At 72.3% G+C, this 57,671-nt stretch carries 48 protein-coding genes (1 of these 48 running past the window's edge); 28 read left to right on the top strand and 20 right to left on the bottom strand.

The features are described 5' to 3' along the window. Together ACWGKT_RS37545 and ACWGKT_RS37540 are read right to left on the bottom strand one after the other, a co-directional pair. Positions 1-695, bottom strand: partial view of a DNA-formamidopyrimidine glycosylase family protein gene (locus ACWGKT_RS37545; RefSeq protein WP_453277178.1) — the 5' portion only. Its footprint begins 148 nt before the window's first position; only the first 695 of its 843 coding nucleotides appear in the window; its start codon is at positions 693-695; its stop codon lies beyond the left edge, outside the window. 42 nt (positions 696-737) lie between these two features. Continuing rightward, positions 738-5,690, bottom strand: a complete 4,953-nt coding sequence (locus ACWGKT_RS37540) for an ATP-dependent helicase (protein WP_453277177.1) — start codon at positions 5,688-5,690, stop codon at positions 738-740. A gap of 107 nt (positions 5,691-5,797) precedes the next feature. Here ACWGKT_RS37540 and ACWGKT_RS37535 point away from each other — a divergent pair, with 107 nt between their 5' ends. Genes ACWGKT_RS37535 through ACWGKT_RS37525 form a run of 3 tightly spaced genes read left to right on the top strand, consistent with a single transcriptional unit; the run spans position 5,798 to position 7,784 of the window. Continuing rightward, complete coding sequence (locus ACWGKT_RS37535; protein ID WP_453277176.1) at positions 5,798-6,760, top strand: AraC family ligand binding domain-containing protein; 963 nt, start codon at positions 5,798-5,800, stop codon at positions 6,758-6,760. Further along, entirely contained in the window at positions 6,661-7,479 is an 819-nt protein-coding gene (locus tag ACWGKT_RS37530) for an AzlC family ABC transporter permease (protein WP_453277175.1), read from the top strand. Before ACWGKT_RS37535 ends, ACWGKT_RS37530 begins: the two co-directional genes overlap by 100 nt. Beyond that, positions 7,476-7,784, top strand: a complete 309-nt coding sequence (locus tag ACWGKT_RS37525) for an AzlD domain-containing protein (protein WP_356151709.1) — start codon at positions 7,476-7,478, stop codon at positions 7,782-7,784. Before ACWGKT_RS37530 ends, ACWGKT_RS37525 begins: the two co-directional genes overlap by 4 nt. Before the next feature lie 43 nt (positions 7,785-7,827). On the opposite strand, the gene ACWGKT_RS37520 is transcribed toward ACWGKT_RS37525, so the two are convergent. After that, positions 7,828-8,790: a hypothetical protein gene (locus tag ACWGKT_RS37520; protein WP_453277174.1), complete on the bottom strand. Its 963-nt coding sequence runs from the start codon at positions 8,788-8,790 to the stop codon at positions 7,828-7,830. A gap of 80 nt (positions 8,791-8,870) precedes the next feature. On the opposite strand from ACWGKT_RS37520, the gene ACWGKT_RS37515 reads away from it, so the two are divergent. Then, positions 8,871-9,065 carry a DUF3046 domain-containing protein gene (locus ACWGKT_RS37515; RefSeq protein ID WP_356151713.1) on the top strand — a complete coding sequence of 65 codons (195 nt, stop codon included), beginning with the start codon at positions 8,871-8,873 and terminating at the stop codon, positions 9,063-9,065. A 60-nt stretch (positions 9,066-9,125) separates the two neighbouring features. Further along, positions 9,126-10,397 carry an AI-2E family transporter gene (locus ACWGKT_RS37510; protein ID WP_453277173.1) on the top strand — a complete coding sequence of 424 codons (1,272 nt, stop codon included), beginning with the start codon at positions 9,126-9,128 and terminating at the stop codon, positions 10,395-10,397. 15 nt (positions 10,398-10,412) lie between these two features. On the opposite strand, the gene ACWGKT_RS37505 is transcribed toward ACWGKT_RS37510, so the two are convergent. Next, the gene (locus tag ACWGKT_RS37505) at positions 10,413-11,162 is read right to left on the bottom strand and encodes a hypothetical protein (protein WP_453277172.1); all 750 of its coding nucleotides are present in this window, start codon (positions 11,160-11,162) and stop codon (positions 10,413-10,415) included. 308 nt (positions 11,163-11,470) lie between these two features. Between ACWGKT_RS37505 and recA the strand changes: the two genes are divergently transcribed. Then, positions 11,471-12,595 carry a recombinase RecA gene (recA, locus tag ACWGKT_RS37500; RefSeq protein WP_453277171.1) on the top strand — a complete coding sequence of 375 codons (1,125 nt, stop codon included), beginning with the start codon at positions 11,471-11,473 and terminating at the stop codon, positions 12,593-12,595. 3 nt (positions 12,596-12,598) lie between these two features. Further along, positions 12,599-13,507, top strand: coding sequence for a recombination regulator RecX (gene recX, locus ACWGKT_RS37495; protein ID WP_453277170.1), 909 nt, complete (start codon positions 12,599-12,601; stop codon positions 13,505-13,507). A gap of 87 nt (positions 13,508-13,594) precedes the next feature. Here the strand turns inward: recX and ACWGKT_RS37490 are convergent, their stop codons facing one another. The 8 genes from ACWGKT_RS37490 to ACWGKT_RS37455 form a co-directional block, all read right to left on the bottom strand. Then, positions 13,595-13,996: a rhodanese-like domain-containing protein gene (locus ACWGKT_RS37490; protein ID WP_453277169.1), complete on the bottom strand. Its 402-nt coding sequence runs from the start codon at positions 13,994-13,996 to the stop codon at positions 13,595-13,597. Further along, positions 13,993-14,544 (bottom strand): cysteine dioxygenase, encoded by a 552-nt coding sequence (locus tag ACWGKT_RS37485; RefSeq protein ID WP_453277168.1) that lies wholly within the window; start codon positions 14,542-14,544, stop codon positions 13,993-13,995. The genes ACWGKT_RS37490 and ACWGKT_RS37485 overlap by 4 nt, the downstream gene beginning before the upstream one ends. Before the next feature lie 71 nt (positions 14,545-14,615). Continuing rightward, positions 14,616-14,663: a hypothetical protein gene (locus ACWGKT_RS37480; protein WP_309506048.1), complete on the bottom strand. Its 48-nt coding sequence runs from the start codon at positions 14,661-14,663 to the stop codon at positions 14,616-14,618. Positions 14,664-14,780: 117 nt separating this feature from the next. Beyond that, positions 14,781-16,442 carry an FAD-dependent monooxygenase gene (locus tag ACWGKT_RS37475; protein WP_453277167.1) on the bottom strand — a complete coding sequence of 554 codons (1,662 nt, stop codon included), beginning with the start codon at positions 16,440-16,442 and terminating at the stop codon, positions 14,781-14,783. A 177-nt stretch (positions 16,443-16,619) separates the two neighbouring features. Next, entirely contained in the window at positions 16,620-17,519 is a 900-nt protein-coding gene (locus tag ACWGKT_RS37470; protein WP_453277166.1) for an amino acid ABC transporter permease, read from the bottom strand. Beyond that, complete coding sequence (locus tag ACWGKT_RS37465) at positions 17,516-18,181, bottom strand: amino acid ABC transporter permease (RefSeq protein WP_453277165.1); 666 nt, start codon at positions 18,179-18,181, stop codon at positions 17,516-17,518. The genes ACWGKT_RS37470 and ACWGKT_RS37465 overlap by 4 nt, the downstream gene beginning before the upstream one ends. Positions 18,182-18,292: 111 nt before the next feature. Then, positions 18,293-19,135 (bottom strand): glutamate ABC transporter substrate-binding protein, encoded by an 843-nt coding sequence (locus ACWGKT_RS37460; RefSeq protein WP_453277164.1) that lies wholly within the window; start codon positions 19,133-19,135, stop codon positions 18,293-18,295. Between the two features lie 79 nt (positions 19,136-19,214). Next, on the bottom strand, positions 19,215-19,991 hold the full coding sequence (locus tag ACWGKT_RS37455) for an amino acid ABC transporter ATP-binding protein (RefSeq protein ID WP_356151731.1): 777 nt from the start codon (positions 19,989-19,991) through the stop codon (positions 19,215-19,217). Positions 19,992-20,289: 298 nt separating this feature from the next. On the opposite strand from ACWGKT_RS37455, the gene ACWGKT_RS37450 reads away from it, so the two are divergent. Continuing rightward, positions 20,290-20,976 carry a response regulator transcription factor gene (locus ACWGKT_RS37450; RefSeq protein WP_356151733.1) on the top strand — a complete coding sequence of 229 codons (687 nt, stop codon included), beginning with the start codon at positions 20,290-20,292 and terminating at the stop codon, positions 20,974-20,976. Between the two features lie 9 nt (positions 20,977-20,985). Then, positions 20,986-22,416 carry a sensor histidine kinase gene (locus ACWGKT_RS37445; protein WP_356151735.1) on the top strand — a complete coding sequence of 477 codons (1,431 nt, stop codon included), beginning with the start codon at positions 20,986-20,988 and terminating at the stop codon, positions 22,414-22,416. Between the two features lie 45 nt (positions 22,417-22,461). Here the strand turns inward: ACWGKT_RS37445 and ACWGKT_RS37440 are convergent, their stop codons facing one another. Beyond that, the gene (locus tag ACWGKT_RS37440) at positions 22,462-23,460 is read right to left on the bottom strand and encodes a TAXI family TRAP transporter solute-binding subunit (protein ID WP_453277163.1); all 999 of its coding nucleotides are present in this window, start codon (positions 23,458-23,460) and stop codon (positions 22,462-22,464) included. A gap of 87 nt (positions 23,461-23,547) precedes the next feature. On the opposite strand from ACWGKT_RS37440, the gene ACWGKT_RS37435 reads away from it, so the two are divergent. After that, positions 23,548-23,949, top strand: coding sequence for a pyrophosphohydrolase domain-containing protein (locus ACWGKT_RS37435; RefSeq protein WP_356151739.1), 402 nt, complete (start codon positions 23,548-23,550; stop codon positions 23,947-23,949). 6 nt (positions 23,950-23,955) lie between these two features. On the opposite strand, the gene ACWGKT_RS37430 is transcribed toward ACWGKT_RS37435, so the two are convergent. Then, on the bottom strand, positions 23,956-25,332 hold the full coding sequence (locus ACWGKT_RS37430) for a hypothetical protein (RefSeq protein WP_453277162.1): 1,377 nt from the start codon (positions 25,330-25,332) through the stop codon (positions 23,956-23,958). Positions 25,333-25,692: 360 nt separating this feature from the next. On the opposite strand from ACWGKT_RS37430, the gene ACWGKT_RS37425 reads away from it, so the two are divergent. The 7 genes from ACWGKT_RS37425 to ACWGKT_RS37395 all read left to right on the top strand — a co-directional run bounded on the left by ACWGKT_RS37425 (position 25,693) and on the right by ACWGKT_RS37395 (position 36,035). Further along, positions 25,693-26,823 carry an FHA domain-containing protein gene (locus ACWGKT_RS37425; protein ID WP_453277161.1) on the top strand — a complete coding sequence of 377 codons (1,131 nt, stop codon included), beginning with the start codon at positions 25,693-25,695 and terminating at the stop codon, positions 26,821-26,823. A 45-nt stretch (positions 26,824-26,868) separates the two neighbouring features. Further along, positions 26,869-28,518: a hypothetical protein gene (locus ACWGKT_RS37420; RefSeq protein WP_453277160.1), complete on the top strand. Its 1,650-nt coding sequence runs from the start codon at positions 26,869-26,871 to the stop codon at positions 28,516-28,518. Next, complete coding sequence (locus ACWGKT_RS37415) at positions 28,515-29,831, top strand: KH domain-containing protein (RefSeq protein ID WP_356151747.1); 1,317 nt, start codon at positions 28,515-28,517, stop codon at positions 29,829-29,831. The genes ACWGKT_RS37420 and ACWGKT_RS37415 overlap by 4 nt, the downstream gene beginning before the upstream one ends. Then, complete coding sequence (locus tag ACWGKT_RS37410) at positions 29,828-31,828, top strand: vWA domain-containing protein (protein ID WP_453277159.1); 2,001 nt, start codon at positions 29,828-29,830, stop codon at positions 31,826-31,828. The genes ACWGKT_RS37415 and ACWGKT_RS37410 overlap by 4 nt, the downstream gene beginning before the upstream one ends. A gap of 8 nt (positions 31,829-31,836) precedes the next feature. Then, a complete protein-coding gene (locus tag ACWGKT_RS37405) occupies positions 31,837-33,636 on the top strand; it encodes a protein kinase domain-containing protein (protein WP_356151751.1) in 1,800 nt (599 codons plus the stop codon). A gap of 93 nt (positions 33,637-33,729) precedes the next feature. Beyond that, positions 33,730-35,268, top strand: coding sequence for a tRNA (N6-isopentenyl adenosine(37)-C2)-methylthiotransferase MiaB (gene miaB, locus ACWGKT_RS37400; RefSeq protein ID WP_453277158.1), 1,539 nt, complete (start codon positions 33,730-33,732; stop codon positions 35,266-35,268). A gap of 53 nt (positions 35,269-35,321) precedes the next feature. Next, on the top strand, positions 35,322-36,035 hold the full coding sequence (locus ACWGKT_RS37395; RefSeq protein WP_453277157.1) for a class III extradiol dioxygenase subunit B-like domain-containing protein: 714 nt from the start codon (positions 35,322-35,324) through the stop codon (positions 36,033-36,035). Positions 36,036-36,134: 99 nt separating this feature from the next. Here the strand turns inward: ACWGKT_RS37395 and ACWGKT_RS37390 are convergent, their stop codons facing one another. Together ACWGKT_RS37390 and ACWGKT_RS37385 are read right to left on the bottom strand one after the other, a co-directional pair. Then, positions 36,135-36,404: an antitoxin gene (locus ACWGKT_RS37390; protein WP_356147176.1), complete on the bottom strand. Its 270-nt coding sequence runs from the start codon at positions 36,402-36,404 to the stop codon at positions 36,135-36,137. A 61-nt stretch (positions 36,405-36,465) separates the two neighbouring features. After that, a complete protein-coding gene (locus ACWGKT_RS37385) occupies positions 36,466-36,753 on the bottom strand; it encodes a hypothetical protein (RefSeq protein WP_453277156.1) in 288 nt (95 codons plus the stop codon). A gap of 182 nt (positions 36,754-36,935) precedes the next feature. Between ACWGKT_RS37385 and miaA the strand changes: the two genes are divergently transcribed. From miaA to hflX, 6 genes are all read left to right on the top strand, one after another. Next, positions 36,936-37,874: a tRNA (adenosine(37)-N6)-dimethylallyltransferase MiaA gene (gene miaA / locus ACWGKT_RS37380; protein WP_453277155.1), complete on the top strand. Its 939-nt coding sequence runs from the start codon at positions 36,936-36,938 to the stop codon at positions 37,872-37,874. A 108-nt stretch (positions 37,875-37,982) separates the two neighbouring features. Continuing rightward, positions 37,983-38,486 carry a hypothetical protein gene (locus ACWGKT_RS37375; protein ID WP_453277189.1) on the top strand — a complete coding sequence of 168 codons (504 nt, stop codon included), beginning with the start codon at positions 37,983-37,985 and terminating at the stop codon, positions 38,484-38,486. Between the two features lie 22 nt (positions 38,487-38,508). After that, a complete protein-coding gene (gene dapF / locus ACWGKT_RS37370) occupies positions 38,509-39,378 on the top strand; it encodes a diaminopimelate epimerase (protein WP_356147167.1) in 870 nt (289 codons plus the stop codon). A 284-nt stretch (positions 39,379-39,662) separates the two neighbouring features. Further along, complete coding sequence (locus ACWGKT_RS37365) at positions 39,663-41,840, top strand: RelA/SpoT family protein (RefSeq protein ID WP_453277154.1); 2,178 nt, start codon at positions 39,663-39,665, stop codon at positions 41,838-41,840. Positions 41,841-41,921: 81 nt separating this feature from the next. Beyond that, positions 41,922-43,565 (top strand): M1 family metallopeptidase, encoded by a 1,644-nt coding sequence (locus ACWGKT_RS37360; RefSeq protein WP_453277153.1) that lies wholly within the window; start codon positions 41,922-41,924, stop codon positions 43,563-43,565. A 140-nt stretch (positions 43,566-43,705) separates the two neighbouring features. Further along, positions 43,706-45,199: a GTPase HflX gene (hflX, locus tag ACWGKT_RS37355; RefSeq protein ID WP_356147158.1), complete on the top strand. Its 1,494-nt coding sequence runs from the start codon at positions 43,706-43,708 to the stop codon at positions 45,197-45,199. A 112-nt stretch (positions 45,200-45,311) separates the two neighbouring features. On the opposite strand, the gene ACWGKT_RS37350 is transcribed toward hflX, so the two are convergent. The 3 genes from ACWGKT_RS37350 to ACWGKT_RS37340 form a co-directional block, all read right to left on the bottom strand. Next, positions 45,312-46,517, bottom strand: a complete 1,206-nt coding sequence (locus ACWGKT_RS37350) for a trypsin-like serine peptidase (protein ID WP_453277152.1) — start codon at positions 46,515-46,517, stop codon at positions 45,312-45,314. A gap of 145 nt (positions 46,518-46,662) precedes the next feature. Beyond that, positions 46,663-47,895 (bottom strand): trypsin-like serine peptidase, encoded by a 1,233-nt coding sequence (locus tag ACWGKT_RS37345; RefSeq protein WP_356147153.1) that lies wholly within the window; start codon positions 47,893-47,895, stop codon positions 46,663-46,665. A gap of 273 nt (positions 47,896-48,168) precedes the next feature. Continuing rightward, the gene (locus ACWGKT_RS37340) at positions 48,169-48,525 is read right to left on the bottom strand and encodes a thioesterase family protein (RefSeq protein WP_453277151.1); all 357 of its coding nucleotides are present in this window, start codon (positions 48,523-48,525) and stop codon (positions 48,169-48,171) included. Positions 48,526-48,685: 160 nt separating this feature from the next. On the opposite strand from ACWGKT_RS37340, the gene ACWGKT_RS37335 reads away from it, so the two are divergent. Further along, complete coding sequence (locus ACWGKT_RS37335) at positions 48,686-49,621, top strand: Dyp-type peroxidase (RefSeq protein ID WP_453277150.1); 936 nt, start codon at positions 48,686-48,688, stop codon at positions 49,619-49,621. Between the two features lie 49 nt (positions 49,622-49,670). On the opposite strand, the gene ACWGKT_RS37330 is transcribed toward ACWGKT_RS37335, so the two are convergent. Continuing rightward, a complete protein-coding gene (locus tag ACWGKT_RS37330; RefSeq protein ID WP_356147144.1) occupies positions 49,671-50,156 on the bottom strand; it encodes a GreA/GreB family elongation factor in 486 nt (161 codons plus the stop codon). Between the two features lie 517 nt (positions 50,157-50,673). Here ACWGKT_RS37330 and ACWGKT_RS37325 point away from each other — a divergent pair. The 4 genes from ACWGKT_RS37325 (at position 50,674) to ACWGKT_RS37310 (ending at position 57,596) form a co-directional block, all read left to right on the top strand. Continuing rightward, on the top strand, positions 50,674-52,230 hold the full coding sequence (locus tag ACWGKT_RS37325) for a diaminobutyrate--2-oxoglutarate transaminase family protein (RefSeq protein WP_453277149.1): 1,557 nt from the start codon (positions 50,674-50,676) through the stop codon (positions 52,228-52,230). Positions 52,231-52,469: 239 nt separating this feature from the next. Further along, complete coding sequence (locus ACWGKT_RS37320; RefSeq protein WP_453277148.1) at positions 52,470-54,419, top strand: IucA/IucC family protein; 1,950 nt, start codon at positions 52,470-52,472, stop codon at positions 54,417-54,419. Between the two features lie 89 nt (positions 54,420-54,508). Next, positions 54,509-55,510 carry a GNAT family N-acetyltransferase gene (locus tag ACWGKT_RS37315; protein ID WP_453277147.1) on the top strand — a complete coding sequence of 334 codons (1,002 nt, stop codon included), beginning with the start codon at positions 54,509-54,511 and terminating at the stop codon, positions 55,508-55,510. A gap of 109 nt (positions 55,511-55,619) precedes the next feature. After that, positions 55,620-57,596 (top strand): ATP-dependent DNA helicase, encoded by a 1,977-nt coding sequence (locus tag ACWGKT_RS37310; RefSeq protein WP_453277146.1) that lies wholly within the window; start codon positions 55,620-55,622, stop codon positions 57,594-57,596. Positions 57,597-57,671 lie beyond the last annotated feature (75 nt).

The following is a 57,671-nucleotide window of genomic DNA, read 5'->3' as shown; positions in this document are numbered from 1 at the left end:
AGGCAGGGGCGGGGCGCCCGGCCGTACACGAACAGGTCCTGGCCCCGGCGCCCTGTGGTGCTGCGCACCGGGCGCTCGCGGTTGGCCTCCAGGAGCCTCTTGGCGAGGAGGGGCAGCCGGGCGGCGAGACCGGCCGGCAGCGCGCCCACCGGCAGCCACGGGGTGGCGCCCAGCAGGAAGCAGAGCTCGCTCTTGTAGATGTTGCCGATGCCGGCGAGGTTGCGCTGGTCGAGCAGGGCCTCGCCGAGCGGGCGGGCCGGGTCCGCGAGCAGGTTGGCGAGCGCCAGGTCCGGGTCCCAGTCCGGCCCCAGGAGGTCGGGGCCGAGATGGCCCACGGTGCGTGATTCGTCGCTGGTGCGCAGGAGGTCGAGGACCGGGAGACGGTAGCCCACCGCCGTGTGGTCCTCGGTGCCGAGGATCACACGGATCTGGTGCGCCGGGCCGCCGCTCCACCGCCGGCCGCTGTCGTAGACCTTCCAGGAACCGTCCATCTTCAGGTGCGAGTGCAGCGTCAGGCCGCCCTCGATACGGGTCAGCAGGTGCTTGCCGCGCGGGGTGACGTCCAGGACCGTACGGCCGGTGAGGTCGGCCGTGGCGTACTTGGGCACCCGGAGGTCGCTGCGGGTCAGCACCCTTCCCGCGAGGGCGTCGTGCAGTCGCCTCGCGGTCTGCCAGACCGTGTCACCTTCGGGCATGGGTCAAGGGTGACACGGCCGCGATCCGCGGTGTCGCGCTGATCATGCCCGCAGCCGCAGTCCGCGCGGGGTCGCGATGAAGCCCGCTCCTTCCAGCAGGGTGCCGAAGGGGGAGGTGAGGGCCGAGGCGCCGTTGACCCGCTCCACCGTGACCGTGCCGAGGGTGCCCGCGCGGGCGGCCGCCGCCAGGGCCTGAGCGGCCGCCCGCAGACGGGGGTCCTCCGTGGGCGTGGTGTCCGGGGCGGAGGGCCACGCCAGCAGCGTCTTGCCGCCGCGCTCCATGTAGAGCGTCAGCTCTCCGTCGACCAGCACCACCAGGGATCCGGCCTTGCGGCCCGGCTTGTGCCCGGCGCCGGTCGGCGGCTCGGGCCAGGAGAGGGCGGCTCCGTACGCGTTCGCGGGATCGGCTGCCGCGAGGACGACGGCCCGGGTGTCGGCGGAGGACGTACGGGTGCGGCGGTCGCCGTAGCCGTTGGGGAGGGCGGGGCCGCTGGGGCCGCCTCGTGGGCCGCCGTAGCCCGGTGCGGCGAAGTCCTTGGGGGAGACGTAGTCGCCCGGGGCGGTGCGGGGTTCGGCCGGCCAGTCGAAGTCGCCGTCGAGGCCCGCGTTGTCGAACGTCGCGCCGTCGAAGCCCGTGATGCCGAAGTCGGAGTCGGCCCCGGCGAAGGGCGTGGTCGAGGCCCCGCCGGCGGGGGAGCCGAAGCCCGGTGCGTCGCCGTCCGCGAAGCCGGGGGCGGGCACCAGACCGTCGCCCCGCTCGCGGGCGTTGGCCACCGCGCGCAGGCGGTCCACGGCTCCGTCCATCGCGAACTGGGCGGCGCCCAGCCCCTCCACGACATAGCCGCGCCGCGCCTGACCGCTCTCCTCGAAGGCGGACAGGATCCGGTACACGGCCGAGAAACCGCCCTCGACGCCCTCCGCGGCGACCGCTCCCCGGGTCACCACACCGTGCCGGTCGAGGAGGATGCGGGCGAGCGCGTGGCCGCGCACCGTGGCGTCCGCCTCGCGCTGCGGGAGCAGCGACCAGCGGCCCGCGACGGTCGGTGGCCCGCCGCGCGAGGCGGGGCGGGCGGCCGCCGTCAGGGAGCCGTAGCGGCCGCGCGGCACCGTGCGCTTGGCGCGGTGAGCCGTGGAGCCCGCCGTGCGCCCGGAGCCGAGGAGCGAGCGCATCGGGGCCAGGGTGTCGTTGGTCAGCCGCCCGGACCAGGCCAGGTCCCAGACGGCGTCGGCCAGTTGGGGGTCGGTGGCGTCGGGGTGGGTGGTGGCCCGGACCTGGTCGGCGATCTGCCGGAAGAACAGGCCGTACCCTCCGGAGAGGGCGTCCAGGACGGACTGGTGGAGCGCGGTCGGCTCCAGCGGGTGCGGCGGCGGCAGGAGCAGCGGGGCCGCGTCCGCCATGTAGAGGGAGACCCAGCCGTCCTTGCCGGGCAGCGCGCCCGCCCCGGCCCACACCACCTCGCCGGCGGCGGTGAGTTCGTCGAGCATCGCCGGGGTGTACTGCGCCACGCGCGACGGCAGGATCAGCTTCTCCAGGGCGGACGCGGGCACGGACGCGCCCTGCAACTGCTCGATGGCGCGCACCAGTCCGTCGATACCGCGCAGACCGTGACCCTTGCCGATGTGCTGCCACTGCGGCAGGAACTGCGCCAGCGCGGGTGGCGGCACCGGCTCCAGCTCGTGCCGCAGCGCGGCCAGCGAGCGGCGGCGCAGCCGGCGCAGCACGGCCGCGTCGCACCACTCCTGGCCGATCCCGGCCGGGTGGAACTCCCCCTGCACGACCCGGCCGTTCGCGGCGAGCCGGTGCAGCGCGCCCTCCGTGACCGCCACGCCCAGGCCGAAGCGGGCGGCCGCGGTGGCCGAGGTGAACGGGCCGTGGGTGCGGGCATAGCGGGCCAGGAGGTCGCCGAGCGGGTCCTTGACCGGCTCGGTGAAGGCCTCGGGGACGCCGACCGGCAGGGCCGTGCCGAGGGCGTCGCGCAGCCGGCCCGCGTCCTCGACGGCCGCCCAGTGCTCGGCTCCGGCGATCCGGACCCGGATGGCGCGGCGGGCACCGGCCAGCTCCTTGGCCCACCGTGGATCGGCACCCCGCTCGGTCAGTTCGGCGTCCGTGAGCGGGCCGAGCAGCCGCAGCAGGTCGGCGACGCCTTCGACGTCCTTCACCCGGCGGTCCTCGGTGAGCCACTGGAGCTCCTGCTCCAGCTCGGCCAGCACCTCGGCGTCGAGCAGCTCGCGCAGCTCCGCCTGGCCCAGCAGCTCGGCCAGCAGCCGCGAGTCCAGGGAGAGCGCCGCGGCCCGGCGCTCGGCGAGCGGGGAGTCGCCCTCGTACAGGAACTGGGCGACGTACCCGAAGAGGAGGGAGCGGGCGAACGGGGACGGCTCGGGGGTGGTGACCTCGACCAGACGGACCTTGCGGGACTCGATGTCGCCCATCAGCTCGGCGAGCCCGGGGACGTCGAAGACGTCCTGGAGGCACTCGCGGACCGCCTCCAGGACGATCGGGAAGGAGCCGAACTCGCTCGCCACCTGGAGCAGTTGCGCGGCGCGCTGGCGCTGCTGCCACAGCGGGGTGCGCTTGCCGGGGTTGCGGCGCGGCAGCAGCAGCGCGCGGGCGGCGCACTCGCGGAACCGGGACGCGAACAGGGCCGAGCCGCCGACCTGGTCGGTGACGATCTGGTCGACCTCGCCCTTGTCGAAGGCCACGTCCGCCGCGCCGACCGGGGCCTGGTCGGAGTCGTATTCCGTACCCGCCTTCACGGGCTGCTGGTCGAGCAGGTCCAGGCCCATCAGATCGGCGTCGGGCAGCCGCAGCACGATGCCGTCGTCGGCGTGCATGACCTGCGCGTCCATGCCGTACCGCTCGGACAGGCGGGCGCCGAGGGCGAGCGCCCACGGGGCGTGGACCTGGGCGCCGAACGGGGAGTGGACGACGACCCGCCAGTCGCCCAGTTCGTCGCGGAAGCGCTCCACGACGATCGTGCGGTCGTCCGGGACGTGGCCGCAGGCCGCGCGCTGCTCGTCCAGATACGACAGCACGTTGTCGGAGGCCCAGGTGTCGAGGCCGGCGGCCAGCAGGCGCAGCCGGGCGTCCTCCTTGGACAGCGAGCCGACCTCGCGCAGGAACGCGCCCACCGCGCGGCCCAGTTCGAGCGGGCGCCCCAGCTGGTCGCCCTTCCAGAACGGGAGCCGGCCCGGTACGCCCGGCGCAGGCGAGACCAGGACGCGGTCGCGGGTGATGTCCTCGATGCGCCAGGAGCTGGTGCCGAGCGTGAAGACGTCGCCGACCCGGGACTCGTAGACCATCTCCTCGTCGAGTTCGCCGACCCGGCCGCCGCCCTTCTTGGGGTCCGCGCCGGCCAGGAAGACCCCGAACAGGCCGCGGTCGGGAATCGTGCCGCCGGAGGTGACGGCGAGGCGCTGCGCGCCCGGGCGGCCGGTGATCGTGCCGGCGACCCGGTCCCACACCACGCGGGGGCGCAGTTCCGCGAAGGCGTCGGACGGGTAGCGGCCCGCGAGCATGTCGAGGACCGCGGTGAACGCGGACTCCGGGAGGGAGGCGAACGGCGCGGCGCGGCGGACGGCGGCGAGCAGGTCGTCGAACTGCCAGGTGTCCAGCGCCGTCATCGCGACGAGCTGCTGGGCGAGGACGTCCAGCGGATTCGCGGGGACCCTCAGGGACTCGATGGAGCCGGACCGCATCCGCTCGGTGACCACTGCGGCCTGGACGAGGTCGCCGCGGTACTTCGGGAAGACGACGCCGGTGGAGACCGCGCCCACCTGGTGGCCCGCACGGCCGACGCGCTGGAGGCCGGAGGCCACCGACGGCGGCGACTCCACCTGCACGACCAGGTCCACCGCGCCCATGTCGATGCCGAGTTCGAGGCTGGAGGTGGCCACCACGGCGGGCAGGCGGCCGGCCTTCAGATCCTCCTCGACGAGGGCGCGCTGCTCCTTCGAGACCGAGCCGTGGTGCGCGCGGGCGATGACCGGGGGCGCGCCCTGGGCCGCACCCGAGCCGCCCATCAGCTCGGCGGGGGCGTGGTGTTCGTCCAGCGGCTCGCCGGTCGCGCGCTCGTACGCGATCTCGTTGAGCCGGTTGCACAGGCGCTCGGCGAGGCGGCGGGAGTTGGCGAACACGATCGTCGAGCGGTGGGCCTGCACGAGGTCGGTGATCCGCTCCTCCACGTGCGGCCAGATCGAGGGCCGCTCCGCGCCCTCGTTCCCGTCGGCCACCGGGGAACCGCCCAGCTCGCCGAGGTCCTCGACCGGGACGACGACGGACAGGTCGAACTCCTTGCCCGACTTCGGCTGGACGATCTCCACCTTGCGGCGGGGCGAGAGATAGCGGGCCACCTCGTCCACCGGGCGGACCGTCGCGGACAGGCCGATGCGGCGGGCGGGCCTGGGCAGCAGCTCGTCCAGCCGCTCCAGGGAGAGCGCCAGATGCGCGCCGCGCTTGGTGCCCGCGACCGCGTGCACCTCGTCCAGGATCACCGTCTCCACGCCGGTCAGCGCGTCGCGCGTGGCCGAGGTGAGCATCAGGAACAGGGACTCCGGAGTGGTGATCAGGATGTCCGGCGGGCGGGTGGACAGCGCGCGGCGCTCGGCGGCCGGGGTGTCGCCGGAGCGGATGCCGACCTTGACCTCGGGCTCGGGCAGGCCCAGGCGGACGGACTCGTGGCGGATGCCGGTCAGCGGGCTGCGCAGATTGCGCTCGACGTCGACCGCGAGGGCCTTCAGCGGTGACACGTACAGAACGCGGCAGCGCTTCTTCGGGTCGGCGGGCGGGGGTGCGGACGCCAGCTGGTCCAGGGCGGCGAGGAACGCGGCCAGCGTCTTGCCGGAGCCGGTCGGGGCCACCACCAGCACGTCCGAGCCTTGTGCGATGGCCTGCCAAGCTCCCGCCTGGGCCGCGGTGGGCGCGGAAAACGCCCCCGTGAACCAGCCGCGGGTCGCGGGGGAGAAGCCGTCGAGGGCTCGATGTGCGGAGCTGACCATGCGTCCATCCTGCACCCGGCCACTGACAAAGCCGTCGGCCCGGGCCCACGCGGGCGGACGCGGGATCTCGGTCGTCCGGCTCGGACCGGGTGGCGGAGAATGGGCGCATGGTGGCTTCGGGCGAGCGGGCGCGGCACTGGCAGTACGCCGAACTGCCCGGTGTCGACCTGCTCCGGGCCCGGTACATCCGCAAGACCTTCGTCCGGCACACCCACGAGAACTTCGTGATCGCCGCCATCGCCGACGGCGTCGAGGTCTTCCACCACCGGGGCACCGACGTCCACGCCGGCGCGGGAGCCCTCGCGCTGGTCAACCCGGACACCCCGCACACCGGACGGGCGGGCGTGCCCGAGGGCTGGCGGTACGGCGCGGTCTACCCGTCGCCCGAGGTGGTGGCCGCCATCGCCGCCGAGACGACCACGATCCGCGGCACCCCCGGCTTCGTCAGCCCGGTGCTCGACGACCCGTACACCGTCGGCCTGGTCCACCAGGTGCTCCGCGCCACCGACGAGGGCAACGCGCTGGCCGCCGACACCATGCTGCGGGTGGCCGTGACCCGCCTGCTGCGGCTCAACGGCGGACCGCTGCCCCGGCGCGAGGTGCGCACGGCCGGGACCCGGATCGCGGCACGCGCGCGTGCCGTACTGGAGGAGCGGATGGCCGAGCCGCCCACGCTGGAGCGGCTGGCCGCCGGCCTCGGGACCAGCCCCTTCGCGCTGCTGCGGGCGTTCCGTGACGCCTACGGCATGCCGCCGCACACCTGGCTGACCGACGCCCGCGTGCGGCGCGCCCGGCACCTGCTGGACGCCGGGACCGCGCCCGCCGAGGCGGCCGTCGCCGTCGGCTTCAGCGACCAGCCGCACCTCAACCGCCACTTCGCCCGGATCGTCGGAGTGCCGCCCGGGGCGTACCAGCGCGAGCGCAAGAACGTACAAGACCCGGGGCGGCGGCCGCACGTAACGTCCGACGCGTGGCAGAACAAACAGCTCTCGCAGACATGGCCGCCGAAGGCGGAGGAAAACCGGATGCCGCCGTCGTGCGGGACGCCCTGGGGGTCGGGGTCGCCGTAGGACTGTCGGGGTTCGCCTTCGGCGTGACCTCGGCCGGCAGCGGGCTGAGCCTGCCGCAGACCTGCGCGCTGAGCCTCCTGGTGTTCACCGGCGCCTCCCAGTTCGCCCTGGTGGGGGCGCTCACGGCCGGGGGCAACCCGCTCACGGCCGCCGCGGGCGCCTTCTTCCTGGGTGTGCGCAACGCCTTCTACGGGTTGCGCCTGTCACAGTTGCTGGCCCTCCCGCGCGCGGTGCGGCCGTTCGCCGCCCAGTGGGTGATCGACGAGACCACGGCGGTGGCCCTGGCCCAGCCCGGCCGGCGCAGCGCGCGCCTCGGTTTCACCGTCACCGGACTCACCCTCTACGTGCTGTGGAACCTCACCACGGTGCTCGGCGCACTGGGGGCCCAGGCCATCGGCGACACGGACGCGTGGGGCCTCGACGCCGCCGGGCCCGCCGTGTTCCTGGCCCTGCTCGCGCCCATGGTGAAGACCGCCACGGAGCGCGCCGTCGCGGGCCTCGCCGTGCTGCTGGGGCTCGGCCTGCTGCCCGTCCTGCCCGCCGGAGTGCCGGTCCTGGTGGCCGCGCTCGCGGCCCCGGTCGCCCTGTGGGCGGAGGGTCGCCGGGGCGGCCGCGAGGGAACCGTTGTGCCAGACGTATCGGATGTGTCAGCTGTGCCTGACGTATCGGATGTGTCGGACGGGTCAGATGTCTCGGACGCGCCAGAGGGAGACCGTTGAACATCTGGATCGCGATCGGTGTGACCGCGCTGGGCTGCTACGCCGTCAAGCTCGCCGGGCTGCTCGTCCCCGCAGCCGCCCTCGAACGGCCGCTGGTCAAGCGGCTCGCCGCCCTGCTGCCGGTCGCCCTCCTCGCCGCCCTCACGGCCCAGCAGACGTTCGCCGACGGACACGTCCTCGTACTGGATGCCCGGGCCGCGGGGCTCGCGGCGGCGGCCGTGGCGCTGGTGCTGCGTGCCCCGTTCCTGCTCGTCGTCGCGGCGGCCGTGGTGGTGACGGCGGGGGTGCGGGCCGTCGGAGGGTGAGCGGCGTCGGCGGGTGACAGCCGTCCGAGGAGGAGGCCTCGCGTCAACCCACGAAGCGGCCGTACGCCCGGAGGGTGCGCAGGGCCTCGATCGTCACCATGGGGCGCGCCTCCAGGGCGGTGCCCGGGGCCCACTGGCGCCAGCGGACGGGCCAGCCGCCGTCCTCCCGCTGCTCGGCTTCGAGGTGGTCCAGGGCCCGGGTCATCTCGTCGTCCGTGAACCACGCGCGCGCGAGCGACTGCGGGGTCCTCGCGAAGTCGTACGGGAAGTGGTGCTCGCCGGGGGCGTAGCCGGGCGCGACCGGGTGGTCCGCGAGCCGCTCCGGGTCCAGCGCCGCGAGCCGGTGCTCGCGCACCAGGCGGCCGAGACGGTCGGCGGCCGCCTCCGCGCGCGAGCGGTCGGGTACCGCGTCCAGGAAGGCCACCGCGGCCTCGACCTCGTAGGGATGGGACTTCTCCAGGGACTCCACGGCCTGCCAGCAGAAGTCGGTGGCCCGGAACAGCCAGGCGTGCCAGACCTCGTTGCGGTGCAGCAGGCCCACCACCGGCCCGGTGGCCAGCAGATCGCTCGGCGGATCGTCCACGATCGGGATGAACGGGGCCGCCGGATAGCCGCGCTGCCCGGGATGGACCGCGGGCAGGGCGCCGTCCGGGGTGGAGACGGACGTCAGATAGCGGCACACGCGCTCCACCCGCTGCCCGCCGCAGCGCCCGATGGCATCCAGGACGCGCAACGCGTGGCCGGTGTGCAGCGGCTGACTGACCGGGCCGCGCAGATCGGGCTCCAGAGCGTGGCCGTACCCGCCGTCCTCGTTGCGATAGGCGTCCAGCGCCGTCTCCACCGGGTCCGGATCGCCGTTCAGGAAGTGATGGGCGAACAGGCGCTGCTCCAGCACGCGCGCGGTGAGCCAGACGAACTGCTCGGCACGGAAGAGCGGGGAGCGCGCCGGGGGAGCGGAGGGCGCGGGGGACGTCGGCGGGAGTGGGGAAGCTCCTGTTTCGGGCATGCGTCAGACCGTAGGGCGGAAAGCGGTCTCGGCAAGCGGTCCCGGGCAGGCCCCACTCTCAGGGGCGGGATACTGGCGTCATGCGGTTGACGGTCTTCTGGCAGCGGATGGCGGAACACTTCGGTGCGGGGTACGCCGACACCTTCGCGCGCGATCATGTGATGGCGGAGCTCGGCGGGCGGACGGTGCACGAGGCGCTGAACGCGGGCTGGGAGGCCAAGGACGTGTGGCGCGTGGTCTGCGCGGTGATGAATGTTCCGGGGGAGCAGCGCTGATCGGTCACGAAGATCGCACGGGGGCAGCGGGTTGTCGGCGGCGTGGGCGAGACTTGCACCGTGGCACCCACTGACGACACCGGGCCGATAGCCCGGCAAGCATCCCCGTTCGGTACGACGCCGCCCACCCGGCCTCCGGTCGAGGGCGCCGCCGCGCCGGGCGCCCGCATGCCGCGCTGGCTGCCCCGCGCCATGGTGCTCGCGCTCGCCCTCGTCGCCGCCTTCCAGCTGGGCAGCTGGGCCTTCCACCAGCTGACCGGCCTGCTGATCAACATCCTCATCGCGTTCTTCCTGGCCCTCGCCATCGAGCCCGCGGTGAGCTGGATGGCCACCCGCGGCATGCGCCGGGGGCTCGCGACCTTCCTGGTCTTCCTGGGCCTGGCGATCGTCAGTGCCGGGTTCATCGTGCTGCTCGGCTCGATGCTCGCGGGCCAGATCATCAAGATGGTCGAGGGCTTCCCCGACTACCTCGACTCGGTCATCCACTGGATCAACCAGACCTTCCACAGCGACCTCAAGCGCGTGGACATCCAAAAGGGCCTGCTGCGCTCCGACTGGCTGCGCAAGTACGCGCAGAACAGCGCGGCCGGCGTGCTCGACGTGTCCGCCCAGGTGCTCGGCGGACTGTTCCAGCTGCTGACCGTCACGTTGTTCTCGTTCTACTTCGCCGCCGACGGGCCCAGGCTGCGCCGCGCCCTGTGCTCCGTGCTGCCGCCCGCCCGCCAGGCCGAGGTGCTGCGCGCGTGGGAGATCGCCGTGGACAAGACCGGCGGCTATCTCTACTCGCGCGCGCTCATGGCGCTCATCTCCGGCATCGCGCACTACATCCTGCTGGAGGCGCTGGGCGTGCCCTACGCGCCCGTGCTCGGTGTCTGGGTGGGTCTGGTCTCGCAGTTCATCCCCACCATCGGCACGTATCTCGCGGGCGCGCTGCCCATGCTGATCGCGTTCACGGTCGATCCCTGGTACGCGCTGTGGGTGCTGGTCTTCGTCGTGATCTACCAGCAGTTCGAGAACTACATGCTCCAGCCCAAGCTGACCTCGAAGACCGTCGACATCCACCCGGCGGTCGCCTTCGGGTCGGTGATCGCGGGCACCGCGCTGCTCGGCGCCGTCGGCGCGCTGATCGCCATCCCCGCGGTCGCCACGCTGCAGGCCTTCCTGGGCGCCTACGTGAAGCGGTACGACGTCACGGACGACCCCCGGGTGCAGGGGCACCGCAGCCGCGTGGCGGCCGGTCCGGGGCTCCTCGCGCGCGTGCGGGGCATGTGGGCACGGGGACCGGGGATGCCCGAGCCCGAGGCGAGAGGGGCGGAGGAGGCCTCCTCCTGACCGGGGCGGGCGGGTTCAGTACGTGAGCACCGCCCACACCCCGGCGCCGGCGACGGCGGCCGCGTAACCCCCGACCGCCGCGGCCACGATCCGCCGGCGCACCCGCTCGCTCCAGGACGTGCGGGACAGCAGCCACGCCAGCGCGGGCAGGACCAGCACGGCGTGCAGGCTCACCCCGTGCAGCGGCTTGAGCGGGGCCGTCGAGTGGTACGCCGCCTCCTGGTGTCCGGACCGGGTGAGCACCACCCCGCGCGCGATCATCGCCGCGCCGGAGGCGAGCGCCACGAGCAGGATCGCGAACCCGGAGCGCACGGCCAGTGGCATACCCGCGGGCCCCACGGGCCGGCGCCGGAAGGACACGACCGCGAAGACGGTGAGCAGCGCCACCAGGACGCCCCCGCCCACCGCGAGCGTCATGGACACCGCCGTGTCGAAGGGGGTCTCCATGTCGAGATGCGAGGGCACCCGGCGCCACGCCTGCAGCGTGATGCCGCCCACCTCCACCACGCAGTCGGCGGCGAACACGGCGAGCAGCGTGGTGCGCAGCCGCTCCCCGACGCGCAGGTACGACGTCACCCAGGTGACCGCGATCAGCGTCACCCCGAAGGAGAGCCCGAAGGTGACGGGCTTGCGCCAGGAGACGGGACCGTCCCAGGGGCCGCCGTCGACGGCGAACACCACCAGGTGCGCGAGACCGCAGAGGACGAGGGCCGCACCGGTCGCGTGGCAGATGCGCTCGACGGGGCGCGGTTTCGTCGGGGCCATGAGCATGACCCCAAGGCTCCCGAGAGCCTCCCGCACGGTCGTCGTCCGGCCGAAGACACCTGCCGTACACCGCGAGGAGTAGACGAGGAGCCACGCTCGGCAGAGGCGTGTGGTGCGCTTGACACGAAAATCGAACATCCATTCTTATGGAAGCTCAGGCGAGGCTCTCGACAGGGATTTCGACATGGTTTGCGTGGAGAAGTGCCCGAGTTATCCACAGGCCGGGCCGGCGTCGGGGCGCATTGTCAGTGGCAGGCGTTAGCGTCTTTGACGTGAAGCGATCGACTCAAGCAAACCGGGTGGAACCCATGGCAGGAACCGACCGCGAGAAGGCGCTCGACGCCGCGCTCGCACAGATTGAACGGCAATTCGGCAAGGGCGCGGTCATGCGCATGGGCGAGCGGTCGAGGGAGCCCATCGAGGTCATCCCGACCGGGTCGACCGCGCTCGACGTGGCCCTGGGCGTCGGCGGCCTGCCGCGTGGCCGTGTCGTGGAGATCTACGGCCCGGAGTCCTCCGGTAAGACGACCCTGACCCTGCACGCGGTGGCCAACGCCCAGAAGGCAGGCGGCCAGGTCGCCTTCGTGGACGCGGAGCACGCCCTCGACCCCGAGTACGCGCGCAAGCTCGGCGTCGACATCGACAACCTGATCCTCTCCCAGCCCGACAACGGCGAGCAGGCCCTGGAGATCGTGGACATGCTGGTCCGCTCCGGCGCCCTCGACCTCATCGTCATCGACTCCGTCGCCGCGCTCGTCCCGCGCGCGGAGATCGAGGGCGAGATGGGCGACAGCCACGTCGGTCTCCAGGCCCGTCTGATGAGCCAGGCGCTGCGGAAGATCACCAGCGCGCTCAACCAGTCCAAGACCACCGCGATCTTCATCAACCAGCTCCGCGAGAAGATCGGCGTGATGTTCGGCTCCCCGGAGACCACGACCGGTGGCCGCGCGCTGAAGTTCTACGCCTCGGTGCGTATCGACATCCGCCGCATCGAGACCCTGAAGGACGGCACGGAGGCGGTCGGCAACCGCACCCGCTGCAAGGTGGTCAAGAACAAGGTCGCGCCGCCCTTCAAGCAGGCCGAGTTCGACATCCTCTACGGCCAGGGCATCAGCCGCGAGGGCGGCCTGATCGACATGGGCGTGGAGCACGGCTTCGTCCGCAAGGCCGGCGCCTGGTACACGTACGAGGGCGACCAGCTCGGCCAGGGCAAGGAGAACGCGCGCAACTTCCTCAAGGACAACCCCGACCTGGCCAACGAGATCGAGAAGAAGATCAAGGAGAAGCTGGGCGTCGGTGTGCGTCCGGAGGAGCCCGCCGCCGAGCCGGGCGCGGACGCCGCGGTGACCGCCACGGACGACGCCGCCAAGCCGGCCGCCGCTCCGACCGCCGCCAAGGCCACCAAGCCCAAGGCCGCCGCAGCCAAGAGCTGATCCGTGACACGACGAACCGACTGGGCCGAGTACGCCCACCTCGACGCCGCACGGGAGCGGCGCCGGGGGAGAGGTGGCGCGGACCCCGCCCGGACGGGCGACGGTACGGGGGGCGACGACGGCGCCTACGCGGACACCGAGCCATACGCGGGGGGCGAGCGGTACGGGAGTGCCGAACCGCTCGGGCACGGTGGGACGTACGGGGGCGCTGAGCCGTACGGAGGCGATCCGGGCACCGGCCCGGACGGGCCGTACGGCGACGAGCCGCGCGGCGGTGCGCGGCGCGGTGGACGTGGGCGGCGTGACCAGGGCGGCCCGCGTGGACGTCGGGGGCGTGGCGGCTTCGGGGAGACGTCCGAAGAAGACGGGGGCTCCTTCTCCTTGTCGAGGGCCGAGAAGGAGGAGTCCCCTGGGGACCCGGCTGAGCGGGCGCGGGCGATCTGTCTGCGCCTGCTCACCGGGACCCCGCGCACGCGCAAGCAGCTCGCGGACGCCCTGCGCAAGCGGGAGATCCCGGACGAGGTGGCCGAGGAGGTGCTGTCCCGGTTCGAGGAGGTCGGCCTGATCGACGACAGTGCGTTCGCCGACGCCTGGGTGGAGTCCCGGCATCACGGCCGCGGTCTCGCCCGCCGGGCCCTCGCGCGGGAACTGCGGACCAAGGGCGTCGACTCGGCGCTGATCGACGAGGCCGTCTCCCGACTCGACTCCGAGCAGGAGGAGGAGACGGCGCGTGAGCTCGTGGACCGCAAGCTGCGTGCCACCCGCGGCCTCGACCGCGACAAGCGGATACGGCGCCTCGCCGGCATGCTCGCCCGCAAGGGATACCCCGAGGGCATGGCCCTGCGGGTGGTCCGCAAAGCGCTGGAGGAGGAGGGCGAGGACACGGAGTTCCTGGAGGGCGAGGAGTTCTGACGCCGACGGTTGCCGGCGCGGCCGGTGCCCACGCCGACGGGTGCCGAGGCGGACGAGTCCCGGCGCCGACCCGACGGGATCAGTGCGTCACGGTGTCACCGGAAGGCCCGCCGACTTCCAGGCCTGGAAGCCGCCGATCAGGTCCGTCGCGCGGTGCAGGCCCAGTTGGTGCAGGGAGGCGGCCGCGAGGCTGGACGCGTAACCCTCGTTGCAGATCACCACTATGCGCAGATCGTGACCGGTGGCCTCGGGGACGCGATGGCTGCCCACGGGGTCCAGGCGCCACTCCAGTTCGTTCCGCTCGACGACGAGCGCGCCGGGGATCACCCCGTCCCGCTCGCGCAGGGCCGCGTACCGGATGTCGACCAGCAGCGCCTCGCCGGCCCGAGCCGCCCGGAACGCCTCTCCCGGTTCGATACGCCGGTAGCGCTCCCGCACGCGTGTCAGCAACTCGTCGATGCCCAGCGGCTGTTCGCCCGCCCCGCTCACTGCCAGTCCTCCGGTCGCTCGACCTGCTCCAGGCGCAGTACCGGACCGCTGCGGCTGTAGCGGCGGATCCGCGGCAGCGGCGGGTAGTAGGCGTGGACGGAGACGGCGTGCCGGTCGGCGGACAGGTTGAGCACCTCGTGGACGTGGTGCCGGCCGAAGGAGCGCCCCTGCCCGGCCGGCAGCCTGCGCTCGCGGTCCACGCCGTCGGTGAGTTCCAGGGTCCGCCAGCCGTCGGTGGGCAGCCGGGCGGCGAGCGAGTTCTCGGTGAGCTCGCCGGACGCGGTGAGGAAGGCGCCGACCGAGTCGGCGTGGTCGTGCCAGCCGGTGCCGGTGCCGGGCGGCCAGCCGATCAGCCAGGCCTCGCTGCCGCCGGGTCCTTCGAGCCGTACCCAGGTGCGGCCCTCCGGGTCGAGCGGGAGCGAGGCGATCAGCTCGGCGTCGGCCGCGGTGCGCCGTACGAAGTCGAGAAGGTCCGCCTGCGTGGGCGCGGAGGCGGCGACGGCGGGAGAGGAAGGGAGAGACGGAGGAGAAGAGGGTGAGACAGACACGTACACCGTCCTGAGGTGCGTTCGCCAAAGGGGGCGCTGGGCAGCGCCCGGGAAGAAGAAGGGGTGCGAATTCAGCAGGACGGGCGACACACGCAGCCCGCATAGCGGACGAGGTCCATATGGACCCTCCGCCACAGGCGCACATCGGTGTCGGTCACGATCCGGAGTACACCATGCCGGTGCGAACCGGTCAACTGATCGTCACCATGTGGACCGGAGGGTGATCACAGGCCGGGTCAACGCGCGCGGGAGCCCGCCCCGGCCTCGGCCTGTGCCTCGTCCTCCGCCTCCGTCTTCGCCTCCGCTTTCGTCTCGGCTTCCGTCTCCGGCTTCGCCGCACCGCCCAGCGTCGCCTCCGCGGCCGCGTACAGATCGGCCGGGCGGACCCCGTTGAACGCGGTGACCAGGTGGCCGTCGGGGCGTACGAGCAGCACGGAGTGCGCGGGGGCGCCTGGGTAACTCTCGGCGACCAGCAGCTCGGCCGGGTGCGGCAGCGCGGTCACCGCGGCGGCCAGCCGGGGCATGACCCCGGCGGTCACCCAGTGCTTGCGGTCCCACACGCCCGTACCCGGCGCGACCAGGACCACCAGCAGCGCGTCGCGCCCGAGCCGGTCCCGCAGCTGCACGAAGGTGCCGTCCTCCGCCGTGACCCGGATGTCGGCCACCGGCGCGCCCGGCGGCGTGTCGAGCGCCACCTCCGCCTCCAAGTGCCGGGGTGCGAGCGGCGAGTGGGCGTACGTCCCCGGCGCCCCCAGCGGGCCGCGCCCCAGGTGACCGTCCATGAGCAGCACGTCCTGGCCCCGGGCGGTACCGGGGACGTAGGCGCGCAGCCCGCCACCGCCGCGCAGCACCGGCAGGACCTGGTCGGCGGCGCGCAGCCGGGCGGCGACCACCGCGCGCCGCTCCGCCTGGTAGCTGTCGAGCAGGGCCTCGTGCGGGCCGTGGTGCCAGGCGAGGGCCAGCTTCCAGGCGAGGTTGTCGGCGTCCCTGAGCCCCTCGTCGAGCCCCTGGGTGCCCAGCGCGCCCAGCAGGTGCGCCGCGTCCCCGGCGAGGAAGACCCGGCCGGCGCGCCACCTGCGGGCCAGGCGGTGGTGCACCGTGTGGACGCCGGTGTCGAGCAGTTCGTACGGCGGAGTGGTGCCGTCCGTCCAGCCCGCGAGGGTCTCGCGGACGCGGGCGAGCAGGAGCTCGGGCGTGACGAGGTCCTTGCCCGGCGGCAGCAGCCAGTCCAGGCGCCACACGCTCTCCGGGAGGGGGCGGGCGGTCACCTCCCCGGCCGAGAGCCCGGACGTCCGCCACGGCGGCATCCGATGGAGCAACGCCTGGTCGGTCCACGGAAGTTCCGCGCGCAGCGCGGCGACGGCGTGTCGCTCGACCGCCGTACGGCCGGGGAAGCGGATGTCCTGGAGCTTGCGCACGGTCGAGCGCGGGCCGTCGCAGCCGACCAGGTAACTGCCGCGCCACCAGGTGCCCTGGGGACCCCGGGTGTGCGCGGTGACGCCGGAGCGTTCCTGCTCGATCGTGTCGAGGCGGCTGTCCACGGCGATCCTGGCCAGCGGCCGGGCGGCGAGCGCGGTGCGCAGGGCGGCGCTCAGCACGTGCTGGGTGAGGTGCAGGGGCGCGGGCTCGGTGTCGTCGAAGGCGATCTCGCGCATCACCTGCCTGCGCCGGACCGATCGCCATCCGGCCCAGCGCACGCCCTGTTCGGCGAGCGGGACGCCGGTGAGCCGCTCGATCAGCGCGGCGGTGTCCGCACGCAGGACGACCGTGCGGGCGGCTCGTGGTTCGTCCTTGCCGGGACCCTCGTCGAGGACCACGCACGGCACCTCCTGACGCGCCAGCGCCAGGGCGAGCGTGAGCCCGACGGGCCCCGCTCCGACGATGATCACCGGATCCACGGCGCGGTGCCCCCTGCCCGCAGCGGTGCCCTGACGGACGTGGGTGAACACGAAGGTGGAGCGGGGTGCACGATCACAGAACGTATGCAACCCATTGGAGGGGTTTGCGTCAAGCGACGGAAGGCAGTGGCGATCATGCCACTGCCCTCCGTACGGGTCATACGGGTTGACTGATCGTCAGGCGTAGGTTCCGGTTCCGTAGGAGCCGTTGATCGCCGCGGGGTTGTCCTCGACCGTGTCCGGCGCCAGTACCGCGCCCGTACCGCGCTTGCTGCGCCGCAGCCTGCGCTCCAGCCAGCCCGCGAAGCTGGTCAGGGCGAAGTTCACGACGACGAAGACGATCGCCACCACGATGAAGCTGGGGATGACGTTGGCGTAGTTCGCCGCGAGCGTCTGACGCGCGCTGAGCAGTTCGGTGTAGCCGATCATCACGCCGCCCAGCGCGGTGTCCTTCACGATGACCACCAGCTGGCTGACGATGGCCGGCAGCATGGCCGTGACGGCCTGCGGGAGCAGGATGCTCGTCATCGTCTGGCCCTTGCGCAGGCCGATCGCGTGGGCGGCCTCCGTCTGCCCCTTGGGCAGCGCGAGGATGCCGGCCCGCACGATCTCGGCGAGCACCGAGGCGTTGTAGAGCACCAGACCGGTGACGACGGCGTACAGCGGCCGGTCGTCACTGGTGACGTCCGTGGAGCGGGCGTAGAACTCGTTGGCGAACAGCATCAGCAGCAGGACCGGGATCGCGCGGAAGAATTCGACCACCGCCCCGGCCGGAACCCGCACCCACCGGTGGTCCGACATGCGCGCGATGCCGAAGAAGGCGCCCAGCGGGAGCGCGATGACCATCGCGAGCGCGGCGGCCTTCAGGGTGTTGCCGAGGCCCGGCAGCAGATACGTCGTCCACGCCTCTGACGTGGTGAACGGCTCCCACAGGTCCCACTTCAGCTGGCCCTTGTCGCCCATCTTCTGCCAGACCCACCACGCCGCCAGGGCGAGCACGAGGACGAAGACCACGGAGAAGACGACGTTGCGCCGCTTGGCCCGGGGGCCGGGGGTGTCGTACAGAACGGAGCTCATCGCTTCACCGCCATGCGCTTGCCGAGCCAGCCGAGGAAGAGGCCGGTGGGGAGGGTCAGTACCACGAACCCGAAGGCGAAGACCGCGCCGACGAGCAGCGTCTGGGCTTCGTTCTCGATCATCGACTTCATCAGATACGCGGCCTCGGCCACGCCGATCGCCGCCGCCACGGTGGTGTTCTTGGTCAACGCGATCAGCACGTTGGCCAGCGGGCCGATGACCGAGCGGAACGCCTGGGGCAGCACGATCAGCCGGAGCGTCTGGCTGAAGCTCAGCCCGATCGCGCGGGCCGCCTCGGCCTGTCCCAGCGGCACGGTGTTGATGCCGGACCGCAGTGCCTCGCAGACGAAGGCCGCGGTGTAGGCGATGAAACCGAGCACCGCCAGCCGGAAGCCCTGGACCTTGAAGTCGGAGGCGCCCAGCGTCATGCCGAAGATGTCGGCGAGGCCGAGCGAGGTGAAAAGGATGATCACCGTCAGGGGGATGTTCCGGACGATGTTGACGTAGACGGTGGCGAACCCGCGCATCAGCGGGACCGGGCTGACCCGCATCCCGGCCAGCAGGGTGCCCCAGACCAGGGAGCCCAGGGCGGAGAGGGCGGTGAGTTTCACCGTCATCCAGAACGCCCCGAGGACGTCGTAACCTTCAAGAAAGTCGAACACGATCTCCCGCGCTTCCGGGTGTGTGGCGTATGGGGAGGGCATGGCGCGCCGCCGCCGTGATCGCGGCGGGCGACGGCGCGCCCGGGGAACCCCGCGGAGCTGGGGCCGGCCTTACTTGACGATCTGGCCGATCTTCGGGGCGGGCTCGTTCTTGTAGTTGGCCGGGCCGAAGTTCTTGTCGACCGCCTTCTGCCAGGAGCCGTCGCTGACCATCGACTCCAGCGCCTTGTTGATCTTGTCGACGGTCGCGGTGTCACCCTTCTTCACACCGATGCCGTAGTTCTCGTTGCTGAGCTTGAGCCCGGCGAGCTTGAACTGGCCCTTGTACTTGTCCTGCGCGGCGAAGCCCGCGAGGATCGAGTCGTCGGTGGTCACCGCGTCCACGGCGCCGCTCTGCAGGGCGGCGATGCACTCCGAGTAGCCGCTGTACTCCTTCAGGTTGGCCTTCGGGGCGATGGTGTCGTGGATGTTCTGCGCCGAGGTGGAACCCGTCACGGAGCACAGCTTCTTGCCGTTGAGGTCCGTGGCCTTGGTGACGTTCGAGTCCTTCTTGACCAGCAGGTCCTGGTGGGCCAGCAGGTAGGGGCCGGCGAAGTCGACCTTCTGCTTGCGCTCGTCGTTGATCGAGTAGGTGGCCGCGATGAACTTCACGTCGCCGCGGGAGAGGGCGTTCTCGCGGTCGGCGCTCTTGGTCTCGACGAAGTCGATCTGGTTCGGCTTGTAGCCGAGCTTGCCGGCCACGTAGGTCGCCACGTCGACGTCGAAGCCGGAGAAGGAACCGTCCGGCTGCTTCAGGCCGAGGCCGGGCTGGTCGTACTTGATGCCGACCTTGATCTTGCCGCCGCCGCTGCCGGAGGAACCGCCGTCGTCCTTCTTGTCCGAGCCGCACGCGGTGGCGGCGAGGGAGAGGGCGAGCACGGCGGCCGAGGCGGCGGTGACCTTGCGGAGCTTCATCTGAACATCCTTTGTCTGGTGAGGAGAAGCGGGACGTCTGGCGGGAGGCCCGGGTCGTCCGGGGCGCGGGAAGGTGCCGTCAGTGGTGCAGGATCTTCGACAGGAAGTCCTTGGCCCGGTCACTGCGCGGATTGCTGAAGAACTGGTCGGGCGCAGCCTCTTCGACGATGCGACCGTCCGCCATGAAGACCACTCGGTTTGCAGCCGATCGTGCGAAGCCCATCTCGTGGGTGACGACGATCATCGTCATGCCGTCACGGGCGAGCTGCTGCATGACTTCGAGGACCTCGTTGATCATCTCCGGGTCCAGGGCCGAGGTCGGCTCGTCGAAGAGCATGACCTTCGGGCCCATCGCCAGGGCCCGCGCGATGGCGACGCGCTGCTGCTGGCCGCCGGAGAGCTGCGCGGGGTACTTGTCGGCCTGAGTGCCCACGCCCACCCGGTCGAGCAGGGTGCGGGCCTTCTCCTCGGCCTGCTTCTTGTCCGCCTTGCGGACCTTGACCTGGCCGAGCATCACGTTCTCGAGCACGGTCTTGTGCGCGAAGAGGTTGAAGGACTGGAAGACCATCCCGACGTCCGCGCGCAGCCGGGCCAGCTCCTTGCCCTCCTGGGGCAGCGGCTTTCCGTCGATCGTGATGGTGCCCGAGTCGATGGTCTCCAGGCGGTTGATGGTGCGGCACAGCGTGGACTTACCGGACCCGGAGGGTCCGATGACCACGACAACCTCGCCGCGGGCGATGGTCAGATCGATGTCCTGGAGTACGTGCAACGCGCCGAAGTGCTTGTTGACGCTCTTCAGGACGACCAGTTCGCCGGTCGCGGCCACGTCTTGCTTGGCCACCGATACTTCGGTCATCGCTTTCGGGCTCCGTCCTCCTCGGTTTCGGAGGAATGTAGTAACCCCGAATGACCAGCGTCATTACATCTGAGGGGAATCTGAGCATCACGATCCGATAGCAATCGGACACGTGTCGTAGCAGTTGTGGGCGGCCAGGTATCGGCCGCGTAACGGAACCTGCGGGCAACCGGAACCCTCTTGACGCAATCATCGTCCATCAGCGTGACTGCCTTGTTGCACTCGCGCGCGTGCGCGCGTTTTCTACAAGCCGACCACGAACCAAGATCATACGAACGCTGAACCGGAGGGGGCCGGGATGAGACTGCTGCTCGTCGAGGACGACAACCACGTCGCCGCGGCCCTGTCCGCCGTCCTCGCGCGGCACGGATTCGACGTCACGCACGCCCGCAGCGGCGAGGAGGCGCTCCAGGCGCTCGTCCCCGAAGGCGCCGGTTTCGGTGTCGTCCTGCTCGACCTGGGCCTGCCCGACCAGGACGGCTACGAGGTCTGCGGCAAGATCCGCAAGCGCACCAGCACCCCGGTCATCATGGTCACCGCGCGCTCCGACGTACGGTCCCGCATCCACGGCCTCAACCTGGGCGCCGACGACTACGTGGTGAAGCCGTACGACACCGGGGAGCTGCTCGCCCGGATCCACGCCGTCAGCCGGCGCACCGCCCACGAGGACGCGGCACCGGGCGACGAGGGCGCGCTGCGCCTCGGTCCGGTGTGCATCGAACTGCCCAACCGTCAGGTCAGCGTGGACGGTTCGGTGGTCCAGCTGACCCGCAAGGAGTTCGATCTGCTCGCGCTGCTCGCCCAGCGCCCCGGAGTGGTCTTCAGGCGGGAGCAGATCATCAGCGAGGTGTGGCGCACCAGCTGGGAGGGCACCGGGCGCACCCTGGAGGTGCACGTGGCCTCCCTGCGCGCCAAGCTGCGCATGCCCGCACTCATCGAGACCGTACGCGGCGTCGGCTACCGGCTCGTCGCCCCGGCCGCGTAGCGGGGACGGGTGCGCACACGTCTCCTCCCGCTGCTCATCGTCCTGATGGCCGCCGTGCTGCTCGCGCTCGGCCTGCCGCTCGCCGTCAGCCTCGCGGCGGCCCAGCAGCAGAAGGTGGTCGTCGACCGGATCGACGACACGGCGCGGTTCGCGGCGCTCGCCCAGTTCGTCACTGACGGGCCCACCGGATCGCCCCTCAGCGCCGAGGACGAGCGCACCGAGACCCTGCGCCGCGAACTCAGCAGCTACTACGGGGTCTACGGCATCCGCGCCGGCGTCTTCTACCGCAGCGGCGCGGCGATGGCCAACGCCCCGGACGACTGGTTCCTCCCGCTGACCGGCGAGGTCCGTGAGGCCTTCCAGGAGGCCCTGCTCAGCCGTCGCAGCCACGACCCGCAGCAGGTGTGGCCCTGGCAGCGCAACCGCCTCATCGTCGCCTCGCCGGTGATCCGGGACGGCGACGTGGTGGCCGTGGTGGTCACCGACTCGCCCACCGGGCCGATGCGGTCGCGGACGCTGCGCGGCTGGCTGCTCATCGGGGCCGGCGAGATCGCCGCGATGCTGCTGGCCGTCGGGGCCGCGCTGCGCCTGACCGGCTGGGTGCTCAGGCCCGTCCGCGTCCTCGACGCCACCACCCATGACATCGCCACCGGACGGCTGAAGTCCCGGGTCGCGGTGGCCGGCGGACCGCCGGAACTCCGCAGGCTGGCCCGCTCGTTCAACGAGATGGCGGACAACGTCGAGGACGTCCTGGAGCAGCAGCGCGCCTTCGTCGCGGACGCCTCGCACCAGTTGCGCAACCCGCTCTCGGCGCTGCTGCTGCGCATCGAGCTGCTCGCCCTCGAACTGCCCGAGGACAACGAGGAGATCGCCTCGGTCCGCACCGAGGGCAAGCGCCTCACGCAGGTTCTGGACGACCTGCTCGACCTGGCGCTGGCCGAGCACGCCGAGGCGGACCTGCGGCTGACCGACATCGGCCAGCTGGCCGCCGAGCGGGTGGCCGCGTGGGCGCCGGCCGCCGAGGCCAGGGGCGTGCGGCTGACCGGCGACTGCCCGCCCACCACGGCATGGTCCGACCCCATCACGTTGTCCAGCGCGCTGGACGCGGTGATCGACAACGCGGTGAAGTTCACGCCCGAGGACGGCACCGTGGAGGTCACCGTCGCCTCCAACGGCGCCACCTCGACGGTCGACGTCACCGACACCGGCCCCGGCCTCACCGACGAGGAACTCGCCCGCGTCGGCGACCGCTTCTGGCGCAGCGGCCGCCATCAGAACGTCAAGGGCTCCGGCCTGGGCCTGTCCATCACCCGCGCCCTCCTCGGCGCGGCCGGCGGCTCGATCGCGTACGAGCACCACGAGCCGCACGGCCTGCGGGTGACGGTGACGGTGCCCAGGAGCGGGCCGGTGGACCAGGAGGCCGACCGCGAGGGTCCGTGACCGGGCCCGCGGGCAGGCACCCGTGCGGTGCCGCGTCGTGGGCCGTTACGGCTTGAGCGAGCGGTAGTAGCGGCGCGCGCCCTCGTGCAGCATGAGCGGGTCCGTGTAGATGGCGGTACGCAGGTCGACCAGCTGGGCGGAGTGGACGTGTGCGCCGATGCCGTCGCGGCTCTTGATGACGGTGCGGGTCACCCACTCGGTGAGGCGGGGGTCGATGTCCTTGCGGGTCATCAGAACGTTCGACACCGCGATGGTCGGCACGGTGGAGCCCTGCTGGACGGAGGGGTAGGCGGACTCCGGCATGTTGGTGGCCCGGTAGTACCGCGCCGCGTCCCCCTCGGTGTGGAGCCGGGCGACGAGGTCGCCGCCGATCGGCACGAACTTGAAGTCGAACGTCCGGGCCAGTTCGACCAGGCCCTTGGTGGGCAGCCCGCCGGACCAGAAGAACGCGTCGATCTTGCCCTTCTTCAGCCGGCCGGGCCCGGTGTCGATGCCGTCGGACATCGGCTTGATGTCCCTGGCCGGGTCGATCCCCGCCGCCCTGAGTACCCGCTGGGCGATCAGCCGCACGCCCGAGTTGGGCAGCCCTATCGCCACCCGCTTGTGCCTGAGGTCGGAGACGTTCCTGACCTCCGAGTCGCGCGGCACGACGAGTTGTACGTAGTCGTCGTACAGCCGGGCCACACCGCGCAGCCGCCCGGCACCGCTGCCGTGCTGGAGCTCGTACGTCTCGACCGCGTCGGCCGCCGCGATGGTGAAGTCGGCCCGCCCGGTCGCCACGCGCCGCACGTTCTCCTGCGAACCGGCGCTGTTCAGCAGCGTCACCTTCAGCTCCGGCATGTCCCGGTCGAGCTCGGAGCGCAGCCGCTCGCCGTACTCCTGGTAGACACCGCGCGGTGTTCCGGTGCTGAAGACGATGGTTCCGCCCGGAGGGTCCTCGCCCAGGGGCAGCAGCCACCACAGCAGCAGCCCGAAAGCGACGAAGCCGGCGGCCGCGCCCTGAAGCGCGCGGCGCCTGCCGATACGGGGGAACACAGTGGACATGCGCGCGATCCTGCCAGGCGCCCCAGGGTCCTGACCAGGCCGGTGCGCACGCGGGGGCCTGTCGGTGGCGGCGGCTAGAGTCGCCGTATGACCTCCTCGCCCGCCCGCCTCGTCCATGAATTCCACCGCGCCTTCGGCCTGGACACCCGCAGTACGCCGAGCGAGGTGTCCCCCGCGCTGGCGGCGCACCGCGGGGAACTGCTCGCAGAGGAGGCCGCGGAGGTCGCCGAGGTCGCGGTCGGCCCCCTGGACCGGCTCGCGCACGAACTGGCCGACGTGGTCTACGTGGCGTACGGCACGGCCCTGGTGCACGGCATCGACCTGGACGCGGTGCTGGCCGAGATCCACCGCTCCAACATGAGCAAGCTGGGGCCCGACGGGCAGGTCGCGCGCCGGGCCGACGGCAAGGTCCTCAAGGGCGACCACTATGTGGCGCCGGACGTGTCGGCCGTGCTGCGCCGCCAGGGCTGGGCCCCCGGCGACGCCTGACAGGGCTCAGACGCCGGTGCCCGCCAGCTTCCACTCGCGGTGCAGGGCGCCCAGCGGGATGCTGCGCTGGAACACCGGCGTACCGAAGATCGACAGCTGGAGCCGCAGGGTGCCGGACAGATCGACACCGCCGTACAGACCCCAGGTGCCGGTGAACCGCGCCCCGGGGGTGTCGGAGGAGGCGGTCACCGTCCCCGCGGCTTCACCGCGCAGGTAGGGCGCCAGGTCGGCGGAGACGCCCACGGTGCCGTAGAGGCCGACGGAGGCCTCGGCGCCGAGCGCCGCCTTCACGTTCCCGGCGGCGGTCAGCGTGGAGCGGACCGGCGTGCTCGTCATGTCCGAGGAGCTGACCGGGGTCCAGCCCTTGCCGGCGCCGAAGGTGCCGCCCGCCTTGAAGTCACCCTTGAGGCTCTGCTCCACGTCGACGGTGACCTTGCCGTCGGCGCTGATCTGGAAGTAGCAGGTCAGGTCGAGGTTGACGACCACCGGGACCGGGCCGACCTGCAGGACCGGGTCGGCGTGCAGCTTGGCGAACGGGATCCTGAGCGGGGCGGTCGAGGCGGCGGCGCGGCCCTTGACGGCCCAGCCCGACTTCCAGTCACCGGACACGCCCAGATAGGCCGAGCCGGGCGCCGCGTCGGTGCCCGCCCCGCCGTACTTGAAGTCGACCTGCGGGGCGACCTGTACGAAGCCGGACACCGAGGCGGCCGCCGACACGGGGGCGCCCTCGGCCGTCGGCACCTCGGCGGAGACGTCGAGCCGCAGGCTGCCGAGGGGCACGGAGGCGCCCTTCGGGCCGACGTGCACATCACCGGTCTTCGACCAGGAGACCTTCACGTCGGGCAGCAGCTTGGTGACGTCGAAGGCGGCCGGGTCGACGGGCACGGTGCCCTTGGCCGTGTCGTCGCCGAGCACGGAGTTGAGCGCGGCCGGCTCGGTCTGCACCTCCGTGCCCGCGTCGGTCTCGCCGATCACCTTGGTGACCTTGGCGAGCAGACCGTGCGGCGCGCCCGGCGCGGGGGCGCTGGCGATGACGTCACCGACAGCGGCTTCGCGCGGGGCGGGGGAGGAGCCGGGGGACGGTGAAGCCGAACCCGGCTTCTTCTTGGTGGAGATGACGGCGCGTCGGGTCTTGTTGTCGTACGCGCTCACTTTGAGCGTCGTCCTGTGCGCCGGCCTGCCCGAGCCGACGGGGCCCGCGGCGGCGGTCGCGGTGGCGGCGGGAGCGGCGGCGACGGAGAGCGAGTGGTCCGCCGCCGCGGTGGCGGCCGCCACCGGGGTACGGGCCTGTTGGCTCTGGTCGGCCACCGGCCGCGCGTCCTGCGGCGAGGAGGAGGAACAGCCGGTGGCGATGAGGAGGGCGGTCACGGCCAAGGCGGGCATGAGGGCATACGTGCGCCCTGTGCGTCTGCGCAAGGTCAGTCCTGAAGGTGGGGGGTCGCGAGAAGGCACCGCCGGGTAGTACCGGCCGGTAACCATATGACAAGACATGAGCATGCCACGACTGGCACACGCGGCCTCCGCATTCCGGTCACATCTCGAAGTGACCTGCCCCACGGTTGTTTTCGGCCTCGCGGTGGCCGGATGTCGCTCGTCGGGTGGCCAGCGCCGAGGATACCAACGCCTGTTGGTCGGCCGAACGTGCCGAACTCCGCGTGCGCAAACCGTGGTTCACCGGCCGAGTCGCTTACCGATGGGGCATCGTGGCCATGCCGGACGAACGGATCGGAGGCGAACGCGGTCATGCCGGAGATGCACGCCGTTGTCGATGTGTCGAACGTCTGCTGGGCGGGCGACATCGAGCCGTGGTCGAAGGTGCCCCGGCTGGACCGGCTGAGACGGCTGACCGAGGCCTGGCGCGGGCTGTACGGCGCGCAGACGCGGCTGGAGTGCGTGGTGGACCGGGCTCTGCGGTACGAACTCCCGGCCGGGGAGCGACGCGAGTTCGACCGGATGTGCCGCTCGGGCGAGCTCGTGGCCGTGCCGTACGCGGACCCCGTACTGCTGACCAGGGCGAAGGAGGGCGGCCTGCGGGTCATCAGCCGGGACAAGTTCGTCGACATGCGGCGGCGGCACCCGTGGATCGAGGGCGCGGCCGAGCGGTTCCACGCGTGGCGACGGGAGGGCACGGGGCTGGGGTTCGGGTCGAGCGGCATCGTGCCGGTGGCCGGACAGGTCGTGTCGCGTGCCGAGGAGGACAAGGAACTGGTCCGGGACGGGCTCAAGGACCGCAAGGCCGTGCTGGGGTTCGCCTGGAAGTGCGTGTCCCGGTGCGCGCTGGCCCAACTCTGGCCGGACCGGATCCTGTTGTGGCCCGCGGTGGACCGGGCGACCGGCACTCCGGTGTGCCCGGACCCCAACTGCCGCAGGCCGCTCGTGCAGGTGGGGGCGCGCAGGCCCTCGCGGCAGATCGTCGTCGCGCGACAGGACGACGGGTCGGAGATCCTGCGCTTCCCGCTGGAGGCGGGCGACTGCGTGGAAGTCGGACGCGGCGCCCTCGCGCACGGCATCAACCTGGACGGACTGGACCGCAGGCACCGGAGCGCCGTCGCGGCCGTCAGCCGCCACCATCTGCTGCTGGAACTCGACGACGGGCTGACGCTGTCGGCGCGTGACATCGGTTCGACGCACGGCACCGAGGTGCGACGCTGGGGCGGCCGGGCGCTGGGCGAGCCCAAGCGGCTGCCGCCGGGCGACACCGCCCGGCTGAACGCGCCGGACCAACTGATCCTCGCCGGTGCGGTGTCGATCAGGATGTCCGGACGGCGGTACAGCCCCGAAGCGGGGCACCCGGACTACGGCGGCGGCGGAGGCGCGACGACGGCATTCGAGGAGCCGCCGCGTCAAAAGGTCACAAGAGATGATGAAGGATGACGAAGTCCGTTGTGAGAGCCACGTCACACAGCTAGGCTGCCTTGCGTGCTGGTGAGTTTGACACGGGTGGGGGCCGCGCGGCAGTCGTTCGCCAAAGCGCTGGCGGTCCAAGGCACGGATGCGGGCGCCGTCATGGCGGCAGCGGTGAACCGGGGCCTGCCCGACACAGGGGGCGGCGCGTTACGGCTGGAACGACATCCTCGGCGCCCGGAGCTGCTACGGCTGATCACGCCGATGATGTGGCTGGGTACGCGCGGCGCGCGCGGCGACGCGTTCGAGGCGCTGGGCCTGGCCCTGAGGAACATCGACGCGGCGGCGAGACAGGCCGGCGGGGCGCTGACGGCGCCCGGACTGTCCCTGGACGGCCAGGCCGTCTCCCCGGACGGCGACACGCACTGGCTGGCCACCGGCGATCCGGTGGAGCAGGAGGTCCTGTGCAACCTCCTGCGCCGGCACAGCCCCCTGCTGATCGCGATCGCCGGTCGGGGCGCCTTTCTCTCCGGCGGAAGCCGTGACCGCATCGGGTCACGCTGGCTCGCCGACTCGCACGAACACCTCGCCACCCGCTTCCTCGCCTCGGTGACGGAACACCATCTCTACCGGGTGCAGGCCGAGTTACGCCGCCGGGACGGCATCAGCCACCTGGACCGCATGGACATCTCCCCGGCGGTCGGCGCCGACGCCGTACTGGTCCGCTGCCTGGACGCGCAGACCTCGCTGGCCGACACGAGGGCGCACGCACTGCTTCTGAGCGCCCTGGCCATGCGAGCGCGCTCCCTGGTGGCGGACGGGCGCCGCGAAGGACACGGACCGCAGCAACTGCTGGAGGAGAACCGCGCCCGCGTGATCTCCGAGGGGCTGCGCGCCGCGCTGGCGCAGGACGAGCGGCCCCGCGACCGGGAGCGCGACGGGGGCCGCTCCCGCGATCACGAGCGCCGCGGCCAGGACAAGCGCGGCGAGCGCAAGGTCTCCGCCCGGCAGGCGGTCCGCACACTCCTGGACGACCTGGTGCCGGAGTTCAGCCGGCTGGACGTCACCCCGGAGGAGATCCTGCCCCTGCTGTGCCTGGTGGAGCTGCCGGGCGGCCAACCGCTGCGCGCCCAGGACCTGTTGCCCCGGGATCTCGGTGGCCGGCGCATGCTGGCGGAGGCCGTGCGCGAGGCGCTGACCGACCCACGGCCCGGCGGGCCCCTGCTGGGCGCGGTGCTGGCCCGGTACCCGGGCAGCGGTCCGCTGATGCTGAAGGCCTGGGCCGAGGCCCTGGACAGCGGCCTCACACGTCAGGCCCGACGCGACCGCGACCGCCCGCAGAACCTCGCGGGAAACCGACCGGACCGCCAGGGAGGCCGCCCGGACCGTTCCGGAAAGCGCCCGGATCGCTCCGGAGGCCGACCGGATCGTTCGGGAAACCGGTCGGATCGCTCCGGGAACCGACCTGACCGCTCCGGAAACAGCCCGGACGGCTCCGGGGGTCGCCCGGACCGTTCGGGAGGCCGTCAAGACCGTTCAGGCAATCGACCCGACCGCTCGGGAAACAACCCGGACCGCTCGGGAAACAACCCGGACCGTTCGGGAAGCCGACCTGACCGCTCCGCGGGCCGCCCGGACAGAGACCGCCGGAACAGGCCGGACCAGCAGCCGAAGAAGGGCACGGGCGACCGGCCGAACCGGGGGAAGGACAGGCCTCAGCCATGACCGCCGTACATCCGGAGCACACCCCGGTACCGGTCGGTGACGTCGAGGTCGTGCTCGACCTGCGCGCGTCCCGGCTCAACCCGACCGGGGCCGAGCAGTTCGCCGAACTGTGGGAGCAGTTGGAGCCTGGCCTGCTGGGACACCCGCTGCGGACGGGCTTCCCGTACTCGTGGAGTTCGCAGTTCGGCGACATCGCGGTGGAAGTCGTGCGACTGAGGCCCGGCGTGACGGTCGCCCACCAGGGCACGCGCTTCGACGTCGTCGCCGTACGGCAGCGCGCGAACGTCTCCTACCGCTGCGGCACCTGCGCCGAGTCCGGCACGCGGACGTACGGGCCGTTCCTCTGCCGCGACTGCGCGGGCAGCGGGCGCGGGGACCGGGTCTGCGACGAGCACGTCGTCATCCTGGACGGCTCGCTCGCCACCAACTGCCCGGTCCACCAGCCCGGTTGCCGGGCCTGCGGACAGCCGGCCACCTTCCGGTGCGCCGGTACCCGGTGCCACGCGCGGACGGCCTGGTGCGACGCCCATCGCGTCCGCCACCCCGAGGACCCGGACACCGACTACTGCCAGCCCTGCTACCAGCTGGCGTTCCCCGTCTGCGAGCAGAGCGGGTGCCGTGGAGTCGGCACCATGGCCTGCGACATCGTGGACGGTTCCGGCCGCTCCTGCGGGCGCCAGGCCTGCACCCGGCACGCCCTGCGCTGGCAGGTCTTCGGCGGCGAGAAGACCGGCCTGGGGCTGTGCCGGCAGCACTACGCGGCGCTGCGCGGCTGGGAGCCGGCGGAGCTGATGCGGCAGATCGCCGCCACCGCCGCCCGCCGCGGCGGCGAGTACCGGATCCCCAGGCTCGTGTCCTTCAGCCACAACCTGCGCAACACGGGGCACCCGCGTCTCGCCGTCGACTACTCGGCCGTCTACGACCTGTTGAGAAGGCTGTGCGAGGACAGCTCGGCCGCCGGGGACCGGCGCTCCGCCGACGCCCTGCGCCGGGCCGACGCGGGATGGCGGCGCGAACTGGACGCGCTGGTGGGCACGGCGAAGGAGGGCGAGCGACTGCTGTCGCGCTTACAGGCGCTGGTCGAGCAGCAGGACGGGCGCAGAGGGCCGGAGGTCGCGGCGGCGCTGCGGCTGGTGGAGTACAAGGCACCCCGCGTGCGCAACGGGGTCACGGAACGGCGGGGCATCCTCTTCGTCGACCTTCCGTCGCAACTGCGCGGCCTCTTCATCGGCGCCAAGGGCGCGAACGTGGCCAGGTACCGGGACGAGCTGGGCGTGGATGTGAAGTTCGAGGGCGATCGGAGCCGACGATGACTGGACGACCGGTGGACTCGACCGGCACCAAGGCGGTGATCGTGCCCTCCGGAGGCGTCCTGGCAGCGGACCGCGTCGGTGTCGCCACCGCCGACTGGCCGGCCGCGAGCGCCTCCCCGGACGACCGCCTCGCCGTCCTCACCGTCGGCACCGGTTACGACAGCACCTCGCGCGCCGTAGAAGTGGTGCCGCTCGACGAGGTGCCGTCCGGCGTGCTGGCCCTGCCCGACGACCTCGCCGGTGCCACCGGGTTCGCCGGTGCCGAGGAGACGGCCACCTGGCGACTCGACCCGGCCGCGGTCGTGGAGGCCCGCTCGGTCCGGCTGGAGTCCTCGACCGAGCGCTCCCTGGACGACACCACGGAGGAACTGTCCACGGCGGGACTGATCGGCAGGTTCCTCTGGATCCCGCCCGACGAACAGGAGTTGTGGCTCGACGTCGGCTCCGTCCCCTTCCGGGTGCGGCAGTACGACGCCGGCGGCCGTGTCGGCGTGATCGTGAAGATCGGCCCGCGCACCACCGTGGACCTGTTCGTGCCGGGCTCCCGCAGCGGCGTCGACATCGTCATCCTGGCCGACTGCAGCGGTTCCATGGGGTGCGAGGACATCGTCTGGGAGGGGGAGTACGCCGCGGCCCGCGCGGCCACCCAGCGGGACTGGCGCACCTTCACGGGGTCCCGCAACCGCACGGCGGGCGTCAGCCGGATGCGTACGCTCCAGGACGCGCTGCAGCACCTGCTCGACGTCCGGCTCCAGGTCAGCGGCCGGGTCTCCCGGGTCGCGCTGATGAAGTTCACCCACGAGACGGAGCAGGTCTTCCCGCGCCAGGGCGGCATGGCGGAGGTCGATGCCGGGACCCCGGCCGATGCGGAGGCGTTCCGGCACGCCATCGCCCTGCTGCAGGCCCAGGCCGGGGGCACCGACATCGGCAACGCCCTGCACGAGGCGGCCAACCTCCTCTACCGCCACCAGAAACCCGGCAACGACAAACTCATCGTCCTGGTGAGCGACGGCGCGCACTGGGCGCCGAAGGGCGATCAGGGGGCCGGTGAGGTGGTGTACGCCCACCAGGAGCCGGTGAGCCTGATGGAGCACCTGCACACCGCCATGGACATCCGGGTGCACGCGATCGGCATCAGCACCCTCCCGATGTACGAGAGCTGGATCGCGCGGTCCGGGGTGCGGGACCACGAGTCGCTGCGGCCGGACCACACCCTGCTGTCCGAGCTGGTCCGGGTCGGCGGCGGAGATCCCGCCGCCATCGGTGGCTACGAGGTGCTGGACGAGTACTTCTCCGGCCTCGGCGCGGGGCTGTCACGCCGCGTTCCCACGACCCGCATCCCCCGCCCGGCGTCCGGTGTGCCGGCGGGGACGGCGGAGGTGCTGCGCGAGTGGGCGGCGCGGCTCGCGGCCGGTCGTACGGCGGCGCAGTCGCAGGACTTCGCCCAGCGCCGGGACTTCGTCCGCGAACGGCTGTCCGCCGCGGTCGCCCGCTGTGTCGAGGCCGCTCAGGCCGCGCTGCGGACCCCGCTGCTGGACCAGCGGCAGCTCTGGGACGCCGTGACCCTCGGCATCGAGGGGCGGCACGGAGTGTCCGACGCCAGGGCGTTCGTCAGGATGGTCGGCCGGGCGCTGCTCTCGCAGAGCGGAGCGACGCCGCCGCCGAAGGACGTCGACGCGGAACTCCAGCGTCTGCGCGGCTTCCTGTCCGGGCTCAGGGACGAGCACCAGCGTCTCACCGCCCCCGGCACGGCCTTCGACGAGGACGAATGGATCCTGGAGCGCTGCGACCGGCTGTCCGACCTCGTGGAGGCGCTGGCCGGACAGCTGGAGGGGCTGCCCCCGGCCGGTTCGCCCGGCGAAGACCGTACCGACGGGCGTACGGCCGACTCCGACCTGCCGTACGACGTCGCGTCGGCCGACGGCACGGCCGGTGTGCCCGCGGGCAGCCCGTCCGGCTCGCTGCAGCTCGGGCTCCAGCCCCGCTTCAGGCTGTGAGACGGCCGGTGGACGACGTCGTGTGGCAGCCGGGAATGCATCTCGGCAGCCGGGAGAACCCGGACCAGTTCGTCCTGGACGAGTACGTCGACCGGGGCGGGGAGGGCCAGTCGTGGCGCGCCCGGCGCATAGACCGGTCCGGGGACGCCTCCGACTGGATGGTCAAGATCCTTCCCCGCCAGGACGATCCGGCGAAACTGCGTACCTGGCAGGCGCGTTGGGACGACTGTGCCGCCAACGCCAACAGCCTGGCCATCCAGGGCCTGGTCGTGCCGATGGCCATAGTCGGTCCCTCGCCGCACTGGCTCGGCACGGAGGCGGACGCGCTCTCCTCGTATCTGGTGACGCGCTGGTGCGACGGCTGGAATCTGCGGCAGTGGGCCGGCCGGAACCACGACGCCCTCGCCGCCGCGGACGTGCTCGTACGGCTGTGTGCCCTCGCGGACCGGCTGCACGACCGTGGCTGGGTGCACGGGGACATCTCCGCGAAGAACGTCATGGTCACGCGGGACGGCTGGGTCCAGCTCATCGACCTCGCCTTCCTCCACCGGGTGGACACCACGCGCACCGCACCCATCCACACGCCGGGCTACGTGGCCCCGGAGAAGGCGGCGAACCTGCACCTCACCACCGCCGAGGCGGAGCGCTACGCGGTCGGGATGCTGGTCCGGGAAGTGCTCCTCGGCGTTCCTCCCGAGCAGATGCCCGGCGGGGCGGGCGAGCGGTTCGAGCACGAGCTGCGGCTCGCCGGGTACTCCGCGGCGGCCGCGGCACACGCCGCCGCGCCGCTGGCGGACGATCCCACGCGGCGCCCGTGGAAACTGCTGCCCTGGGCGGAACGGCTGCGGGACCTGCTCCGGGACGGCGGCCGGCCGGCCCGGCACCGGTGCCTGGACCTGCTCGCCGACGGCCCGGACGGTGTGGTCGTTGCGGCGGGCGGGGCGGCCGGGGTGGAGTTCCTGCGCGTGCCCGGCCCCGCCTCCCGCCCGGGGCGGCTGCCTCCCGACGAGGGGGCGCCGAGGGGAGTGCACGAGGTCGCCGTCCGGTACACCGGCACGGGACGGCTGGTCGCCTTCGCCCTCGACCTGGCGGGCGACCTGCACGTCGGCGACGCCTCGGGCTGGCGCAACGGTCTGGTCGGAGCCTCGGGTCTCGCCGTGTGCCGTACCGCCGAAGGGGAGCTCGTCGCCTTCGCCGCGCACGACGGGGCCCTGTGCGCGGTGCGGTACCCGGCGGACGGCGGTGACCTCGTGCGGCACCGCGTCGAACAGGCGGCGGCCGTACGCGTCCTGGCGGCGGCCCCCGACACGGACGGCGGCACCGCCGTCCTCGTCGACGACGGGAGCGCGGTGTCCTGTCTGCGCCTGGGGCACGGCCTGCCCGGGCCCCCACCGAAGCGCGAGGTCGTCCACGACCGACGAGCGGAGCGGGCGGCCCTCGCGGTGAACCGCTGGGGCGATCTGGAGGCCGTGCTCGGCTTCCCGTCCGGCGGTCCGAAGCGCGTGGAGCACGACGGCCTGGGCTGGGACGCCCAGGTCCGCCTGACCGACCGGGCGGCGGCCGACGTGGCGGCCGTCGGGCACCGGGACGGTCCCACCGTGGCCATGGCCGGGCCCGACGGCGTCCGGGTGAGAACCGGGGACGGCGAGTGGACCACCCTCACGCTGTCCGCCGACGCGAGCCGGGTCGGCCTGGGCGAGAGCACCGGCTGGCGGCTCTGCCTGGCGGCCGTCGTCGACGGCACCGCCCGCCTCTGGTTCGAGAAGGCGACCCGCAACGGCTGGGGCGACCAGGTCGTCCTCATCTGACGGCGGGCACCCCGGCACCCCCGCGCCCGGTGGCCGTCCGCTCCTCGACGGACCGCGACGAGGCTGTCCCCGGAACGGCCTACCCTTGAACGCATGACCAGGAGCAGCGACCGGAGCCCCGCAGTGGACGTGCACGCACCCAAGAGCTACGAGATCCGCACCTACGGGTGCCAGATGAACGTCCACGATTCCGAGCGATTGTCCGGGCTGCTCGAAGAGGCCGGTTACGTACGCGCCCCCGAGGGCTCGGACGGGGACGCGGACGTCGTCGTCTTCAACACCTGTGCCGTCCGCGAGAACGCCGACAACCGGCTGTACGGCAACCTCGGCCGCCTCGCGCCGAGGAAGGCGTCCCGGCCCGGCATGCAGATCGCGGTCGGCGGCTGCCTGGCGCAGAAGGACCGCGACACCATCGTGAAGAAGGCGCCCTGGGTGGACGTCGTCTTCGGCACGCACAACATCGGCAAGCTGCCCGTCCTGCTGGAGCGCGCCCGCGTCCAGGAGGAGGCGCAGGTCGAGATCGCCGAGGCCCTGGAGGCGTTCCCCTCCACGCTGCCGACGCGGCGCGAGAGCGCGTACGCGGCCTGGGTCTCGATCTCCGTCGGCTGCAACAACACCTGCACCTTCTGCATCGTCCCGGCGCTGCGCGGCAAGGAGAAGGACCGCCGCACCGGCGACATCCTCGCCGAGATCGAGGCCCTGGTAGGCGAGGGCGTCTCCGAGATCACCCTGCTCGGCCAGAACGTCAACGCGTACGGCTCCGACATCGGCGACCGCGAGGCCTTCAGCAAGCTGCTGCGCGCCTGCGGGAACATCGAGGGCCTGGAGCGCGTCCGCTTCACCTCCCCGCACCCGCGCGACTTCACCGACGACGTGATCGCCGCCATGGCCGAGACGCCGAACGTGATGCCGCAGCTCCACATGCCGCTGCAGTCCGGCTCGGACACCGTCCTGAAGGCGATGCGCCGCTCCTACCGGCAGGACCGCTACCTCGGGATCATCGAGAAGGTCCGCGCCGCCATCCCGCACGCCGCGATCACCACCGACATCATCGTCGGCTTCCCGGGCGAGACCGAGGAGGACTTCGAGCAGACCCTGCACGTCGTCCGCGAGGCCCGCTTCACGCAGGCCTTCACCTTCCAGTACTCCAAGCGGCCCGGCACCCCGGCCGCCACCATGGAGAACCAGATCCCGAAGGAGGTCGTGCAGGCGCGGTACGAGCGTCTCGTCGCCCTCCAGGAGGAGATCTCCTGGGAGGAGAACAAGAAGCAGGTCGGCCGCACCCTGGAGCTGATGGTCGCCGAGGGCGAGGGCCGCAAGGACGGCGCCACGCACCGCCTGTCCGGCCGCGCCCCCGACAACCGCCTGGTCCACTTCACCAAGCCGGGGCAGGAGGTACGCCCCGGCGACGTCGTCACCGTCGAGATCACGTACGCCGCTCCGCACCACCTCCTCGCCGAGGGCGCCGTCCTCGGTGTGCGCCGCACCAGCGCGGGTGACGCGTGGGAGAAGCGCAACGTGGACAAGGCTGCGAAGGCCGCGAAGCCGGCCGGTGTGATGCTCGGCCTGCCGAAGATCGGCGTGCCCGAGCCGCTGCCGGCCGCCATGGGCAGCGCCTGCGGCTGTGACTGAAGTGCGCCCCGGGTAGTGACGTTCTGACGCCGCACGGCGTTACGCTGCCGATCATGCTTGTCGCCGCAGCAGTCTGCCCCTGCCCGTCGCTGCTCGTGCCCGAGGTCGCCGCGGGTGCCGCCGCCGAGCTGGACGCCGCGCGCACCGCGTGCTCGCACGCGCTCGGAGTGCTCGCCGCCTCCCGCCCCGACCGGCTGGTGGTGGTCGGGCCCGCCGACGAGAACGGGCGCGGACCGCATCCGCAGGGCAGCCGGGGTTCCTTCCGCGGCTTCGGGGTCGACCTCTCCGTGCGGCTGGGGCCGGGCGGCGGCGCGCCGTCCGGGCGCGAGCTGCCGCCGTCGCTGGCGGTCGCCGGTTGGCTGCTGGAGCAGACCGGCTGGGCGGACGCCCCGATCGAGGGACTCGGCGTGGGCGAACCGCTCGCGCCCGAGCGCTGCCTCGAAGCCGGACGGGAGATCGGCGCACGGGCCGGGCGGGTGGCGCTGCTGGTGATGGGCGACGCCAGCGCCTGCCGCACCCTGAAGGCGCCGGGCTACCTCGACGAGCGGGCGGCGCCGTTCGACGCGGAGGTCGCGCGGGCGCTGGGCTCGGCGGACGTGGTGGCCCTGGCCGCCCTGGACGCCGAACTGGCCTACGAGCTGAAGGCGTCCGGACGCGCCCCCTGGCAGGTCCTCGCGGGCGCGGCCGAGGGCGCGAACCTCACGGGCACACTGCTGTACGAGGACGCGCCGTACGGGGTGGGATACGTGGTCGCCGCCTGGTCCTAGGAAGCCGCTCAGGACTCCGGGGAGTTCGGGAAACGGCGGACGGCCGGGAGCCGTCGTGCTCCTCGGCCGTCCGCCGAACCGCTGTGCCGCAGGGGTTGTTCAGGAAGCCGGCGGCGGCGCCCCGGGCGGGGTCGCCGAGCCGTCGCCCGGCTCGCTGCCACCCTTGTGCGCGATCCGGTCCATGGCGCCCTTGGCCTTGTCGGTCCCCGTGTGGATCTTGTCGCTGTACTTGCCCTTGGTCTTCTCGTCGACGACCTTCGCGGCCTTGTCGAGACCGTGCTGGATCTTGCCCCCGTGCTGCTGCGCCAGGTCCGACATCTTGTCCTTGGCCGGGGCGAGCTTGTCCTTCAGTTGATGCAGGAAACTCATGGTCCACCTTCCTGATTCGGGGCTCGTTCGCCGCCAGGGCGCCGCGGCCGGGGTCGGACAGTCACGTGCGGGCGCCCTCACCGGCCTCGTTGTCCGCGGCCTGGGCCGCCGACTGCTGCTGGGGAATCTCGGTGCCGTCCGAAGCGGCGTCCCCGACGGCTCCGGCCTCGTCCGCCTCCGGCTCCGCCGCGGCGCCCTCGGCCCGGTCCGCGTCCGGCGTCTTCGTCGCCGCCGCTTCCTCCGCCGTACCCGCCGCGTCGGTTCCGCCGGGCTCCGTGCCGGCCTGCGCCGCGGTGGCTGCCTCCTCCGTCGCCTTCGACTTCCTCAAAAGCCGTGCAAAAACGCTCATATCTACTCCATACGTTACTCGCGCGGGCGAAATCCCGCGTCACCCGGTGCGTCTGTTTGCGTCGCCCGGGTCACCGCCCCTCGAACAGGGCGGCTGGAACCACGCAACGGGCAACGACGCCGAACGCGGTCCGTCACGTAACCCGTTCGAGGCGTGGTCGGGGGGTTTGCGAAACTGGTGCGGTGAGCAGCGCACCCTTCGCACCCCGCGTCATCGCCGTCGTCGGTCCCACCGCGGCCGGAAAGTCCGATCTGGGCGTCTTTCTGGCCCAGCGGCTCGGCGGCGAGGTCGTCAACGCCGACTCCATGCAGCTCTACCGAGGGATGGACATCGGCACGGCCAAACTGACGCCCGAGGAGCGCGACGGCGTCCCTCATCACCTGCTGGACATCTGGGACGTGACCGTCACGGCCTCGGTCGCCGAGTACCAGAAGCTGGCCCGTGCCAGGATCGACGACCTGCTCGCCCGGGGGCGCTGGCCGATCCTGGTCGGCGGCTCCGGCCTCTATGTCCGGGGGGCGGTCGACAACCTGGAGTTCCCCGGCACCGACCCCGAGGTCCGGGCGCGCCTGGAGGAGGAGCTCGCCCTGCGCGGCTCCGGGGCACTGCACGCGCGGCTGGTCGCCGCCGACCCCGAGGCGGGGCGGGCGATCCTGCCCAGCAACGGCCGCCGGATCGTCCGCGCCCTCGAAGTGATCGAAATCACCGGCCGGCCCTTCACCGCCAACCTCCCGGGCCACGACTCCGTCTACGACACCGTCCAGATCGGCGTCGACGTGGCCCGCCCCGAGCTCGACGAGCGCATCGCGCGCCGGGTCGACCGGATGTGGGAGGCGGGTCTCGTGGACGAGGTGCGCGCACTGGAGGCGCAGGGTCTGCGCGAGGGGCGTACGTCCTCGCGCGCACTCGGCTACCAGCAGGTCCTCGCGGCGCTCGCCGGGGAGTGCACCGAGGAAGAGGCACGGACCGAGACCGTGCGCGCCACCAAGCGCTTCGCGCGCCGGCAGGATTCATGGTTCAGACGGGACCCCCGCGTGCACTGGTTGAGTGGGGCCGCGGCGGACCGCACGGAACTTCCGCACCTCGCACTGGCGTTGGTCGAACGACCGGTCACAGCCTGATCACGTCATGGCATCGGGATGCTCCGGCGGTCATCGAGGCCTGTGGCGCCATGCCATCATCGAGCTTCGATCGACCAAGTGGAGTCCGAGTTGGGAGGGCGCGTGGCGATGGAGGCCGGCCCTCGCGACACCGCACAAGACACCGAGCACGTCACCACCGAACGTGGCGAACCGGAACTGGGCGAGGAGCGTCTGAGCCCCGACGGGCCGGACGAGACGGTGGGCGGCGTGACCGACGACGGCCCGGAGCCCGAGGAGATGTTCGCGGGCGGCCCCGAGGTCGAGGTCGACCTGCGCCCGCCGGGCCGGCTGCGCGTCTGGCAGCTCGCGCCCATCGTGGGTCTGGCCGCGGTCGGCTCCCTGATGTTCGCCTTCCCGCTCGCCTTCGACTTCGGCGACAGCGGGGCCGTGATCGCCATGCTGGGGCTGCTGATCTGCTCCTGTGCCGCGGGCTGGGGCATGATGGCCGCCCGCCGCGTGGGCTACACCTGGCCCGGCCTGCCCCCGCGGGGCTCCGGCCGCCGGCCCGACTGGCGGGTCGTGCTCGGCTACGTCGTGATCGTGACCGTGATCGCGTTCCTCGCGGTGTGGCGCGTGGCCCGACTCCGCTGACCCGACCCCGTACGATCGAGGAATGAGCACGCGGATCGCCTTCCTCAAGGGTCACGGCACCGAGAACGACTTCGTGATCGTCCCGGACCCGGAGAACTCGCTCGACCTGACGCCCGCCGCCGTCGCCGCCCTGTGCGACCGCCGCGCGGGCATCGGCGGCGACGGCGTCCTGCACGTCGTACGATCCGCCGCCCACCCGGAGGCCGCGGGGATGGCCGCCGAAGCGGAATGGTTCATGGACTACCGCAACGGCGACGGCACGGTCGCCGAGATGTGCGGCAACGGAGTCCGTGTGTTCGCGCGCTACCTCCAGCACGCCGGTCATGTGGCCGAAGGGGACCTCGCGATCGCCACGCGCGGGGGAGTGAAGAGCGTGCACCTCGCCAAGGACGGTGACGTCACCGTCGGCATGGGCGCCGCCCGCCTCCCCGAAGGGGACGTGACGGTCCGCGTCGGCGAGCGCAGCTGGCCCGCCCGCAACGTGAACATGGGCAACCCGCACGCGGTCGCCTTCGTCGACGACCTCGCGCACGCCGGCGACCTGTTCACCCCGCCGCCCTTCAGCCCGGCCGCCGCCTACCCCGACGGGGTCAACGTCGAGTTCGTCGTCGACCGCGGCCCCCGCCACGTCGCGATGCGTGTGCACGAGCGCGGCTCCGGCGAGACCCGCTCCTGCGGCACGGGCGCCTGCGCCGTCGCCGTGGCCACCGCCCGCCGCGACGGCGCCGACCCGACTGTGACCGGTACGCCCGCGACATACACCGTGGATGTGCCCGGCGGACGCCTCGTCATCACCGAGCGGCCCGACGGCCAGATCGAGATGACCGGACCCGCGGTGATCGTCGCCGAGGGCGAGTTCGACGCCGAGTGGCTGGAAAACGCGGTCCGCTGACGACGCGAAACGCGGTTCGGGCAGTCCCGGACGTACGGATCCGAGGGTCCCGGCGTCCGGGGCGGTGCGAAACCACGGCCGCCCGCGAGTCACGTGGCGCAAATTCGTAAACCTCCAAACCATCGCTCGAATGGGTGATCCGTTTCACGCTCGGCGAGAGGCGGTCAGTCGGGCGCGATGGGCTCGGTAGCATCAAGCACCGGCACGGACGGGGGAACGTCGCCATCCCTGAGCCGCGCACGCCATAGGGGCTCCGTCCGCCGGTCCACGAGCCGGAGGTGCCCATGAGTGCGGAGGCGAACCCTGCGACCCCGGGTCCTGTGGCGCCCACAGCGCCCCGCAGGAAGGCCCGCCCCCGGATCGACCTGCGCCGACTCGGCCGGGCCGCGCTGCTCGGCTCCGCCGCGCGCGACAGACTGCCCGACGCCATCGGCCATGTCGCCGAGGCCCACCGCGCCCACTTCCCCGACGCCGACCTCGAACCGCTGCGCCGGGCCTACGTCCTGGCCGAGTCCTCGCACCGCGGCCAGATGCGCAAGAGCGGCGAGCCGTACATCACGCACCCGCTCGCGGTGACCCTGATCCTCGCGGAACTCGGCGCCGAGACCACCACTTTGACGGCCTCTCTGCTGCACGACACCGTCGAGGACACCGACGTGACACTCGATCAGGTGCGCGAGGAGTTCGGCGAGGAGGTCCGCTACCTCGTCGACGGGGTCACGAAGCTGGAGAAGGTCGACTACGGCGCCGCCGCCGAGCCCGAGACCTTCCGCAAGATGCTCGTCGCCACCGGCAGCGACGTCCGCGTGATGTCGATCAAACTCGCCGACCGGCTGCACAACATGCGCACCCTCGGCGTGATGCGCCCCGAGAAACAGGCCCGCATCGCCAAGGTGACCCGCGACGTCCTCATCCCACTCGCCGAACGACTGGGTGTCCAGGCCCTCAAGACCGAGCTGGAGGACCTGGTCTTCGCGATCCTCCACCCCGAGGAGTACGAGCACACCCGCGAGCTCATCGCCGAAAACGCCGCCCGCCCCGACGACCCGCTCGCGGACATCGCCGAGGAGGTGCGGGGTGTCCTGCGCGAGGCCGACATCCAGGCCGAAGTCCTCATCCGACCGCGCCACTTCGTCTCCGTGCACCGCGTCGGACGCAAGCGCGGACAACTGCGCGGCGCCGACTTCGGCCGCGTGCTCGTGCTCGTCAACGAGGACGCGGACTGCTACGGCGTCCTGGGCGAACTGCACACCTGTATGACCCCCGTCGTCTCGGAGTTCAAGGACTTCATCGCCGTACCCAAGTTCAACCTGTACCAGTCGCTGCACACCGCCGTCGCCCGCGCGGACGGGCAGGTCGCCGAAGTCCTCATCCGCACCCACCAGATGCACAAGGCGGCCGAGGCCGGCGTCGTCGCGCTGGGCAATCCCTACGCTCCTCCTTCGGAGGAGCAGTCCGCGGGCGACGGTGAGCGCGCCGACCCCACCCGTCCCGGCTGGCTCTCCCGGCTCCTCGACTGGCAGCGGGCCGCCCCCGACCCCGACACCTTCTGGTCCACCCTGCGCGAGGACCTCGCCCAGGACCGCGAGATCACCGTCTTCCGGCCCGACGGCGGCACGCTCGGTCTGCCCGAGGGCGCCAGCTGCGTGGACGCCGCCTACGCGCAGTACGGCGAGGACGCCCACGCCTGCATCGGCGCCCGCGTCAACGGCCGCCTGGCGACGCTCAGTACGGTCCTCAAGGACGGCGACAGCGTCCAGCTGCTCATGGGCCAGGACCCGGCCTCCGAACCCTCCAGGGAGTGGCTGGACCACGCCCACACCCCCGCCGCCCGGATCGCCATCCAGCGCTGGCTGGCGGCCCATCCGGAGGGGACCGGCCGAGACTCCGCCCCCACCGACGGTGACGCTCCCGGCCCGGACGACGCCCTCGCTCGCGGCGACGGACTCCTCGGGCGGACCGATTCCCCTGCCGACCCGGCCGGCCCCCTCGGAACCGGACGCCCACGAGGCGCCGAGGTCCTGCTCGACGGCCCCCGCTCCGGTGCACGGCTGGCCCGGTGCTGTACGCCGGTACCGCCCGACGAGATCACCGGCTTCGCCGTGCGCGGGGGACTGGTCACCGTGCACCGCGTGGAGTGCGCCGCGGTGGCGCGAATGACGGGCACGGGGCGCGCGGAGGTCGGCGTGCGCTGGGGAGACACCGCCGAATGCCGGGTCACCCTGGTCGCCGAATCGTTCGGCCGACCCCATCTGCTCGCCGACCTCACCGAGGCGATCGCACTGGAGGGCGCCGAGATCGTCTCGGCGACCGTGGAACCTCCGAGCCAGCAGCGCGTACGCCACACGTACACCCTCCAGCTCCCCGACGCGGCCCATCTCCCTGCCCTCATGCGGGCGATGCGGAACGTGCCCGGCGTGTACGACGTGAGCCGGGCGCAGCACCAGGCACCCACCTCCTGAACACGCGCCCGGTCAACCCGTTCGGGTGGGCCGGGCGCGCGTCGCCGCAGCAACGCACGCGCGCGCTGGTAGCGGTGGTTCATGTTGCTCACCCCGCGCACCCGGCTCCGCCGGCCGACCCTCAGGACCTCGGTGTCCTCCCGGACCTGCCGGACCTCCCGCAACCGCAAGGCCGCCCTCCTCGCCTCCGCCGTCTCCGTCTGCCTCCTGGCCGCGAGCGCCCCGGCCACCCCCCTGGGTGTCGGCGACCGCCTCTTCCCCTACCTGGGCAACCCCGGATACGACGTCGCGTCGTACGACGTGTCCCTGACCTATCTCGGCACCAACGACAAGCCCCTGAAGGCCGTCACCACCATCGACGCCTGGACCACCGCCGCCCTGGACCACCTCAACCTCGACTTCGCGCACGGCACGGTCGAGTCGGTCGAGGTGGACGGCAGGTCCGCCGGCTTCGCCGAGGCCGGCGAGGACCTGGTCGTCACCCCGCGCAAGGCGCTTCCCATGGGCAGCTGGATCCGGATCACCGTGCGGCACACCAGCGACCCGATGCCCGCCAAGGACCGGGACGGCGGCTGGGTACGGACCTCCGACGGCCTCGCCATGGCCAACCAGGCCGACGCGGCGCACCTGGTGTTCCCGTGCAACGACCACCCCTCCGACAAGGCGATGTTCACCTTCCGGATCACCGCCCCGAGCGCCTACACGGCCGTCGCCAACGGGCTGCCCGCCGACATGGACCGGGTGGGCGGCTCGACCACCTGGACGTACCGCACCCAGCACCCCATGGCCACCGAACTCGCCCAGGTCTCCATCGGCCGCTCCGCCGTCGTGCGCCGCACCGGACCGCACGGCCTGCCCATCCGTGACGTCGTGCCCGCCGACGACCGCAAGGTCCTCGAACCCTGGCTCGCGAAGACCCCCGACCAGATCTCCTGGATGGAGAGCAAGGTCGGCGCCTACCCGTTCGAGACGTACGGCGTGCTGATGGCCCAGGCCGCCACCGGCTTCGAACTGGAGACGCAGACCCTCTCCCTCTTCGAGAAGGAACTGTTCACCGAGCCCGCCTACCCCAAGTGGTACATCGATTCGATCATGGTGCACGAGCTGTCCCACCAGTGGTTCGGCGACAGCGTCAGCCCGCGCAGCTGGTCCGACCTGTGGCTGAACGAGGGACACGCCACCTGGTACGAGGCTCTGTACGCGGAGGAGACGGCGCACAAGCCGCTGGCGGACCGCATGAAGGCGGCGTACGGCGCCTCCGACCGGTGGCGTGCGAGCGGCGGCCCGCCCGCCGCGCCCAAGCCGCCCAATCCCGGCCAGAAGATCAGCATCTTCCGGCCGAACGTCTACGACGGCGCCGCGCTGATCCTGTACGCCCTGCGCCAGGAGATCGGCCGGGACGCCTTCGAGCGCCTGGAGCGGGCCTGGGTGCGTGAGCACCGGGACGGTACGGCGTCCACGGCCGACTTCGTGGCGCTCGCGTCCCGGTTCGCCGGGCGCGACCTGAGCGGGTTCCTCCACGGCTGGCTCTACGGCGAGAAGACCCCGCCGATGCCGGGCCACCCGGACTGGAAGCAGACGGCGGCCCCCAAAACAGCGCATCCCAAGGCGGGCAAGGTCGCCTCGGGCAAGGGCGCCGCCGGCAAGGCCGCACCGCACAGGGCGGCGTCGCACAGGGCCGGGCCGGGCGGCGCCGCGGCGCGCAAGGCCGGAGCCGGTGGATAAGGCGGTGACGAGACGGGCCGTACCGTGCGACCATCTTCAGGTCGGCACGGTGCGGCACGGGGCCCGGGAATCCACCGGGGAACTCGTACGTTGGACACCATGAAGGCCGTATCTCCATCCCCCATCGACGTAAGGATCCAATGACCTCCTCTTCTTCCCCTTCCCAGGACACCAAGCGCCTCGCGCAGGACTACCCCGAAGGTCTTCGGGCCGATGCCCTGATGGAAGAGGACGTCGCCTGGAGCCACGAGATCGACGGAGAGCGGGACGGCGACCAGTTCGACCGCTCCGAGCGCGCGGCCCTGCGCCGCGTGGCGGGCCTCTCCACCGAGCTGGAGGACGTCACCGAGGTCGAGTACCGCCAGCTGCGGCTGGAGCGGGTCGTCCTCGTCGGCGTCTGGACCTCGGGGACCGTGCAGGACGCGGAGAACTCCCTCGCGGAGCTCGCCGCCCTCGCGGAGACCGCGGGCGCCCTCGTGCTCGACGGCGTCACCCAGCGCCGGGACAAGCCCGACGCGGCCACCTACATCGGCTCCGGCAAGGCCGAGGAGCTGCGCGACATCGTGATCGAGACCGGTGCGGACACCGTCATCTGCGACGGTGAGCTCAGCCCCGGCCAGCTGATCCATCTTGAGGACGTCGTCAAGGTCAAGGTCATCGACCGTACGGCCCTCATCCTGGACATCTTCGCCCAGCACGCCAAGTCCCGAGAGGGCAAGGCACAGGTCGCGCTCGCGCAGATGCAGTACATGCTGCCGCGGCTGCGAGGCTGGGGTCAGTCGCTGTCCCGTCAGATGGGCGGCGGCAAGGGCGGCGGCCTCGCCACCCGTGGTCCCGGTGAGACCAAGATCGAGACGGACCGGCGGCGGATCCGCGAGAAGATGGCGAAGATGCGCCGGGAGATCGCGGAGATGAAGACCGGCCGCGAGATCAAGCGCCAGGAACGCAAGCGCCACAAGGTGCCGTCCGTCGCCATCGCGGGCTACACCAACGCGGGCAAGTCCTCCCTGCTCAACCGGCTGACCGGCGCCGGCGTCCTGGTCGAGAACGCGCTGTTCGCGACCCTGGACCCGACCGTCCGCCGCGCGGAGACCCCGAGCGGCCGGCTGTACACGCTGACCGACACCGTCGGTTTCGTCCGGCACCTGCCGCACCACCTGGTCGAGGCGTTCCGCTCCACCATGGAGGAGGTCGGCGACGCCGACCTGATCCTGCACGTGGTGGACGGCTCGCACCCGAACCCGGAGGAGCAGCTGCTGGCCGTGCGCGAGGTGATCAGGGACGTCGGCGCCACCGACGTACCCGAGATCGTCGTGATCAACAAGGCCGACGCGGCCGACCCGCTGGTCCTCCAGCGGCTGCTGCGGATCGAGAAGCGCTCGCTCGCGGTCTCGGCCCGCACCGGCCGGGGCATCGACCAGCTACTCGCCCTGATCGACAACGATCTGCCGCGGCCGTCCGTCGAGATCGAGGCGCTGGTGCCATACACGCACGGCAAGCTGGTCGCCCGCGCCCACACCGAGGGCGAGGTGATCTCCGAGGAGCACACCGCGGAGGGCACGCTGCTCAAGGTGCGGGTGCACGAGGAGCTGGCGGCGGACCTCGCGCCGTACGTGCCGGCTCCCGCGCTCTGACGCACCGCGTCCGTCGGCCCTCGCGGTCCGGCGCGCCGCGTCCGTAGCGCTCGTACCACGCGCGAAGGCCCGCCCCCGCTTGCCGCGGGGGCGGGCCTTCGGCGTCGTGGGGTCAGCGACCGCCGTAGGTCTTGCTCATGTTCTGGTAGAGCCGCTCGGCCTTCGGGCCCAGCTGCGGGCCGGCGAGCCAGGTGTTGTCGGCCGGGCCGATCGAGGTGTTCGAGACCAGCTCGGTCTTGCCGTCCACCACCCGGAACCAGCCGCCGCCGGACGAGCCGCCGGTCATGGTGCAGCCGATGCGGTACATCGTCGGCAGCGACGGGTCGATCGACAGCCGACCGGGCCGGTCGATGCACTTGAACATCTTCAGGCCGTTGTACGGCGGCGCCGCCGGGTAGCCCCAGGCGCCCATCCTGGCGACCTGGGGCGCGGCCGGGGCCGAGAAGTCCACGTCGAGCGCGGCGCCGACGGTCTCCTCCAGGGACTTCGCCCCGGACTGCGGCTTCACGTGCAGCACCGCGTAGTCGTACGCGGCACCCGAACCACCCGTTTCCGAACCGCCCCGGATCCACTCGTTCGAGGTGGAGGCCCAGTCCGCCCACCAGGTGCCGTACGGGGTGACCTCCGACTGCGAGGCGCCGGCCAGGTCCTGCTCCGGCTTGCCGAGGTCGTTGTACGACGGCACGAACGCGATGTTGCGGTACCAGCCGCCGCCCTGACCGGCGTGCACGCAGTGGCCCGCGGTCCACACGAGGTTGGACTTGCCCGGGTGGTTGACGTCCTTGATGACCGTGCCGGAGCAGACCATCGTGCCCTCGGGAGAGTCGAAGAAGACCTTGCCGACAGGTGCCGCGTTGTCGTGGTACGGCGTCTTCTCCGCCGTGGCCCCGACGGGGCGCGGCGCCGGGTCGCTGACGCCCTGCGCGGCGGCGTCCTTCGTCGTGACCGTCTTGTTGGCCTCCTTCGCGGACCGCATCCGCTCCGGCTTCCACAGGCCCTTGATCACCGGGTTGACGAAGTCCTTGGCCTCACTGAGCCACTTGTCCTTGTCCCAGTTCTGCCAGCCGCCGCCCGCCCACTTGTCGACATCGATGCCGTGTTCCTTGAGCTTGTTCGCGATGTCGGCCGGGATCTGCACCTTGCCGCCGCCGTTGCCGTCCGCCTGGGAGGCGGTGGCTCCGGGCTTGTCGCTCGCCTTGTCGTCGCCGGAGCCGTCACAGGCCGTGGCGGTGAGCGCCAGGGCCGCGACGAGACCGGTGGCGGCGAGGACGGTGCGCCTTCCGCGCGGGCCCGTGAAGGGCGAACGTATGGAACGCATGCTGCGATTACCCCCGTTGAAGCGTTGACGACACCCCACTATGCCCGTCGGATCGGGGACGACCGGCGGCGGGTCGGTGAATGTTTCCGTGAACCCGCCCCGCCGCCCGTGCCCCGGCCGCGCTTTCCGCGACGTGCCGGCGTGGCTACTGGCCGGCGAACTTCTTGCTCACGGAGTCGAACACGCCCTTGGCCACGTCACCCAGCCGGGGACCCGCCAGCCAGCCCGCGGTCGCCGGGCCGATGGACGTGTTGGACACGAGCACCGGCTTGCCGTCCGAGCCGGTCTCCGTCCAACCGCCGCCGGACGAACCGCCGGTCATGGTGCAGCCGATGCGGTACATCGTCGGGTCCAGGCCGTTCAGCGCCAGCCGGCCCGGCTTGTCCACGCACTGGTACAGCGACTGGCCGTCGAACGGCGCCGCCGCCGGGTAGCCGGTCGCCGTGATGCTCCGCACCTTCGGCACGGCCGGGGCGTTGAAGTTCACCTTCAGCGCCGAACCGACCGTCTCCTCCAGGGACTTGCCGGCGTTGCCCTGCTCCGGCGTCACATGGATCACGGCGTAGTCGTACGAGGCACCGTCCCCGCCCGTCTCACCGCCCTGCTCGATCCACTGCTGGGAGGTCCGCGCCCAGTCGCCCCACCAGACGCCGTACGGGGCGATCTGCTCCCGGGAGGCCGTCTGCACCTGCTCGTTCGTCATGCCCTTGTCGTTGTACGACGGCACGAAGGCGATGTTGCGGTACCAGCCGCCCTTCTTGCCGGCGTGCACGCAGTGGCCCGCGGTCCACACGAGGTTGGACTTGCCCGGGTGCGCCGGGTCCGCCACGACCGTCGCCGAGCAGACCATCGTGCCCTTGGGGGAGTCGAAGAACACCTTCCCGGAGGTGGCCGCGTTCGCGTGGTACGACGGCCGCACCGCACGCGCCTGGACCGGCTGCGGCGTCGGGTCGGTCACGCCCTGGTCACCGGAGATGTCGTTCTCCTCGACACCCTTGTCCGGGTCGTTGGCCCCGCGCATCCGGTCCGGGTTCCACAGCCCCTTGATCATCGGGTTGAAGTAATCCTCGGCCTCGCGGAGCCAGTCGTCCTTGTCCCAGTTCTTCCAGGCGCCTTTCTTCCACTTGTCGATGTCGATCCCGTGCTCTTTGAGCTTCTTCTTGATGTCGTCCGGGATCTTGATCTTCCCGTCACCGTTGTCCCCGCTCGTCGCGGAGGCGCCCGGCTTCCCGTCGGCGTTGTCGTTGCTGTCGCCGCCGCACGCGGTGGCGGTCAGGGCCAACGCCGAGGCGAGAGCGACGGCCGCCAGCACGGGGGAGGTTCTGCGGGGCGCGCTCCTCCCTCGGCGAACGGTGAAGGACGGCCGTATGGATCGCATGGTCTTGACTCCCCCTGCTGTAAAGGAACTCGGCGCGGTGTCCGCGCAATCGGCCAGAACCCGTGCGCAGTTCGCGCCGGTCTCCTGGTGGAGCGGGACGGCATCACACACTAGGCGCTCGCCGTGGGCGCCTTCCGACGGATCGGCAACGGTTCGGCTACAGGCTGACCGACCTGCACTTCGTGGGGCCTGTGGTGTATGTGGGGCGTACGAGGCGGCTGCGCCGAGGGGCGTGTCGCCGGGCTGTCCCAGGCTGTCCCGGACTGTCGTGGGTCAGGCGCTGTCGAGAAAGCGCTGCCGGTCGACGATCGCCCGGTCGATCTCGCCCTGCGCGACCAGTCTCCCCGCCTCGTCGACGGCCCGTACTCGGAACGTGAGACGGCGGCCGGCGGCGCCAGGAGCGGCCGGCGGCTCGGCGAAGACATCCACGCGCCCCCCGACCCGGGTGGCGCGGACGTGCTCGACCCGGAGCGCCGTACCCACCGTCGTCTGCCCCGCCGGGGTGAACGGCGCGGCGGCCGCCACGGTGGCCGCCTCCATCCAGGCGATCAGCCGCGGGGTGGCCAGCACGGGCACATCCCCGCTACCGACAGTCACCGCGGTATCGGCTTCGGTCACCTCATGGCGCATGGCCTCACGCTAGCTGGTGGCGGTTACCGACGGCATCCGGTCGGTCCGGATCACGGCGCACGCGCTGTCGCGGTTTCCCCCGGGACGCAGCAGGATGGCAGGAGGGACCCGTCGTCCCGCGCACGACCGTCACGTCCCCAGCTGACGAGGAGGCCGACTCGTGGTGGAGTCGCAGCCTGTGGTCGTCCCGCCGGCCAGGGCCACCGTGTTCCTCGTGGTGACCATCACGCCGGGACACGAGGACACCGTCCGCGATCTGCTGGAAGACCTCTCCGGGCTGCGGCGTTCGGTCGCCTTCCGCTCTCCCGACGACGAACTCAGCTGTGTCGTCGGCATCGGATCGGCGGCCTGGGACCGGCTGTTCAACGGGCCGCGCCCGCAGGAGCTGCATCCCTTCGTGCCGTTGGCCGGTGGGCGCCACCGGGCCCCGGCCACGCCGGGAGACCTCCTGTTCCATGTGCGGGCCCGCCGCGTGGACCTCTGCTTCGAACTGGCCCGCCTCGTCGCGCAGCGGCTGACCGGCGCGGTCACGGTCGTCGACGAGGTGCACGGCTTCAAGTACTTCGACGAGCGCGACCTGCTCGGCTTCGTCGACGGCAGCGAGAACCCCGAAGGGCGCCTCGCGACCGAGGCCGTGCTCGTCGGCGACGAGGATCCCGCCTTCAGCGGGAGCAGTTACGTGATCATCCAGAAGTATCTGCACGACCTCACGGCGTGGAACGCGCTGAAGGCGGACGAGCAGCAGAACGTCATCGGGCGGACGAAGGCGGACAACGTCGAACTCCCCGACGACGTCAAGCCCGCCGACTCCCATGTCGCCCTCAACACCATCACCGACGAGGACGGCAACGAACGCAAGATCGTGCGGGAGAACATGGCGTTCGGCTCCATCGGGGACGGCGAGTTCGGCACGTTCTTCATCGGCTACGCCCGTACCCCGGACGTGATCGAGCAGATGCTGCGGAACATGTTCCTGGGCGACGGCCAGGCCTCGCACGACCGCATCCTCGACTTCTCGGTCGCCATGACCGGATGCCTGTTCCACGTGCCGACGCTCACCTTCCTGGACGACCTTCCGCCCGCTCCCGGAAAGTGAGGGGGCGAACGCTGTCCGTACGGCACGTCCACGAGCGCTGCCCGTGTGTCTACGGTCGCCGGATGCCGCCCGGGGAATCGCCGAGGGACACCACCACCGCGGTCGAGTTCCCCGCCGGTGCGTGGTAGCTCACCGTGTCGCCGGCGTGGTGGCCGAGCAGGGCGCGACCGAGGGGACTGTCGGCCGTGACCAGCGTCGGGTCCAGCTCCTCGGCCAACTCCCCGATCTGGAAGGTCTCCACCGTGCCGTCGGGGAAGCGCACGGTGACCGTGCTGCCCACACCGACCAGATCGGTGGGCGGCGGGCTCGCCGTGTCCGCCCGGCGGAGCCGTGTGGTGAGCTCCGAGATACGGGCGTCCAGGCGCTGCAGCTCTTCGACCCGCTGCAGCTCGTCCGCCTCGTCGGCCCGGTCGCCCACCCCCGTGTCGGAGTGCAGCGTCGCCGCGACCGCCGTGCGTTCGGTGTGCAGGTCGGCAAGCTCTCGTTCGAGAGCGCGTCGGGCATCGTTACTGATCGGCGCTGATTCGCTGGGCATGCCTGCTCCTCAGGGTGCAGGGGATCACCCAAACAGGGCATTATCTATCACACTAGCTGATTTCGGGTTGCGATACTGCGTCGAATCGCGCCGCCCCGTGCCCTGTGAAATCTTGGATTACCAGAGTTCAGGATGCTTCCTGATGTCCTGTAGGTGCCGGAGGTTGCCATGTCCTCGAAGCGACGCCGGAAGAAGAAGTCCCGCCGCAAGCACGCCGCGAACCACGGGCAACGACCGCAGTGCTAGCTCGGTGATCGTCCCGTACGGCAGCGGGCGAGTCGTAGGCGCGGTGGGAGCGCGGACTCGCCCGCTTCGTGCACGCCGATCCGCCCGGCTCACGTCCCCTGGAAGGGGTGCGCGCGTCAAGGTCGCCGTCATCCCGGCCACTTGAGTGGAAAGTTCTCGAAACAACCCGTAACCCAGTGAGCCTTGGGCGGTTGTAGCGGTGGGGGGACTGCTGCCCATGCCCGGTCCCCGCGCAGCAACACGCCCCTGGACAGCGGGAGGACAGCGAGCCGTGGCCGTGACCGAGTCGGTGACCGGGGGGACTCCCGGGGGAGCGCGCGCCGCGCACGAGGGGATTCTGAGACGCCAGTCGGCGCGCGAATCGGCGGCGCGCACCTATGCGCGCGCCCTCCCCATCGTGCCCGTCCGGGCGCGCGGACTGACCATCGAGGGCGCCGACGGCCGCCGCTACCTCGACTGCCTCTCCGGGGCCGGCACCCTCGCCCTCGGGCACAACCACCCGGTCGTCCTGGAAGCCATCCGCAAGGTCCTCGACTCGGGCGCCCCCCTCTCCGTCCTCGACCTGGCGACTCCCGTCAAGGACGCCTTCATCACCGAGCTGTTCCGCACGCTCCCTCCCGGACTCGCCGACCGCGCCCGCGTCCAGTTCTGCGGTCCGGCCGGCACGGACGCGGTCGAGGCCGCGTTCAAGCTCGTCCGGGCCGCGACCGGCCGCGACGGCATCCTCGCCTTCACCGGCGCCTACCACGGCATGACCACCGGAGCCCTGGCCGCCTCCGGCGGAGCCTGCGACGTACGGGTGGCCCGCCTTCCCTACCCCCAGGACTACCGCTGCCCCTTCGGTGTCGGCGGCCCCCGCGGTGCCGAACTGGCCGCCCGCTGGACCGAGTCCGCCCTCGACGACCCCAAGTCCGGCGTCCCCCTGCCCGCGGGGATGATCCTCGAACCCGTCCAGGGCGAGGGCGGGGTGATCCCGGCCCCCGACGACTGGCTGCGGCGCATGCGGCGGATCACCGCCGACCGGTCCGTCCCGCTCATCGCCGACGAGATCCAGACGGGAGTGGGACGCACCGGCGCCTTCTGGGCCGTGGAGCACAGCGGCGTCACCCCCGACGTGATGGTCCTCTCCAAGGCCATCGGCGGTAGCCTGCCGCTCGCCGTCGTGGTCTACCGGGACGACCTCGACGTCTGGGAACCGGGCGCCCACGCCGGCACCTTCCGCGGCAACCAACTCGCCATGGCGGCCGGTACGGCCACCCTCGCCCACGTCCGCGAGAACGGCCTCGCCGAACGAGCGGCCCAGCTCGGCTCCCGGATGCTCTCCCAACTGCGTGAGCTGGCACGGGCGTTCCCGTGTGTGGGGGATGTGCGGGGGCGGGGCCTGATGATCGGCGTCGAGCTGGTGGATCCGGAGGGGGCTGAGCCGGTGGGGGCGGAACCGGTGGGGATTTCCTCGGGTGCGCGGGGTCCCGAAGCGCAGATTTCCGGGGCGGCGGTTCCCGGGACGGTGACCGCCGGAGGGGAGATTCCCGGAGTGGAGCTTCCCGTGGCGCAGGGTTCCGGAGTGCCAAGCTCCGGAGTGCCTGTCCCGCGAGGTCCGATCCCGGGGTTGGAGCCCGCCCGGACCCCTCGCCCCGCCGCACCCGAACTCGCCGCCGCCGTCCAGCGGCAGTGCCTGCGCCGCGGCCTGATCGTCGAACTCGGCGGCCGCCACTCCAGCGTCGTACGACTCCTGCCGCCCCTGACCATCAGCGACGAGCAGGCGGCAGCCGTGCTCGACCGGCTCAGCGACGCGGTGGCGGCAGCGGCCCGGGGCGACACGGGCTAGGCCCACGGCCCACCGCGACGGGACGGCCGTACGGGCTCGGCGGCGCAGGCACTGACGCCGGACGACGTCCCGCACCGGCCGCACCGACGGTCCGGGAGCAGTGCCGATTCTTCGCCCCCGTCTCGATCCATCGCGGTACGAGCCCCCGCTCCTGGCCACGTCCGAACGCACGCAAAGGCACCGACGGCCTCGAAGGCCGAGAACGCCCGCCGCCCCGAACGCTCCCGAGGAACAGCCCCTTGAACTCCGTCCCCACCCCCCACGGCCGTTCTCACGCACCCGACCCCGACCCCGCCCCCCATGGTGCGAACCCCACGCCGGCCTCCGAGTGGGTACCCGCGCAGAAGGCCCGGACCCCGGAGGCCGCACGCCCCCAGGACACCTCCGGCGACCACCTGGAGCACCCCGACCCCCAGGTCGCCGCCCAGGCCGCGGCCGTCGACAGCCTCCTCCGCTGCTGGGTGCGGGAGACGGGCCTCACCGCACCCGACGCCGGCACCCTCCGTATCCCCCTCCCCACCAGCGGTACGGCTGTGACGGCGCCGGTTCGCTACTGGTCCCCGACGGGCTCGCACCGCTTCGGGCTCCCGCGCCTCGCCGACGCCCCCGAGGACGCCCCACCGCTCGACGCGGTCACTCTCGCCGCCCTGCTCACCCGCGAGACGCCGGGCGGCGCCGACTCCGGCCCGGCCGCCCGGGAGGCCGGCGTGCGCGGCGACGGGGGCGACCTGGTCGCCAGGGTCGCCGACTCCCTGCGCCGTACCGTCACCTTCATCAGTGACCGGCGCCGGCGCCCCGCCGACGGCCCCGACCTCTTCCTCGCCGCCGAACAGGCGCTGCTGCTCGGGCACCCGCTGCACCCGACCCCGAAGAGCCGCGAGGGTCTGTCCGAGGCCGAAGCCCGCCTGTACTCACCGGAGTTGCGCGGCTCCTTCCCGCTGCACTGGATGGCCGTCGCGCCGTCCCTGCTCGCGACCGACTCGGCCTGGACCGAACGCGGCCGCCCCGTTCCCGCCGCTCACCTCACGGCGCGGCTCGCCGGAGCCGGGCTTCCACTGCCCGACGGCCACGCCGCCCTGCCCCTGCATCCCTGGCAGGCACGCGAGGTCCGCCTCCGCACCGAGACCGCGGCGCTCCTCGATGCCGGACTCCTCCGGGAACTCGGTCCGCACGGCTCCCCGTGGCACCCCACCTCCTCGGTACGCACCGTCCACCAGCCCGGCGGCCCGGCGATGCTCAAGCTCTCCCTGGGCCTGCGGATCACCAACTCCCGTCGGGAGAACCTCCGCAAGGAACTCCACCGCGGCGTCGAGGTGCACCGCCTGCTGCGCGCCGGACTGGCCAAGGCCTGGCAGGCGGCTCACCCCGGCTTCGACATCGTCCGCGACCCGGCCTGGCTGGCCGTCGACGGTCCCGACGGCCGGCCCGTGACCGGCCTCGACGTGATGATCCGGCACAACCCGTTCGCCCCGTCGGACGACGTCTCCTGCATCGCCGGACTGGTCTCACCCCGGCCCTACGGCCCCACCGGTACCGGTGCCGACGACGGACCGGGGGCGACGGCGCCGATCCGGTCCAGGCTCGCCCAGGTCGTCACGCGGCTCGCCGAACGGACCGGGCGCCCCCTCGGAGCCGTCGCCACCGAATGGTTCCTGCGCTATCTGGAACAGGTCGTACGTCCCGTGCTGTGGCTGGACGGCGAGGCCGGTATCGCACTGGAGGCGCACCAGCAGAACACGCTGCTCCTGCTGGACGGCGACGGCTGGCCCGCCGGCGGCCGCTACCGCGACAACCAGGGCTACTACTTCCGCGAGTCCCGGCGCACCGAACTCGACTCCCGGCTGCCCGGCATCGGCGAGCACAGCGACACCTTCGTCTCCGACGAGGTCACCGACGAACGCTTCGCGTACTACCTCGCCATCAACAACGTGCTCGGCCTGATCGGCGCGTTCGGCTCCCAGCGCCTCGCCGACGAACAGCTGCTGCTCGCCGCCTTCCGCCGCTTCCTCACCGGTGTCGCCTCGGGACCCACCGCGCCGCGCACCTCCCTGCCGGCCCGGCTGCTCGACTCGCCCGTCCTGCGCTGCAAGGCCAACCTGCTCACCCGGCTGCACGGCCTCGACGAACTCGTGGGCCCGGTCGACACCCAGTCCGTCTACGTCACCATCGCCAACCCCCTGCATCGCTGAACCGCACGACTCACCCCTGAACCGCACGACATCGACGTCCTTCACTTCCGAGGAACATGCCCCACCCCGTCTCCTGAGAGGAGCCCGCCGTGCCTCCCACCGACGCGAGCGCCGACGCCGGCCCTGTCCCTGCTCACCCGGGCTGCGCCGACCCCCGCGAGGACAGCGAGAACTGCGAAGACACGCTGGACCTGCGCCTGCCCGACGAATTCGTCGCCCTGATGGCCGGGAAGGCGCCCGACACGTACGACACGTACGACGCGCACGGCCACGGGGGAGACACGGAGGGCCGGCTCGTCCCGGCCGACGACGGGCGGGACCTCGCCGACCCATGGCCGGACGAGGCCGACCGACGGCGGGACACACCGGACCGACGGCCGGACGCGGGCGACCAGTGCCAGGGCGCAGGCGATCAATGGCAGGGCGCGGGCGACCGATGGCCGGACGCGGGCGATCTGTGGCACGTCCCGACCGCCCAGGTGCAGGTCCCGGCGGGCGACCGGCCCGTCGCGGCGCACGAGGACCTGCTCGACGGCGTCCGTGCCTGGGGGCCGATCGCGACCCCCGTCGGCCCGTTCCAGCTGCACCCCGTCCGCCTCGACCGCGACCTTCCGCTCATCCGCCGCTGGATGAACGACCCCGCCGTCGCCGCCTTCTGGGAGCTGGCCGGCTCCGGGGCCCAGACCGAGGACCATCTGCGGGCGCAACTGACCGGCGACGGACGCAGCGTCCCGTGCGTCGGCATCCTGGACGGCACCCCGATGAGCTACTGGGAGATCTACCGGGCCGACCTGGACCCGCTGGCCCGCTACTACCCGTCCCGCCCGCACGACACCGGCGTCCACCTCCTCATCGGCGGTGTCGCCGACCGCGGGCGGGGGCTGGGTTCCGCCCTGCTCAGGGCCGTGGCCGACCTGGTCCTCGACCGTCGCCCCGCCTGCGTACGCGTCGTCGCGGAGCCCGATCTCCGTAACACCGCCTCCGTGGCCGCCTTCCTGAAGGCGGGTTTCCGGTACGCCGAGGAGGTCGACCTGCCCGCCAAGCGGGCCGCCCTCATGATCCGGGACCGGTCCCTGCGCCATCTGATGTAGGCCGCGCGACGACGCCGAGGAACCCCACCGTGATTCCAGCCCCGGTCCCACCCCTGCTCCCAGCCTTGATCGCCCGTTTGTCAGTGCCGGGTCGTAGGGTGGTCGCGCTATGACGAAGCCCTCCCTCCCTGAACTCCTGCATGCCGCCGTCTCAGCCGTCGGCGGTACGGAGCGCCCCGGCCAGGTGACCATGGCCGAATCGGTCGCCGAGGCGATCGACGACGGATCCCATCTGCTCGTCCAGGCCGGCACCGGCACCGGTAAGTCGCTCGGCTATCTCGTGCCCGCGCTCGCACACGGGGAGCGCGTCGTCGTGGCGACGGCCACCCTCGCCCTGCAGCGCCAGCTCGTGGAGCGCGACCTGCCGCGCACGGTGGACGCGCTGCACCCGCTGCTGCGCCGCCGCCCCGAGTTCGCGATGCTCAAGGGCAGATCGAACTACCTGTGCCTGCACCGGCTGCACGAGGGAGTGCCGCAGGACGAGGAAGAGGGACTCTTCGACCAGTTCGAGGCCGCGGCGCCCACCAGCAAGCTGGGCCAGGACCTGCTGCGGCTGCGCGACTGGGCGGACGAGACCGAGAGCGGCGACCGCGACGACCTCACGCCGGGCGTGTCCGACCGCGCGTGGGCGCAGGTGTCGGTGTCCTCCCGGGAGTGCCTGGGCGCCACGAAGTGCGCGTACGGCGCCGAGTGCTTCGCGGAGGCGGCCCGCGAGCGCGCCAAGCTCGCCGAGGTGGTCGTCACCAACCACGCGCTGCTCGCGATCGACGCCATCGAGGGCGCGCCGGTGCTGCCGCAGCACGAGGTGCTGATCGTGGACGAGGCCCACGAACTGGTCTCCCGCGTCACCGGCGTCGCCACCGGCGAGCTCACGCCCGGCCAGGTCAACCGCGCGGTGCGCCGCGCGGCGAAGCTGGTGAACGAGAAGGCCGCCGACCAGCTCCAGACCGCCGCCGAGGGCTTCGAGCGGCTGATGGAGCTGGCCCTGCCCGGGCGGCTGGAGGAGATCCCGGAGGACCTCGCCTACGCCCTGATGGCACTGCGCGACGCCGCCCGCACCGTCATCTCCGCGCTCGGCACGACCCGCGACAAGTCCGTCCAGGACGAGGACGCGGTGCGCAAGCAGGCGCTGGCCTCGGTCGAGACGGTCCACGACGTGGCGGAGCGCGTGGTGAACGGCTCCGAGTGGGACGTCGTCTGGTACGAACGCCACGACCGCTTCGGCGCCTCTTTGCGCGTGGCGCCCATGTCCGTCTCGGGTCTCCTGCGGGAGAAGCTCTTCGCGGATCGCTCCGTCGTGCTCACCTCCGCGACGCTCAAGCTCGGCGGCGACTTCAACGGAGTGGGCGCGTCCCTGGGCCTCGCGCCCGAGGGCACGGAGGGCGAGGACCTGCCGAAGTGGAAGGGCGTCGACGTCGGTTCGCCCTTCGACTACCGCAAGCAGGGCATCCTCTATGTCGCCAAGCACCTGTCCCGCCCCGCGCGGGACGGCGACCGCGCCGACATGCTCGACGAGCTGACCGAGCTCATCCAGTCGGCTGGCGGCCGCACGCTGGGCCTGTTCTCCTCGATGCGGGGCGCCCAGCTCGCCGCGGAGGAGCTGCGCTCCCGGATCCCCGAGTTCCCGATCCTGCTCCAGGGCGAGGAGACCCTCGGCGAGCTGATCAAGAACTTCTCGGCGGACCCGAAGACCTGTCTGTTCGGCACGCTGTCGCTGTGGCAGGGCGTCGACGTCCCCGGCTCCAGCTGCCAGCTGGTCGTCATGGACAAGATCCCGTTCCCGCGCCCCGACGACCCGCTGATGAGTGCACGGCAGAAGGCGGTGGAGGACGCCGGCGGCAACGGCTTCATGGCGGTCGCCGCGACCCATGCGGCGCTCCTCATGGCCCAGGGCGCCGGCCGGCTCGTGCGCGCCACGGGGGACCGGGGCATCGTCGCCGTACTGGATCAGCGGCTGGCCACGGCGCGGTACGGCGGCTATCTCAAGGCGTCGCTGCCCGACTTCTGGTACACCACGGACCGTAACCAGGTCCGGAAGTCGCTGGCCGCCATCGACGCCAAGGCGAAGCAGGCGGAGGCGGAGTGATCGCGGGGTGGGGCGGGGCCGGGCGGGCGGGCGGGGCCCCCCCCGGGAGTTTGGGGGGGGGGGGCCGGGGGGCCA

The organism is Streptomyces sp. NPDC054794, from assembly GCF_053611585.1.
The sequence above is the reverse complement of the archived record's forward strand: the minus strand, read 5'-3'. Positions and strand labels throughout refer to the sequence as shown.

Excerpts from the sequence above, each read along its gene's own strand:
- ACWGKT_RS37540 (WP_453277177.1), bottom strand. The coding sequence starts at position 5,690 with ATGGTCAGCTCCGCACATCGAGCCCTCGACGGCTTCTCCCCCGCGACC.
- ACWGKT_RS37535 (WP_453277176.1), top strand. The coding sequence starts at position 5,798 with ATGGTGGCTTCGGGCGAGCGGGCGCGGCACTGGCAGTACGCCGAACTG.
- ACWGKT_RS37520 (WP_453277174.1), bottom strand. The coding sequence starts at position 8,790 with ATGCCCGAAACAGGAGCTTCCCCACTCCCGCCGACGTCCCCCGCGCCC.
- ACWGKT_RS37515 (WP_356151713.1), top strand. The coding sequence starts at position 8,871 with ATGCGGTTGACGGTCTTCTGGCAGCGGATGGCGGAACACTTCGGTGCG.
- ACWGKT_RS37505 (WP_453277172.1), bottom strand. The coding sequence starts at position 11,162 with ATGGCCCCGACGAAACCGCGCCCCGTCGAGCGCATCTGCCACGCGACC.
- recA (WP_453277171.1), top strand. The coding sequence starts at position 11,471 with ATGGCAGGAACCGACCGCGAGAAGGCGCTCGACGCCGCGCTCGCACAG.
- ACWGKT_RS37470 (WP_453277166.1), bottom strand. The coding sequence starts at position 17,519 with ATGAGCTCCGTTCTGTACGACACCCCCGGCCCCCGGGCCAAGCGGCGC.
- ACWGKT_RS37460 (WP_453277164.1), bottom strand. The coding sequence starts at position 19,135 with ATGAAGCTCCGCAAGGTCACCGCCGCCTCGGCCGCCGTGCTCGCCCTC.
- ACWGKT_RS37455 (WP_356151731.1), bottom strand. The coding sequence starts at position 19,991 with ATGACCGAAGTATCGGTGGCCAAGCAAGACGTGGCCGCGACCGGCGAA.
- ACWGKT_RS37450 (WP_356151733.1), top strand. The coding sequence starts at position 20,290 with ATGAGACTGCTGCTCGTCGAGGACGACAACCACGTCGCCGCGGCCCTG.
- ACWGKT_RS37440 (WP_453277163.1), bottom strand. The coding sequence starts at position 23,460 with ATGTCCACTGTGTTCCCCCGTATCGGCAGGCGCCGCGCGCTTCAGGGC.
- ACWGKT_RS37435 (WP_356151739.1), top strand. The coding sequence starts at position 23,548 with ATGACCTCCTCGCCCGCCCGCCTCGTCCATGAATTCCACCGCGCCTTC.
- ACWGKT_RS37430 (WP_453277162.1), bottom strand. The coding sequence starts at position 25,332 with ATGCCCGCCTTGGCCGTGACCGCCCTCCTCATCGCCACCGGCTGTTCC.
- ACWGKT_RS37425 (WP_453277161.1), top strand. The coding sequence starts at position 25,693 with ATGCCGGAGATGCACGCCGTTGTCGATGTGTCGAACGTCTGCTGGGCG.
- ACWGKT_RS37415 (WP_356151747.1), top strand. The coding sequence starts at position 28,515 with ATGACCGCCGTACATCCGGAGCACACCCCGGTACCGGTCGGTGACGTC.
- ACWGKT_RS37410 (WP_453277159.1), top strand. The coding sequence starts at position 29,828 with ATGACTGGACGACCGGTGGACTCGACCGGCACCAAGGCGGTGATCGTG.
- miaB (WP_453277158.1), top strand. The coding sequence starts at position 33,730 with ATGACCAGGAGCAGCGACCGGAGCCCCGCAGTGGACGTGCACGCACCC.
- ACWGKT_RS37395 (WP_453277157.1), top strand. The coding sequence starts at position 35,322 with ATGCTTGTCGCCGCAGCAGTCTGCCCCTGCCCGTCGCTGCTCGTGCCC.
- ACWGKT_RS37390 (WP_356147176.1), bottom strand. The coding sequence starts at position 36,404 with ATGAGTTTCCTGCATCAACTGAAGGACAAGCTCGCCCCGGCCAAGGAC.
- ACWGKT_RS37385 (WP_453277156.1), bottom strand. The coding sequence starts at position 36,753 with ATGAGCGTTTTTGCACGGCTTTTGAGGAAGTCGAAGGCGACGGAGGAG.
- ACWGKT_RS37375 (WP_453277189.1), top strand. The coding sequence starts at position 37,983 with ATGGAGGCCGGCCCTCGCGACACCGCACAAGACACCGAGCACGTCACC.
- dapF (WP_356147167.1), top strand. The coding sequence starts at position 38,509 with ATGAGCACGCGGATCGCCTTCCTCAAGGGTCACGGCACCGAGAACGAC.
- ACWGKT_RS37365 (WP_453277154.1), top strand. The coding sequence starts at position 39,663 with ATGAGTGCGGAGGCGAACCCTGCGACCCCGGGTCCTGTGGCGCCCACA.
- ACWGKT_RS37360 (WP_453277153.1), top strand. The coding sequence starts at position 41,922 with ATGTTGCTCACCCCGCGCACCCGGCTCCGCCGGCCGACCCTCAGGACC.
- hflX (WP_356147158.1), top strand. The coding sequence starts at position 43,706 with ATGACCTCCTCTTCTTCCCCTTCCCAGGACACCAAGCGCCTCGCGCAG.
- ACWGKT_RS37350 (WP_453277152.1), bottom strand. The coding sequence starts at position 46,517 with ATGCGTTCCATACGTTCGCCCTTCACGGGCCCGCGCGGAAGGCGCACC.
- ACWGKT_RS37345 (WP_356147153.1), bottom strand. The coding sequence starts at position 47,895 with ATGCGATCCATACGGCCGTCCTTCACCGTTCGCCGAGGGAGGAGCGCG.
- ACWGKT_RS37340 (WP_453277151.1), bottom strand. The coding sequence starts at position 48,525 with ATGCGCCATGAGGTGACCGAAGCCGATACCGCGGTGACTGTCGGTAGC.
- ACWGKT_RS37330 (WP_356147144.1), bottom strand. The coding sequence starts at position 50,156 with ATGCCCAGCGAATCAGCGCCGATCAGTAACGATGCCCGACGCGCTCTC.
- ACWGKT_RS37310 (WP_453277146.1), top strand. The coding sequence starts at position 55,620 with ATGACGAAGCCCTCCCTCCCTGAACTCCTGCATGCCGCCGTCTCAGCC.